The 57,671-nt window shown below is 68.6% G+C and carries 36 protein-coding genes (2 of these 36 running past the window's edge); 28 read left to right on the top strand and 8 right to left on the bottom strand.

Going from position 1 to position 57,671, the window contains the following annotated elements; genetic code table 11:
• A protein-coding gene (locus tag IU452_RS03325; protein ID WP_195107336.1) for an amino acid permease crosses the window boundary here: on the bottom strand, positions 1-1,176 show its 5' portion. It extends 372 nt beyond the left edge of the window; 1,176 of the gene's 1,548 nt are visible here — the first part of the coding sequence; the start codon lies at positions 1,174-1,176; its stop codon lies off the left edge, out of view.
• 106 nt (positions 1,177-1,282) lie between these two features.
• Here IU452_RS03325 and IU452_RS03320 point away from each other — a divergent pair, with 106 nt between their 5' ends.
• Entirely contained in the window at positions 1,283-2,080 is a 798-nt protein-coding gene (locus tag IU452_RS03320; RefSeq protein WP_195107335.1) for a MerR family transcriptional regulator, read from the top strand.
• A 427-nt stretch (positions 2,081-2,507) separates the two neighbouring features.
• On the opposite strand, the gene dtd is transcribed toward IU452_RS03320, so the two are convergent.
• Positions 2,508-2,951 carry a D-aminoacyl-tRNA deacylase gene (gene dtd / locus IU452_RS03315; protein WP_195107334.1) on the bottom strand — a complete coding sequence of 148 codons (444 nt, stop codon included), beginning with the start codon at positions 2,949-2,951 and terminating at the stop codon, positions 2,508-2,510.
• 150 nt (positions 2,952-3,101) lie between these two features.
• On the opposite strand from dtd, the gene IU452_RS03310 reads away from it, so the two are divergent.
• From IU452_RS03310 to IU452_RS03295, 4 genes are all read left to right on the top strand, one after another.
• Positions 3,102-3,407 (top strand): hypothetical protein, encoded by a 306-nt coding sequence (locus tag IU452_RS03310; protein ID WP_195107333.1) that lies wholly within the window; start codon positions 3,102-3,104, stop codon positions 3,405-3,407.
• Positions 3,408-3,423: 16 nt separating this feature from the next.
• Complete coding sequence (locus IU452_RS03305) at positions 3,424-3,915, top strand: YbaB/EbfC family nucleoid-associated protein (RefSeq protein WP_324192413.1); 492 nt, start codon at positions 3,424-3,426, stop codon at positions 3,913-3,915.
• Between the two features lie 15 nt (positions 3,916-3,930).
• Entirely contained in the window at positions 3,931-11,493 is a 7,563-nt protein-coding gene (locus tag IU452_RS03300) for a hypothetical protein (RefSeq protein WP_195107332.1), read from the top strand.
• Positions 11,494-11,569: 76 nt separating this feature from the next.
• Positions 11,570-13,144, top strand: coding sequence for a hypothetical protein (locus IU452_RS03295; RefSeq protein ID WP_324192412.1), 1,575 nt, complete (start codon positions 11,570-11,572; stop codon positions 13,142-13,144).
• Positions 13,145-13,205: 61 nt separating this feature from the next.
• Here IU452_RS03295 and IU452_RS03290 read toward each other — a convergent pair whose 3' ends face one another.
• The gene (locus tag IU452_RS03290; protein ID WP_195107331.1) at positions 13,206-14,543 is read right to left on the bottom strand and encodes an MFS transporter; all 1,338 of its coding nucleotides are present in this window, start codon (positions 14,541-14,543) and stop codon (positions 13,206-13,208) included.
• A gap of 344 nt (positions 14,544-14,887) precedes the next feature.
• On the opposite strand from IU452_RS03290, the gene IU452_RS03285 reads away from it, so the two are divergent.
• The 5 genes from IU452_RS03285 to IU452_RS03265 all read left to right on the top strand — a co-directional run bounded on the left by IU452_RS03285 (position 14,888) and on the right by IU452_RS03265 (position 30,947).
• On the top strand, positions 14,888-15,205 hold the full coding sequence (locus tag IU452_RS03285; RefSeq protein WP_195107330.1) for a hypothetical protein: 318 nt from the start codon (positions 14,888-14,890) through the stop codon (positions 15,203-15,205).
• Between the two features lie 48 nt (positions 15,206-15,253).
• Positions 15,254-15,763: a YbaB/EbfC family nucleoid-associated protein gene (locus IU452_RS03280; RefSeq protein ID WP_195107329.1), complete on the top strand. Its 510-nt coding sequence runs from the start codon at positions 15,254-15,256 to the stop codon at positions 15,761-15,763.
• A gap of 3,811 nt (positions 15,764-19,574) precedes the next feature.
• On the top strand, positions 19,575-29,780 hold the full coding sequence (locus IU452_RS03275) for an alpha/beta hydrolase (protein WP_416382275.1): 10,206 nt from the start codon (positions 19,575-19,577) through the stop codon (positions 29,778-29,780).
• A 52-nt stretch (positions 29,781-29,832) separates the two neighbouring features.
• The gene (locus IU452_RS03270; protein WP_195107327.1) at positions 29,833-30,285 is read left to right on the top strand and encodes a hypothetical protein; all 453 of its coding nucleotides are present in this window, start codon (positions 29,833-29,835) and stop codon (positions 30,283-30,285) included.
• Positions 30,285-30,947: a hypothetical protein gene (locus tag IU452_RS03265; RefSeq protein WP_195107326.1), complete on the top strand. Its 663-nt coding sequence runs from the start codon at positions 30,285-30,287 to the stop codon at positions 30,945-30,947. The genes IU452_RS03270 and IU452_RS03265 overlap by 1 nt, the downstream gene beginning before the upstream one ends.
• A gap of 28 nt (positions 30,948-30,975) precedes the next feature.
• On the opposite strand, the gene IU452_RS03260 is transcribed toward IU452_RS03265, so the two are convergent.
• Positions 30,976-32,187 (bottom strand): glycosyltransferase, encoded by a 1,212-nt coding sequence (locus IU452_RS03260; RefSeq protein WP_195107325.1) that lies wholly within the window; start codon positions 32,185-32,187, stop codon positions 30,976-30,978.
• Positions 32,188-32,396: 209 nt separating this feature from the next.
• Between IU452_RS03260 and IU452_RS03255 the strand changes: the two genes are divergently transcribed.
• The 13 genes from IU452_RS03255 to IU452_RS03195 all read left to right on the top strand — a co-directional run bounded on the left by IU452_RS03255 (position 32,397) and on the right by IU452_RS03195 (position 43,079).
• Entirely contained in the window at positions 32,397-34,292 is a 1,896-nt protein-coding gene (locus tag IU452_RS03255; RefSeq protein WP_195107324.1) for a hypothetical protein, read from the top strand.
• Positions 34,289-35,074, top strand: a complete 786-nt coding sequence (locus IU452_RS03250) for an ESX secretion-associated protein EspG (protein ID WP_195107323.1) — start codon at positions 34,289-34,291, stop codon at positions 35,072-35,074. Before IU452_RS03255 ends, IU452_RS03250 begins: the two co-directional genes overlap by 4 nt.
• 114 nt (positions 35,075-35,188) lie before the next feature.
• Positions 35,189-36,919: a hypothetical protein gene (locus tag IU452_RS03245; protein ID WP_195107322.1), complete on the top strand. Its 1,731-nt coding sequence runs from the start codon at positions 35,189-35,191 to the stop codon at positions 36,917-36,919.
• Positions 36,916-37,689: an ESX secretion-associated protein EspG gene (locus tag IU452_RS03240; RefSeq protein WP_195107321.1), complete on the top strand. Its 774-nt coding sequence runs from the start codon at positions 36,916-36,918 to the stop codon at positions 37,687-37,689. Before IU452_RS03245 ends, IU452_RS03240 begins: the two co-directional genes overlap by 4 nt.
• Positions 37,690-37,868: 179 nt before the next feature.
• Positions 37,869-38,183 carry a hypothetical protein gene (locus IU452_RS03235; RefSeq protein WP_195107320.1) on the top strand — a complete coding sequence of 105 codons (315 nt, stop codon included), beginning with the start codon at positions 37,869-37,871 and terminating at the stop codon, positions 38,181-38,183.
• A complete protein-coding gene (locus IU452_RS03230; RefSeq protein ID WP_195107319.1) occupies positions 38,180-38,479 on the top strand; it encodes a YbaB/EbfC family nucleoid-associated protein in 300 nt (99 codons plus the stop codon). The genes IU452_RS03235 and IU452_RS03230 overlap by 4 nt, the downstream gene beginning before the upstream one ends.
• A gap of 142 nt (positions 38,480-38,621) precedes the next feature.
• Positions 38,622-38,936, top strand: coding sequence for a type VII secretion target (locus IU452_RS03225; RefSeq protein WP_195107318.1), 315 nt, complete (start codon positions 38,622-38,624; stop codon positions 38,934-38,936).
• Positions 38,936-40,324: a hypothetical protein gene (locus tag IU452_RS03220; RefSeq protein WP_195107317.1), complete on the top strand. Its 1,389-nt coding sequence runs from the start codon at positions 38,936-38,938 to the stop codon at positions 40,322-40,324. Before IU452_RS03225 ends, IU452_RS03220 begins: the two co-directional genes overlap by 1 nt.
• Before the next feature lie 12 nt (positions 40,325-40,336).
• Positions 40,337-40,630, top strand: coding sequence for a PE family protein (locus IU452_RS03215; RefSeq protein ID WP_195107316.1), 294 nt, complete (start codon positions 40,337-40,339; stop codon positions 40,628-40,630).
• 11 nt (positions 40,631-40,641) lie between these two features.
• Entirely contained in the window at positions 40,642-41,619 is a 978-nt protein-coding gene (locus tag IU452_RS03210; protein ID WP_195107315.1) for a PPE domain-containing protein, read from the top strand.
• A complete protein-coding gene (locus tag IU452_RS03205; RefSeq protein WP_195107314.1) occupies positions 41,616-42,404 on the top strand; it encodes an ESX secretion-associated protein EspG in 789 nt (262 codons plus the stop codon). Before IU452_RS03210 ends, IU452_RS03205 begins: the two co-directional genes overlap by 4 nt.
• Before the next feature lie 56 nt (positions 42,405-42,460).
• A complete protein-coding gene (locus IU452_RS03200) occupies positions 42,461-42,757 on the top strand; it encodes a WXG100 family type VII secretion target (RefSeq protein WP_195107313.1) in 297 nt (98 codons plus the stop codon).
• Between the two features lie 31 nt (positions 42,758-42,788).
• The gene (locus tag IU452_RS03195) at positions 42,789-43,079 is read left to right on the top strand and encodes a hypothetical protein (protein WP_195107312.1); all 291 of its coding nucleotides are present in this window, start codon (positions 42,789-42,791) and stop codon (positions 43,077-43,079) included.
• A gap of 79 nt (positions 43,080-43,158) precedes the next feature.
• On the opposite strand, the gene eccE is transcribed toward IU452_RS03195, so the two are convergent.
• The gene (gene eccE / locus IU452_RS03190; RefSeq protein WP_195107311.1) at positions 43,159-44,874 is read right to left on the bottom strand and encodes a type VII secretion protein EccE; all 1,716 of its coding nucleotides are present in this window, start codon (positions 44,872-44,874) and stop codon (positions 43,159-43,161) included.
• A gap of 94 nt (positions 44,875-44,968) precedes the next feature.
• Between eccE and eccB the strand changes: the two genes are divergently transcribed.
• Positions 44,969-46,417, top strand: coding sequence for a type VII secretion protein EccB (gene eccB / locus IU452_RS03185; RefSeq protein ID WP_195107310.1), 1,449 nt, complete (start codon positions 44,969-44,971; stop codon positions 46,415-46,417).
• Positions 46,418-46,595: 178 nt separating this feature from the next.
• On the opposite strand, the gene eccA is transcribed toward eccB, so the two are convergent.
• Positions 46,596-48,413: a type VII secretion AAA-ATPase EccA gene (gene eccA, locus IU452_RS03180; protein WP_195107309.1), complete on the bottom strand. Its 1,818-nt coding sequence runs from the start codon at positions 48,411-48,413 to the stop codon at positions 46,596-46,598.
• A 130-nt stretch (positions 48,414-48,543) separates the two neighbouring features.
• Here eccA and eccD point away from each other — a divergent pair, with 130 nt between their 5' ends.
• From eccD to eccCa, 3 genes are all read left to right on the top strand, one after another.
• Positions 48,544-50,019: a type VII secretion integral membrane protein EccD gene (gene eccD, locus IU452_RS03175; protein WP_195107308.1), complete on the top strand. Its 1,476-nt coding sequence runs from the start codon at positions 48,544-48,546 to the stop codon at positions 50,017-50,019.
• Positions 50,020-50,084: 65 nt separating this feature from the next.
• Complete coding sequence (mycP, locus tag IU452_RS03170; RefSeq protein ID WP_416382274.1) at positions 50,085-51,479, top strand: type VII secretion-associated serine protease mycosin; 1,395 nt, start codon at positions 50,085-50,087, stop codon at positions 51,477-51,479.
• A 3-nt stretch (positions 51,480-51,482) separates the two neighbouring features.
• Positions 51,483-55,538 carry a type VII secretion protein EccCa gene (gene eccCa / locus IU452_RS03165; protein ID WP_195107307.1) on the top strand — a complete coding sequence of 1,352 codons (4,056 nt, stop codon included), beginning with the start codon at positions 51,483-51,485 and terminating at the stop codon, positions 55,536-55,538.
• Between the two features lie 102 nt (positions 55,539-55,640).
• Here the strand turns inward: eccCa and IU452_RS03160 are convergent, their stop codons facing one another.
• Both IU452_RS03160 and IU452_RS03155 read right to left on the bottom strand, forming a co-directional pair.
• The gene (locus IU452_RS03160) at positions 55,641-56,213 is read right to left on the bottom strand and encodes a GNAT family N-acetyltransferase (protein WP_195107306.1); all 573 of its coding nucleotides are present in this window, start codon (positions 56,211-56,213) and stop codon (positions 55,641-55,643) included.
• A 70-nt stretch (positions 56,214-56,283) separates the two neighbouring features.
• Positions 56,284-57,126 carry a GntR family transcriptional regulator gene (locus tag IU452_RS03155; protein WP_195107305.1) on the bottom strand — a complete coding sequence of 281 codons (843 nt, stop codon included), beginning with the start codon at positions 57,124-57,126 and terminating at the stop codon, positions 56,284-56,286.
• A 140-nt stretch (positions 57,127-57,266) separates the two neighbouring features.
• On the opposite strand from IU452_RS03155, the gene IU452_RS03150 reads away from it, so the two are divergent.
• On the top strand, positions 57,267-57,671 hold the 5' portion of the coding sequence (locus tag IU452_RS03150; protein ID WP_195107304.1) for a DUF4254 domain-containing protein. 129 nt of this gene lie beyond the right edge of the window; the window shows 405 of its 534 coding nt (coding positions 1-405); it begins with the start codon at positions 57,267-57,269; its stop codon lies beyond the right edge, outside the window.

Raw genomic sequence — 57,671 nt, 5'->3', positions numbered from 1 at the left:
GGCCGTGATGGTCCCCAGCGCCGACACGTTCAGCACGATCTCGAACGCCTTCTGCGGCACGAGGGCATTGAGGCCGACGCCGACGAGGGCGACGGTGCCGGTGGCGAGGATGCCCACGTAGGGCACGCCGCGCCGGGACATCCGCCCCGCGATGGCCGGAGCGCTGCCGTTCATCGCCATCGAGCGCAGGATGCGGCCGGTGGAGTACAGCCCGGCGTTGAGGCTCGAGAATGCCGCGGTCAGCACGACCAGGTTCATGACCGTGCCGGCGCCGTCGATGCCCAGCTTGGAGAAGAACGTCACGAACGGGCTCTCGCCGGATTTGAAGGCGGTGTAGGGCAGCAGCAGCGCGAGCAGCACCAGCGAGCCGACGTAGAACAGCGCGATCCGGGCGATGACCGAGTTGATGGCCCGCGGCATGATCTTGGCCGGGTTCTCGGCCTCACCGGCCGCGGTGCCGATCAATTCCACCGAGGCGTAGGCGAAGACGACGCCCGTGGTACACAGGACCAGCGGAAGGGCGCCGTTGGGCAGCAGCCCGCCGTGATCGCTGATGACGCTGATTCCGGTGCCGGCCCCCTCGATGGTGAAGCGCCCGGCGAGGAAGATGGTGCCGATGATCAGGAACCCGACCAGCGCGACAACCTTGATCAGGGCCGCCCAGAACTCCATCTCGCCGAACCACTTGACCGAGACCATGTTGATGGAAACCACCACCACCAGCGCGATCAGGGCGATGACCCACTGCGGAACGACCTTCAGCGAGCCCCAGTAGTGGACGTAGGTGGCGATCGCGGTGATATCGACGATGCCGGTCATACACCAGTGGAAGAAGTACATCCAGCCGACGCCGAAGGCCAGCTTCTCGCCGTAGAACTCCCGCGCGTACGAGACGAACGATCCCGACGACGGCCGGTGCAGGACCAATTCGCCCAGCGCCCGCAGGATGAAGAACACGAAAACGCCGCACACGGCGTAGGCCAGGAACAGTCCGGCGCCGGCCTCTTTGAGCCGTCCACCCGCCCCGAGGAACAGTCCGGTGCCGATGGCGCCACCGATCGCGATCATCTGCAGCTGACGAGGGCGCAGCGCCTTGTGGTATCCGGCGTCCTCGGCATGCAGGGCATGTGCCGCGGCGGCCTGGGTGTCGGCCTCCGACGGTCGCACTGTGGTCATGACGATGGCCTTTCATGTGATGGCGATCATATCGCCGAACAACGTACCGCTACTTAACGGTACGTTCAACAGTTGTGCACCGATGCGGGTGTGGTTTGCTTGTGATATGGCAGCGGGCGGTGATACGGCGGCGGGGGCAGAGTTCACGATCGATGAGCTGGCCCGCCAGGCCGGTACGACCGTACGCAGCCTGCGTGTCTACCACGAGCGCGGGGTGCTGCCGCCGCCGCAGGTGAAGGGACGCACCGGGTTCTACGGCCCCGAACATCTGAATCGGGTGCGGACCATCAGCCGGCTGCTCGATCGCGGAATCAAGCTCAACGGCATTCGAGAATTACTCGAGGCCTGGGACCGCGGCGACGACCTGGGTGACATTCTCGGCGTGGGGGAGCACGAGGTGAGCATCCCGGGGCTCGCTGCCCCGGAGGTCGTCGAGTCCGGGGTGGCCCCGTCGGCCGAGACGGATGAAACCACCATTGCCGCAACCGAACTCGCACAGCTGTATCGCGATGTGCCGAACGGCCTCGCGCGGGTGATCGCGGCCGGAATGTACGAGCCGGTCGACGCCGCCACCTATCGCGTCGTCGACGCTCAGCTCATCCGGGTGGCCGAACGGCTGGCCGCCGCGGGCCTGCCGCAGGATCGGGTGCTCGACGAGCTGGAGTGGCTGGTGACCGACTGCGAGCGGATCGCGCGCCGCTTCGCGGACCTGTTCGAGCGGACGGCCTTGCAGACGTTCCGGCAGTCCGCGCGCGGCACCGACGATATCGCCGAGGTCACCGCGCGCCTGGCCGAGGCGCGGATCGTGCCCGGCCGAGTCGCCGCCGAGCTGGTCGACCGGTTCGTGGGCCGCTATCTCGACCGGGCCGCCGCCGAACTGCCGGACGGTCCGTCCGCGCGCTAAGGCTCGGTCCGGGGCGTGGGCGTGCCGACGCGATGTCGGGTCATCGTCGTGAGCGGCACCATTCCGCTCCAGCCGCAAGGCCGGTCACAGGTGGCAAGTACGGTGGTGTCGCAATGTCGGGATGCCGAAGCCCGTGCGGGATAACCACATTCGGGGCACTTGCCGAAAAAGTCCAGGATCTCCTGGGGTCCGGGGGCCGCAGCGGTGCGGCGCTTGGTCATGATCGTCTCCTCGCCCGGGTGGTGCGGTGGCGTCCGAGATATCGGGGCATAGCGGTCGGTAGTACCGAACGGTAACTTCCCGGTCGATAGATCGCGGTGAATTCCGCCATCGCACTGGAGATTTCACAAGGGTGGGGCAGAGAAGGTGCAGGTGTCTCACCGTCATTGGGGCCACGGTTGTGAGATGCCCCGAAATTCCTCGTGTTTCAGGCCTCCAGCAGCAGGGTGACCGGGCCGTCGTTGACCAGCGAAATATGCATGTGTGCGCCGAAGCGGCCGGTGGCCACCGTGGTTCCCAGTTCGCGCAGGGTGGCGGCGAAGATGTCGACGAGGGGTTCGGCGACGGCGCCGGGTGCCGCGGCGGACCAGGACGGACGGCGGCCCTTGCGGGTGTCGGCGTAGAGGGTGAACTGGCTGACCACCAGAACGGGTGCGCCGAGATCGGCCACGGACTGCTCGTCCTGCAGAATCCGCAGCCGAAACAGCTTGTCCGCCAGGGTTTTCGCCGTCGCTTCGGTGTCGGTGTGGGTGACGCCGACCAGCGCCAGCAGACCGTGGGGCACCCCCGCCGCAACCGGATCGATGCGCCCGACCACCTCGTCGCCCACGCTGACCTGTGCCGAACTCACTCGTTGGACCAGTACTCGCACGGTGACCCATCCTCTCAGGCCGAATCGCCTTTCCACCGCCGCCACCCCGCGTTCACGTCGGCGCAACTGGCGATTCGCTGGCGGCTGGCATCGTCGGGCGGGCACGAGGCTCGCGCGGGTGGGCCGGATGAGCGGCGGAGGGACAAGGCGATGACGGTTGAGTTCGATCCGGATCTGTTTCGCGCGGCGGCGGCCAAGACGGGGGATGTCCGCGACAGGATCAAGACCGTGATGGACACCCTGACGGCATCGCTGGATTCGGGTTCGCCCTGGGGTAACGACGCGATCGGTTCGCAGTTCTACGACGGGAAGAACGGTTACGGGGAGACCAAGCGCAATCTGTACGAGGGCGGGGGCAACTTCCAGACCACCTTCGGCAATTTCTCGAAGGGCCAACACGATACGGCGAACCTGCTGGAGCGTCAGGATCACGCCAACGGCCGCGGTCTGCGCTGAATTCGGGGCCGTCGCAGTGGCGAACGAGTACACCCGGGCCGAGATGGCCTCGATCCTGGACGACGTGCAGCAGCAACTGCGCACCATTGCCCGGATCCAACAGGAACGCACGCGATTGCTGGCCACCGTGACCGTGCGCAGGCGCGTGACGGTCACCGTGAATGCCGAGGGCACGGTTGTGGAAACCAGATTCGGTCCCGATATCGAGGACCTGAGCTATCCGGAGATCGCCGCGGCGTTCACCGAGGCGGCGCAGCGGGCGGCGGCGGAGGTGGCGCGCAAGGGTCGTGAGCTGATGATGCCGCTGCACGATCAGCGCGCCCGGCTGCCCCGATTGAGCGATCTGATCGAGGGGATGCCGGACTTCGACATGCCGTCGGCGCCACCGGTTTCCACCGCACCCCCGAGTGAGCGCCGGGGTGATGCCGAGGCGGGGCGGTTCACCGATGTGGAAGCGGTCGAGCCGGTCGGCGAGCGAGGCCGCGGTATCACCGATTCGAGCTGGTGACACCGGAGCATAGCGATGGCTGAGCTACCCGGCTGGCTGCAATGGCTGGAGTGGGTGGCGGGATCGGATTGGCCCGACGGCGATCCGGACCGCATGCGGGACGGCGTCGCCCGGCCGTGGCGAACCGCCGCCGGGGAGATGCGCGACATCCTGGCCGATATCGAGGCCGCGAAGTCGGCATCGCTGGCCGCCTATCCGCAGGGCCAGGGCATCGAGAAGATCACCGAGGCGTTCGACGAACTGTTGCACGGTGACAAGTCGCTCGAACAGTTGGCGAAGAACTTCGAGGCGGTCGCCGACACCGCGGACGAGGTCGGCACCGAAATCGAATACACCCAGCTGATGTTCATCACCTCGCTGGGGTTGCTGGCCGCCGAGATCGCGGCCGCGTGGATCTTTCCGCCGACCGCCCCGGCGGTCGAGGCCGCCGCGATCGCCACCACCCGGATCGGGCTGCGGTTGCTCAGCCAGCAGTTGCTCGCCACGGTGCGGCGCATCGTCACCCGGCTCATCTCGTCGTCCACGCTGAAATTCCTCGCCAAGCATGTGGCGATCGATACCGCGCTGGGTACGTTGCAGGAGATCGGGATTCAGGCCTATCAGGTCGCGGAGGGGCATCGGAAGGGCATCAACTGGGAGCAGGTCGCGGTCACCGCGGTGAGCTCGGCCGCGGGTGGTGCCGCGGCGGGGCCGGTGGGCGACGTGTTGGGAAAGGGGTTGGGGCGCAAGCTCGGTGATTCCACACTGGGCGGCATCGCGAACGGGGCGATCACCGGAACGACGGCGGGCCTGGTCGGCGCCGGTGCGGGCTGGGCCGCCGCCACCGGCACCCAGCTCGCCATCGACACCTATAAATACGGCTGGGACAAGGCCTGGGAGAACGCGAAGAGCACCCCCATCGACCCGCGCATGTTCACCGCCGGTGCCTCCAACGGCGCCCTCAGTGGCGCCAACAAGGCCGGTGCAAACAGCTTTTGGCACAACCGGAACCCAGATCTCGCCAACCGTCCCGGTTTCGCGAACCGACTACAAGGGCTGTTCGACGATCTCGGCGCGCCCCGCCCGGGCTCCAACGGCGACGGAGGCTCTCCCCCTGCGGCCGACGGGAGCACACGCAACACAGGCGGCGGGACGCCGGGTGGCGATGGCTCGGGCCGGGGTGCTGCGGATGGAACGGGTGCGCCCGGTGACGACGGTTCGTCGCGGGGCGGCTCGAGCGGGGCGGGCACGCCGGGTGGTGATAGTTCGTCGCGGGGCGGGGGCGCGTCGAGCGGGGCGGGCACGCCGGATGGTGATGGTTCGTCGCCGCGTGGGGGCGACTCGAGTGGGGTCGGTGCGCCGCATGGCGATTCGTCTCAGGAGGGTGGTGCCTCGAACGGTGGTTCCGCTCGAGCTGGTGGAGCTCCGGGCGGCACCACAAACGGTGACGGCGCGAGCTTCGGGGGCAGCGCGTCGCACCCCGAGAACACACCCAGCGGCACACCGAACGACGGCACATCTACCGGGATCGGCGACGGCCACGTCCCCGGAACCTCGCAGGCTGCAGATACTCCAGCAGAGCCCGCCGGTGGAGAAGTACCGAAGGACCCTGGCGCGCCCGCCGAGGGGGCTGGAGAGCCTGGGCGTCACGGAAGTCAAGTGCAGCAGCTTTCGGGTGAACAGGGGGTGAGTGAGCGCGGTAGTGCAGGGGAAACGGAGGGGCAGAGTGCGGGGGTTGTGCAGGCGCGGGCCGAAGCGGGGGCGGCTGACGGGGGTGAGGAGCGGGCTCGGGTTGATGGTGGCGTGGAGCAGCGGGTTGATAGTGGTGTGGGGCAAGGGGGAGCGGGGCGTGAGAACGGCGCGGGTTCGGTTGAGCAGCCGGTGGGTTCGGGTGTGCGTGAGGGAGTACGGGAAGGTGAACCGGCGGCGAGGGGCGGTGAAAACGATGGTGGGGGAGCGGTTTCCGGCCACGTCGGGGTTGCCGCGGCCGGGCCTGCGGTGGGCTCGGTGTCCGGTGGGACGCCGCTGGTCGGGCACCATCCTGCCGCGGCGTCGACGAGTGGGGGTGAGAACAACGGCGGAGGTGCGGGTTCTCGTGCCACCGCCGAGGGGCGTTCGCCGATAGGTGCCCAGCGGGGCGAGCAACCGCGGGGGCAGGCCGGTGGTGAAGGCAGCGGTGGTGCTCGGGAGGGGAGGGCCGCGCCTCAGGAGACGGCGCATTCGGGTGGAGTCGGTCAAAACCGTTCCGGCACAATGGATGTATCGAGGTCCGGGAGCGAGGCCCACGCTGGTGCTCGGGAGGGTGGGACTGCTGGCGCGTCCCAGGGGGCCGGTGAGTCGGGTAAAGATCGGTCCGGCGCATCGGCAGGCTCGGAGAATCGGGCGGAGAGTTCTGGGCTTGCACGGGGTGAAGTCGAGGGGGTTTTGCAGGCCGGGGCCGCGCAGGCGGAGGCTGGGCGGGCCGAGCAGCGCGGCGGGGCGTCGGAGTCGGATGGTTCAGTGCCCTTTGCGCCGGTGGCGGCCGCGCACGGGGGTGTTGATCCGGGGCAGCGGGCCACTCCGGCTCGTGGTGCCGGTGGTGGTGGGAAGGAACCGCCGTCCGGTCCGCCGAAAGCGGCCGGGGTGCCGGACGATCCGGGTGAGGATCGGTCGCGGGGCGATTCGAATCAGCAAGGCGCTGTGGGTGATTCGCCGGTGCTCGAACCGGACGCGATCACCGGGCCGGACCAGGCGCGCGACGTCCAGGTCGATGTCGAGGGCGAACAGGTGCCGGTGCGCGTTGTTCCCGATGGCGAGAATAGTTGGCGACCGGTTACTTCCGAGGGGAGCAACACACTCGCACGACAGGAAGGGAATGACACCCCGGCGCGCAGGCCGCTCTTGCGTCGGATGTGGCAGCGGATTCGGGAGACGCTGAGCCCGCGCCCCTACGAGGGCCCCTCCTACAAGTACCCATCCGGTTCCGGCCTCGATTCGCGCGGCCAGACCGCCGTCAAGGATGGTGTTGTCCACGCGCCCGACCTGTTCGAACACCACCCTCCGAGTGCGCCGCCTCCGCCGCCGCACGACGGGCCGACGGCCTCGCCCGCACCCGAATCGGGACGATCGGGCGGCGATCCGGTCGTCCGCGTTCTGAAGGAAGGTGTGACGGTCTGGAAGAACCGCGAACATCTTCCGCTGCTGGGTCGGCTCTCGGCACGGATGGTGCTGCAGGCGGGCGAGCACGTGCCGATGCACACCTCCGCCGGGGAGGAATACAAGCCCTGGCTTACCGACGGTGATCCCGAGCAGGCACATCGCAATATCGCCGACGGTCTGGAGCATGGCTGGATCAGGCCCGAAGACGCCGGGCAGGATCTGCGCGAGCTGCTGGATCAGGTCACCGATCCGGACTTACGGCGGAGAATCCTGGTCGACTTGGCTCGCTTCGACCTGATGCCGGGGGATGAGGCGCGCGCCAGGCTCAGGGAGCTGTTCGACGCGAGCACCGATCCCGAATTCCGCCGGCGCATGATCGACGAGCTGGTGGTCCATGACCTGATCTCGATCGAGGAGTCCGTCGACCTCGAACACGAACCTATTCCGGACGCACCGCAGCAGATCGAACCCCCTCCCGACGCCCCGCCACCGGGGGACGAGACGCTCTCGGAGCTGGCGCAGCGGCTCGGTTTCCCCCTGCCCGACGAGAGCCCGGACACCGTTCGCCGCGTACTGGCCGAGCAGGAGTACCGGTGTTTGCGGGCGGCGGCCTCGATCGAGGGCCTCGCCGATGCGGCCCGGCGCTACGACGAGGAGATCACTCGCCCCTATGTGTGGCGCGACGGCGACGGCACCCCCGACGGGACCGCCGTCGCGGTGCCGAAGGGGGAGGTGCCGCGCAGCTTCTTCGACGACAACCCGATGGGGCATTTCCTCACCGAGCTGATCGTTGCCCGGGGCGGCGATCTCGGTCTGCGGGATACGGTGCCGGTCGGCAACGGCGCCGACCCGCTGCCGGAGTGGAATCACGTCGGCGAGAATCCGGAGCCGGGCCGTGACGACGGGCCCGCCGCCTACTTCCAACACGCGTTGCGGCGCGATCAGCTGCGCGACGAATTGTCCACGTGGGCACAGATGTTCGGCCTCGGCTTCGATGAGGTCACCGGACGCAATCCGGACGGCACCCTGAGGGTGGACGACACGGTCAATCGGTTGCGCGCGGAAAACGCCGCTCGCGCCGACCGGCTCGCCGAACTCGCCGCGGCCGCGCACCTGCCGCCGGAGCAACCGCCCGTCGGAGAGCCCTACGGGGATCAAGCGGCCCGGCTTCCCCTCGGGGACGGGCAACCGGATCGGCTGGTGGTGGTCGACGGGCCGCGCGGGCGAGACGAGGTGCTGGCCGATCTCCTCGCGGCGCATCCGGATCTCGCGACGGCGCTGAACGACGGTGCGGTGCAAGTGGATTACCGAAAGGTGCGCGTCGACGCCACCGGCGACATCCACCTCGATCCGGTCGAGACGCCGCAGGTGCATCATCACCGAGGCACCGTCGACGGCCGTGATCTGATCGTGACGATGCTGCGGGACGGGGACGGTCCGTGGCGGGTGGTGCCGCACACCGTCGACCCGGTTGCGGAGACCGCCCCGCACGGTGACGACGGCAGCCTCACCCCACCCCGATCGCCGGACGAGATCCTCGGCGATCTGGTGGATGTCGCACGGGAATTGGGGCTCGGACCCACGGATGTGCTTCGGATGCTGCAGGATCCGCAGGAGCTGGCGCGGACGGTTGCGGATCTGAAACTGGTCAACGCCGTGCGGGCCGGGCAGATCGAGGCCCTGTCGGACTATGCGCGATCGATGAACGACATCCAGACCTTCCATCTGCTGCAGGGCAGTGACGGCAAGGGACGGGCGCCGTTGGCGGAGCTACTGGGGCTCACGGAGGCGGAGCTGACCCCGAATGCATTGGCGGAGCGGATCGCCGATGCGGGTCAGCGGACGGCCCTGCGGCAACAGCAGATGACGGCGCTGATCGATTACGCGAAGCTGGTGCGCTCGGTCGACCCCGAGGTGGTCGACGCCGCCCGGCAGCGGCTCGCGGAGCGGCTGCTCGGCGAGGATGGGGATCCGACCGACCTCTCACCGATGAAGCCGACGGTGCTCGAAAAGGGCCCCACGCAATGGGAACCCGATCGCAACGGCCTGGATCCGAAGAAGTTGTATCGGGCGGTCCGGGCGTTGGAGGCACAGGGGCAGCACGCGCTGGTGCGCGATGCGTTCGCCGAATACGCGCGCGCAGTGATCGGTGCCGATCCCTACTCCGAGGTGCCGCGCGGCGATCGAGCCGCCGATCCGCGTGTGGCCGACGAAGAGGCGCGGGTGCACGACGTAGCTGCCCTGCCCGGATTGCGCGAGATCATCACGGACGCACTGGGATCGGCCGATCCCCTCGATTTCGCCCGTGCCGTCGCGGAGGCCGCGGCGCGCGCCGGAGAGCCACCCGCGGATCCGGCCCGCCCACAGCCCGGCGGCGATTGGTCCCGCTTGGTCGGTGTGGACCTCGCCGGCGCCGACGGCACGACCTTCAAGAAGGTGTACGAGGCATACCGGGACGGCCGAATCGACAACCACGAGGGCCCCGAGGATCTCGACGCCGAGGTCGACGCCTTGCGCGACGAGATCCGAAACCGGCAGCAGCAGATCAACCGCCTGGCCGACCTGTCCGACCAACTCCAGCAGAACTCCCGCGACCTGCATCCTGGCGACCAGCCCGACGGACCGGAGCACAGCCCCTCACCACCTCCCCTCGACCCCACCCCTGGCGAGGCCCCACACCATCAGCCCGAATCGGATCGGCCCTCCACACCCGACGGTCCCGCGAACACCCCTGAGCACCAGGAGAATTCATCTCCCCAGGCCGCCCGCCCCGAGGAAGCATTGCACCGCGAACTGGCGAAGCTGGACGAGGTGTTCCGGCGGAACGAGGAGGAGGCGGATCGCCAGCATCGTGAGTTGATGGAGCGGGTGCAGGGACTTCGGCGGGAATTGGCTGAGGCTGTGGGGGAATTCGGCACTACCGAACCCACTAGGGGTATTCCACCCGAATCTCCTACCCCGAGCTCCGATCCCGCCGTACCCCCGGCCAACCCCTCTCGGTCCGAGCAACCGCACGCGACCACCGAGCCCAGTCCGGCCAACGCGCCGGAACCATCTCGCCCCCAAGCTGTCTCGCCAGAGACGACCGTCCGCCCCGACCCAGCCTCCTCCGAGGGCACCGCCGACCACACCCATACCCCCGCGGACAACGGCAACGACCGCACCAACACCACACCTCCACCCGACGACGCCCACCGACCTGCCCGCCGTCCGATCCTCCGCTCACACATCCCTCACCCCCCGAAGTCCTACGACTTCGACCTCCCCACCTACGAGCCCCCCACTCCCCAAACCCCCACCTGGCTCCCTCACCCACCCCAGCCCCCAGAACCAGCCCAGCCCCCAGAACCACCCCAGCCCCCACACTTCCCGGAGCCCCCACGCGCTCCGGCACCACCGCCCCCTCCTGCGGAACCGCCGCACTCCCCGACACCACCACATCCGCCGAAGCCACCCCATCCGCCGGTGCCCCCGCACCCGCCGGTGCCTCCTCGGCTGCCGGAGCCCCCGCACGCACCGGTGCCTCCTCGGCTGCCGGAGCCCCCGGACGCACCGGTGCCTCCTCGGCTGCTGGAGCCCCCGCACCCGCCGGTGCCTCCTCATCTGCCGGTGCCCCCGCACCCGCCGGTGCCTCCACATCTACCGGAGCCCCAGCGCCTGCCGGAGCCTTCACATCCGCCGGCGCCACCGCACCGTCCTGTGGCACCGCCGCACTCACCGATGCCACCGAATTCGCCGGAGCCACCCCGTCTGCCGGAGCCTCCTCATCTGCCAGGGCTGTCACAGTCTCCGGTGCCGCCGCCATCTGACTTGTCCGGGCCTCCCGCACTGCCGGAGCCGTCGCACCGCCCGTCGGAACCACCGCGGTCGTTGGAGCCGGGATACCTGACCGAACCGGAACACCCGTTGTTGCCGCGCTCCGGTGAACCGCAGCCGTTCGGTGAGGGCGGCGAGAATGGACCCGCCGTTGCGCCGCCGCCTGTTCTACCGCCCACACCCGGTGGTGGCGCCAGGCGCGGCGGTGGAGCGGGGCGACGACGGTCCTTCACCAGTGCTGTGCAGCGTGCAGGCAGCGGTGAGTTGTTGGTGCAGGAGCACGGTGGGTTCGGGCAGTATGCGTTGTTCGATCCGGGGAGCGGGGAAATGCGCGAGGCGCCGGGAGTCGTCGGGGCGCCGGGTGGGGTGTATGGGCGGCTGGGGGAGGTTCATGTGGTGTTTTATCGGGGGGCCGGTGGGTTGGGGGTCCGTGTGGGTGAGCGGGTGTTCGGGCTGGAGGATTCAGGTGTTGCCGTGGTCTGGGAAGTGTTGGGGGACAGGCAGGTTCGGTTTGCGGTGACCGGCGGTGGTGGATTCGGGTGTGAAGTGCGTTATCGCGCGGTTACGGCGGATCTCGATCTGGGGCTGTTGATTCGTGATGTGTGGGCCGATCCGGATCGGCGCAGCCGGATCTTCGGGCGATGATGCGGAAGGACAGAAGAAAACATTCCCACGGTTGTGCCAGGATTGAACCAGTCAGGGATGAGGAGATTGCTGCGACGTGACCAGACCAGACGATGACGCCCGCGACAACCAGCTGCCCGGCGAACCGGCCCCCGATCACCGCCCGGACGCCTCGGAGGGCGCTCGCGACGACGAGGTGATGGCGGCCTTCGCGAAGGGACTTGCCGAGTCCGACGCCGAACCCGACATCACATTCAGTCTGGCCGAGGAGCCGTCGGATCCGGCCGCTCGGGCCAAGGGCCTGAGCCATCGGATCGCGCGCGACCTCGCGGCCGCGGGCCCGCAGGGGTGGCGACGGCTGGAGGCCGCCTTCGCGGTCACCGCGGTGGCCGAGGTAGCGCAGATCGTCTTCTTCGACGACCAGCAACGATCGGTGCGCATCCCGGCGTCGGAGGCGGTGCTCGCCCTGGTGCGCGAACAGCGCGAGGTGTCGGCGGGCCTGTCCGAGGGACCGTGGTGGCGGCTGTTGCTTCAGCTCGACAACGCGGGTCGATTGGAGGTCGACTACGACTACGGCGACGACCCGTTCCCGGACGACCAGCTGTTCCGCCCGGAGGTGTATCGGGCCGACCTGCAGGCATATCCGCGCGAACGGCTGCCGGTGTGGCTGGCCGCCTACATCGGACATGCCGGTCGCCAGTCGCGGCCGCCGGCGGAGGCCGCCCGCCGGGCCCGCGACGATCGATCCGCCGGTGTGCGACCGGTGGTTTCGGAGCGTGACTTCCCCACCCTGCCCACCATGTGGTCGCGCTGGGCGGTGATGGCGGCGGCGTTCGTCGGCCGCGAATCCGAATGGGGACCGCGGGTATTGCCGTCGCTGGGCTGGTTCGAAGGGTCCAGGCGCAGCGGCTCGACCCTGTATCTGCTGCCCGGCGGCCGTGCGGTGCTGTCGGGCGGCGTATGGAACGCCCCGGAGCTGGACGCGGCGTACAACGACGACGCGCCCATGCCGGGCCTGTATGCCGGTGCCCCGGAGTGGGTGGCCAACCCGGTGCTGAATCCGCGCGCGGCCAACGGCCTGCTGAGCTTCTGCTACTGGTGGGAGAACGGGCGCTGGTATCGCGGCGCATCACCGGCGGCCGACCGACTCGCCGAAGCGGTGCCCGGTTTCTGGACCGCCGACACCGTCACCGATGTGATCGCCGGGCTGGTCGCGGAGCAGCCCACCGAGCGGCAGCGCGCCGCGGTGGCCGATCTGGTGTCGGCCGCCGAGGTCGGTGTGGTCACCCGCGACACCTTGGTGGACGCCTTCGGTGACGACGGCGGCTTCGATATCGATAGCGCCTTTTATCAACTCACCATGGCCGGTGTCACCCTGACGCTGCCCGATCCCATGCCCGAGCACGAAGCCGTCGCGCAGGTGCGGCAGTACATCCTGGACCAGAACCTGGACACCTCCGGATATCCGCTGGACCGGCTGCGCGCGGACCGGATCAACTGCGGCTGGATGGTCTACGTGCCCACCCAGCCCGGCGAGATCGCGATCGGCCGGGCGATCTTCTACATCGCCGACGACGGTGTCCTCGAGCAGTCCTCGTCGTCGGTCGCGCCCTCGGTCTATATCGCCGAATTCGAGAAGCGATACCAGGAGCGCCACGGCGCCGACGCCTGAAACCGCGAGTGCGGTACGCCCGGGCCACGGACCGCGGCCGTAGCTCGGGCGCACCGCGATGTCAGCTGGAAACCTTTGCGGCCGTCTCGATTTCGGGCTTGTGCTCGGCGTCGATCGTGGACGTGGCCGACGTTTCCCGCATGAAGAAGTAGACGCACAGCGACACCGCTATACACCCGGCGACGTACCAGAAGAACACCGACTCGTGGCCGATCTCCTTCAGCGACAACGCGACCGTCTCGGCCGTGCCGCCGAAGATGGACACCGCCAGTGCGTACGGCAGCCCCACCCCCAGCGCACGGATCCGGGTCGGGAACAGCTCGGCCTTCACGATCGCATTGATCGAGGTGTAGCCGGTGATCATCACGAGTGCGACCATCATCAACGCCCAGGCCGCGACCGGATTGCGGGTTCCGCCCAGCACCGTCATCAGCGGGACGGTGCCCAGGGCGCCGGTGATGCCGAAGAACAGCAGCAACTTCCGGCGGCCGATGCGGTCGGACAGGGCCCCGGCCAGCGGCTGGATCACCACGAACGCCAGCAGTGCCAGGAAATTGATCCAGGCCACCGTCGGCTTCGGAATGCCCGCGGTGTGGATCATGAAGGTCTGCATGTAGGTGGTGTAGGTGTAGAACGCCACCGTGCCGCCCAGGGTCAGACCGACCACGATCAGGCATTCGCGCGGATACTGCAGCAGCACCCGCAGCGTGCCGCGCGCCTCGGGCTGCGCCGTCGTGGACGCCTCGGCGCGATAGGACTCCGACTCGTCCATACCGCGCCGCAGCCACATGATCGCCACCGCGCCGAATGCGCCGATGATGAAGGGAATGCGCCAACCCCAGCTGTGCATCTGATCCTGGGTCAGGATGTTCTGCAGGATGATCTGCACTCCCAGCGCCAGCAGCTGACCGGCCACCAGCGTCACGTACTGGAAGCTGGAGTAGAAGCCGCGCTTGCGAGGAGTGGCCACCTCGGACAGATAGGTCGCGCTGGTGGCGTATTCGGCACCCAGCGACAATCCCTGCAGCAACCGCGCCAGCAGCAGGATCATCGGCGCGAGCACGCCGATGGTCTCATAGCCGGGAGTGAGGGCTATCAGCAGCGATCCAGCGGCCATGACGGAGACCGACAGGGTCAGCGCCGCCCGCCTGCCCGCACGGTCGGCGAAGCGGCCGAGCAGCCAGCCGCCGATCGGGCGCATGAGGAAGCCGAGCGCGAACACCATGGTGGCCTGCAGTAACCGCGCGGTGGAATCGCCTTGGGGAAAGAACGTGTCGGCGAAATACACCCGGAATGCCGCGTAGACGTACCAGTCGTACCACTCGATCAGATTGCCGAGCGATCCGCGCATGACGTTGCCGATGACCCTGCGCTCGCTCACGGGTTGTGTCGAAGCCATGTGAATCTCCTTCTGCCGCCGCATCAGCGGCAGTTATTCACTGTGGGAGCGGCCACAGTACCGAACCAGAATCCGGCCGGATTTCTTACCGTCCGTTAGGGCGGTGCCCGCGACCGGCGTCATAGCCCGGCCGTCTGCCGCTACCACCAGCGGGGCCGCCCAGCCGCGTTCGTCGGAGAATCCTTAACACTCCCTTTGGCCGGTCGGAGGCCTCGGCGAATCCTGTCCCTTGCACAACATGACAAAATCGGCAAGACGAATGAATGTTCGGCTGAACTTCGCTGTGTAGTTGTCCGTGGTTCATGCGAACATCTACACAGGTCGGTTGAGAGGGCGTGGTTTCGATGACGGATCTCGAGGCGTACACCGAGAAGCTGCGGCGTGCGGGCGAGGACACTGCGGCCGTGCGCGACCTGCTGCACGACATCGCCGCCGAGGCCAGGACAGCCATGTCCGGACTGATCCCGGCCTGCGGCGACGACGAGTTCGGCAACAAGTTCCGCTGCGGCGAGGAGGGTTTCGAGTCGGTGATGAACGGCGTCATCGACGGCACCGCGAAGTCCGGCGACTCCTGGGGGCAGATGTCGAAGGGACAGTACGATGCGGCCAAGGAACTCGAACGCCGCGAGCAGGATTCGACCGATAGGTTGAGGCAGGTCTGACCCCTGCGGTCGGTTCGGTGCGGTAGATGAGGTGGACAGGGGTTTGGGATGAGCGATGGCTTTGTGGGGGACGCCGACTCGGTCCTGGAGGATTTCCAGAACCAGATGCGCGCTATCGCCGAGGCCCAACACCAGCGCGTCCGCCTCACCGCCAGTGCCACCTCACGGGACAAGCGGGTAACGGTGACCGTCAACGCGAATGGCGTCGTCATCGATACCCGCTTCTCCTCCGATGTCGATGAGTTGAGTCCCGACCAACTCGCCCGGTTGGTCACCCGCACAGCGCAGGCGGCGGCCGAGGCCGTGGACCGCAAGAACAAGGAGCTGTTGGCGCCGCTGCTCGACGCCCGGGCGCGGCTGCCGAAGCTGTCCGAACTGATCGAAGGGATGCCGGATTTCGAGCAGGACATCCCGGTCGAGCCGCCGGTATCCACCGCGCCACCCGGGTCGCCCGAGCGCGGCGACGAGCCGGAGGCGATGACGTTCACCGACGTCGAGGAGTTCGACCACACCAGAGCGAGCGGGCGGCGCGGCACCTCCACCGATAACGCCTGGTGATCCCGGGGGCTGGTGTCTAGTGGCTATCATGATCCCGCCCTGGCTGGAATGGCTGGAGTGGGTTGCGGGCACTGATTGGCCGCACGGCAACGAGGATCTGCAGAAGGATCTCGGTCGGAACCTCACCCGGCTGGGCGACCGCATCCTCAACGAAGTGGTGCCCGCTGCCGAACGCGCGATCGATTCGATGCTGCTCTCCTATCCGGCCGGTGAGGGTCGGGAGAAGCAAGAGCAGGAGCTGAAGAAGCTCATCAACAACGACGACCCCAAGGTGGGGTCGCTCACCGAACTGGGTAAGTACCTCAAGTCCCAGGGCGAGGCCGCGGAGAGCTTCGCCGGAGAGATCAGATCGGCCAAGCTCAACGGGATCATCTCGCTGGGGTGGCTGGCGGGGGAGATGGCAGCGGCCCTCTGGCTGGGGCCCGGTGCGCCGGCCGCGCAGGCGGCCGCGATCGCGGCGACGCGCGCGGCCTTCAACTGGCTGGGTCGGCGCCTGCTGATGACCATCGGCTCAATCGTGGGCAGGATGGCAATTTCGCAGGGCGCCAAGCGGATCATCACCAAGATCGTCTACGAGATGACGCAGGAAGCGCTCGTCGAGATCTTCCAGGGCACGACGCAGGAGCTCGCCGTCCAGGGCCTCAACGTCGCCCAGGGCTACCAGAAGAACATGAACTGGGGCCAGGTGTGGGACAACGCCTGGATCTCGGGCGTGGCAGGCGGAGTCGGAGGCCTGGCGGGTCACGGCATGCACAACCTGGTCGGGCGGACGGGCCTCGGCGACCGGGGCCTGCAGGGCGCGATGCGCGGCGCCATCGTGGGCGCGGGCGCGGGTTTGGCCGGTGCCGGCGCGGCCTATGCGGCCACCGGTCTGTCCACCGGGAACTGGGATCTGGATCCGCGCATGCTGACCGGCGGCGCGCTGTCCGGAGCAGGGCCGGGCCTGGCCCATGGCTACCGCGGTACGCCGGAATATCAGGGTCAGCCGTTGTCGCGTGACCAATTCAACGGCAGGACACCGGCGTCGAATGTCGGTGCCTCCGACGGCAGTGCGCGCCCCCCGTCGAGCACGACCGGTGGGTCGGACAGCTCGACCGGAACGGGGCAGAACGGCACTGGCAACACCGGTACGGGACAGAACGGCACAGGAAACACCGGCGCCGGGCAGAACGGCACGGGAGCCGGAAATACCAACGGCGCCAATACATCCGGTACAGGCGCCACGAGCAATACGGGCGCAGGCCCCGCCGCGAACACCGGCACGGTCAACACCGCGCCTGCGAGCACCACCGGTGCGGACACCGGTGCCTCGTCACCCGCTGCACCGGTCGCCTCGCAGTCGGGTGCGCCCGATTCCGGTACCGGTGGTGACCACTCCGGTTCAGACTCCGGTGGCTCGCAGGCCAATACCGGATCGGGGACGACGAACGGCGGTCCCGGTGTGAACGCCGCCGCGGCCGACGGTGCGGGACATTCCGGCCCCGCGCAAACCGCCACGGCCCCCAGCGATGCCGGTGCCGGATCGCGCGGCGATACCGGCGTCGGCGCGCACAGCGGCGGTGGCGGGATCGGTTCGCATGCCGGCGACGGTGCCACCGCGCATCCCGGTAGCTCCGCGCACGTGGCCGAATCCCCTCAAACCGGTTCGAGCCCGATAAGTTCCGGTCACACGGCGGGCACGCCGAGTGTGGACACCACTTCCGGCGCCGTCCAATCTCCGGCGGCGGCCACTCCTCCGGCCGCCACCGCGGGATCGTTGGCCGCCGGTGTCGCCGGATCGCCCGCGGCGCCGCCGGGTGGGCCCACGCCGACGCCCACCGGCACCGCCACCCCGAGTGGCACGACGTCCAGCGGTTCGCCGAGCTCGCCCACATCCGGTTCATCGACCACCTCGCCCACGGGTGGCTCGCACTCGTCGCCGGTCTCCGCACGGCCGGACACCGGCACCACGCCGCAGTCCGGTCGTCCCGGCGAGGGCTCGACAGCCCGCGCACCGCAACCGGATTCGGGATCGCGGCCGAGCTCCGCACCGGACACGGCCGGATCCCGCGCGGCCGCCCAGCCCGGTGCGACCGGCAGAACGAACAGCGGACTCGACGGCGGTCTGCAGGCGCAGGTTTCCGATTCCGAAGCGCCCCAGGCGAAGCCCGCCGACACGGCCGCGGAGACCGGCGCCGACCAGCAGCAGGTCCTCCCGGACCAGGACGTGGACACGCAGGCCGCTCAGGCCGCCGTTGCCGCCGGTTTGGCGGCGACACCGGCCGTCACCGGTACCCCGCACGCCCCGCCGTCCGGCTCCGGTCGCACGAGCACCGACACCGACGCCCGCCCGGCCGACACCGACGCCAATGCGGGCGAGCCGGACACAACCGGTGAATCCGGGCCCGAAACACGTGCCCCGGACAGCTCCGCCGACACCGACTCCGGCAGGCCCGCGGCCGACGACTCCGCCGGCCCCGCCTCGGATGCGGACACCGACAGCCCTCGGACCCGCGCGGCCGATGCGGATACTCGCGATGTCCTGACCGAGGATCCGGCTCCGGCCACCGATACCGAGCAGCGTCTCGCCGACGAGGCACTGAACAAGCTGGGCGACGACGCCACCGCCCAGGATCTGCTGCACGGCGACCCCACCGACGGCGCGGATACCGCCGCCGACGCGAAGCAGCTGGCCCGCCGCAACGCCGACTGGTGGAATTCGCTGGATCCGGACCCGGTGCGCAACCGCGAGATGCAGCAGGCGCTCATCCGTGCGCACCCGGAGGTGATCGGCAGGGCCCCCGGTATCGATCCCGCCTCGGCGAACCAGGCGAACCGCCTGCAGATCGCCCGCGAGCTGGGCGACCTGGAGGGCCGCGGCGACGACCTCACCCGGGCCGAACGCAAACAGCTGGACAATCTGCGCGCGACCGTGCGTGCCCTCGCCGTGGCGCAACGTCAGGCGGCCAGGATCGATCCGGACATGCCGGTCCACGTGGTGGCCTACGATTCCACCGCCTTCGGTGGAAAGGGCCGGGCGGCCATCGCATTCGGCGATATCGGCACCGCGAACCACCTGTCCTGGCACGTGGCGGGCAGGGGCCACACCGTGGCGAATCTCGACACCAGCCTGGCCGTGGCGCTGCACCACCAGCAGACCGCGATGGGCCGGGCCCGCCCCGGCGAGTCGGTGGCCTCCATTGCCTGGCTCGGTTACGACGCTCCCGCGGGCGGCAAGCTCCGGTCCGGTTTGCAGGCGGTCGGTCTCGGCCGTGCCCGGGCCGGTGCCGACCTGCTGGTGCGCGATATCGCCGCCCTCGACGCGGCACGGGAGGCCACCCACGGCCCGGATGCCAAGGCCGGCAACAAGGTCATCGCCCACGGTTACGGTGTCGACGTCGCCGAGGCGGCGGGCCAGGGCGGCCGGTTGCGGGGCCTGGTCACCGATGTCGCATTGGCGGCCCACCACGGCGAGGCGCCCACGATCAAGTCCGGGCACTTCGGCGACGACGTGCGGGTGCACGTCGAGACCGGACGCGGGCTCTACAGCCGGGTCGACTCGATCGTCCCGGACGCCGACAAAGCCCCGGCGGGCGTGCCGACCAGCGCCATGTACCGGCTCGACACGATCGCCGCCGATCGGGCAGGCGCGACCGAACATCACGCCCCCGACACCGACACATCGGACCCGGCGCGGGGCCGGCCCGATCTCGGCGAGCGGCCCGAGCTGGCGCACAACAACTGCGGTGAGGTGGCGTCGTGGGTGGCCGCCCAGCGCACCGGCAACGCGAACATCACCCCGCCCGAACCGGGTTCGGTCGGGCCTGAGGGCATGACCTGGCGCCGGCTCGAGGATGTGCTGCAGGGCGAGCTGATGCCGGTCCAGGGCACCCGCAAGCTGTCGGCGCACGAGATGATCGCCGCCGGTCTGGAGTACCTGAAGGGCAAGGCCACCGTCGTGGTCGTCGACGAGCTGAAAGGCCCGGTCGATGAGCACGGTGTCGGCTCGCACGCCTACGTCATGTACTGGGACGAGACCCGCAACGCGGTCATGGTGGACGATCCGCGCCTCGGCCCACCGCGCGAATTCGATCCGAACGACCTGCCGGACGTCAAGGCCACCTGGGGCGTCTTCTTCGGCGCCGACGGCGAGAGCCTGCGCCCGCCCACGCACGCCCGCGGCGCCGACGATCCCGACCTGCCCGCCGACGGTCCCGGTCGCGACCGGACCCGGCCCTCGCCGATCGGTGACGACACCCACACACCGGATCCCACGCCCGAGCACGATCCCCTGTCCCAAGCGCAGCGATTCCTCGACGAGTCGCCAGAGCTCCGGGACACCGACGGTGTCGCGCGTCCGCTCACCGACACCGAGCGCGTCTACGCCCACGCCCTGGCCGATGCGCTGGGCCTGCGCGATTCCCTTGCGGGACTGCCCGATCCGCTGCACGCCATAGCCGACCTGACCCAGCAGGCGTGGGTGCGGAATTTCCTGGACACCTCCCCGGACGGTGCCGGTCGGCCGATGCGGTTCCCGGACGATTTCGGACCGCTGGACGCCGAGGAACTGCAGCGGGCGGGCTGGCAGCCGGACGGCCGGACGCCGACGGAACTGCCGCGTGCGGACCGGGACGCGATAGGCGAATGGAACCGGCCCACCCAGCCGTCCGGCGAGCCGCGACCAATGTCCGCCGCCGATGTCCGTGATCTGCTGGCCCGGCAGCTGGGTCTGAACCACGATGCCCTCACCCCCGAGCGTCTCGCGGAAACGATTGCCGATCAACGGCATCGGACGTTGTTGCGGGCCGGTGCGGTGGAGGCACTGGAAACCGCGGTGCGCGACCACGATGCGACTACCGATCCGGCGCATCGCAATCAGCTTGCGGCGGTGCGGGATACGTTCGCTCATCTGCTCGGCGTCAGCGATGCCGACTTGGCGCCGGGCCGATTCGCCGACACCATCGGGCGATTGCGCGCCGAGACACTGGCTCGTGCGGTCGCGGTCGGTGACCTGGCCGACGTGACCCAGGTGGCCCGGCAGGATTCGCTGCGGCCCGCGGCGGTGCAACCGGGCGATTCTCGCCGCTTCGACATCGAGATCGACGGGCAGCGGGTGCCCGTCCAGTTGGTCGCCGACGTGGACGGCAATTGGCGGGTGGTTCCGGCGCAGCGGATGCCCGCGCCCCACCCCGCGCCGCGCCCGGCACCACCGGCACAGCAGTCTCCCGAGACGAAGTGGAAGCGCTTCTGGCGGCGGTTGAAGGCGCCGTTCACGCGGCACGACATGGGCATCCAGTATCCGCTGGGGTCCGAGCGCAATGCCGACTACTACCAGTCGGTCGCCGATTCGGCCACGCACGCGGTGACCGGGCACGACGCCGGGGTCCATTGGGATCCGGCGTTCTTCACGCTGCAGGCGCTCAAACTGTGGAAGGGACGCGGCCAGTTCATCAGCTGGCTGCGCGGCGATACGGGTGTGGATCCGGGTCAGCCCCGGCCGCCGGAACTGCCCGCGGCCCAGGAACGCCCGGGCGTCGAGAGCGATGTCGTCCCGCCGGTGCCCGACCGGGAGATCATCGACCCGAACTCCGCGCAGCGGCAAGAGCTTTCGGACGCGATTGCCGAGCGTCATCGCCAGGGAGTCGCGCTGTACCAGGCCGCGGACGATCTCGGCCTGCCGCTGCCGGACCTGAGCCCGGAGGCCGTGCGGCGCGCCACGGCCGAACTGCAGTACCGCGTCGTGCGGCACGCGGCCATGGTGGAGGGACTGCGCGACGCGGCCCTGCGCTACAACGCCGAGGACGAGCACGTCGGCTACCTGGACATGATCCGGCAGCACAACCCGGACATGATCGAGCATTTCGTCAAGGAGATGCACGCCGAGCTGGGCCACGACCCGGACCGGCTCGACCTCGAGCGCCGCGTCAACGTCAACAACAACCCGAATCTGCCGCGCCGCTGGTGGCAGCTGGAATACAGCAGCGACCCGATGGTCCGCAAGCTGTTCGAGAATGCGTTGCGGCGCGACCAGATTCGCCTGGAGCGCGGCGACTGGGCGCGCATGCTCGGCGTCGATCCGCGCACGCTGACCGGTGCCGACCTCGACACCGTGCTGAACGATCTGCACGACCGCGGCCGCGAACTCGGCCGGGCCGCCGCCGATTTCGAAAGGCTGGCGCACCGGTATTCGGCCGCCGACACGAGATTCGGCGACCTCGCCGACGCCATGGCCCGCGACGCCGGTCGTCGGTGGGTCGATGATCAGAACGGCGTCATGCTGGATCCCGACCGGGGCATCGGACTGGTCGGCACCGAGCCGATGCGGCTGGTCGTGGTCGACGGTGGCCTCAACCACGATCGTCTGCTCGCCGATGCGCTGGCCGACCCTCGCAATGCCGACCTGGCCGAGGGGCTGACCAACGGGGGCTGGCGTATCGAATACCGGGTCGCCTGGGCCGATCTCACCGGAATTCACACGGCCCAGGTGGCCACGCCCGAGGTCCGGCACTTCTCCGGTGCGGTGGACGGCCGCCGAGTTTCGGTGACCATGGTGCGCGAGGGCGACGAACCCTGGCGCGTGGTCCCGGACAACCTGCCGGAGCCGACACCGGCCGAGCCCCTGGATCCGTCCACCTTGTCACCGAGCCAGATCGCGGCCCGCGTCGACGATGCCGCCGCCCGGTTGGATGTGCCGTTGGCGGACCTGTCCCCGGATCGGGTGGCCGCCACGGTCGATCGGCTGCGCACGGAGAACGCGCTGCGGGCGCTGCGGATCGCCGCACTGGTGGATTACGGGCACAACGAGGCCGCCGTGCGCCGCTTCGGCGACTTCGAAGATCTGCTGAGCAAACTCGACCTGCAGCGGGATACCCTGCGCGGCCGACCTCCGGCCGAGGTGATCGAGGAGCTGCGTCAGCAGCATCCGGACCGGGCCGCGCACCTCGACAAGCTGGCGAAGCTGCTCAGTGAGCATCCCGAGCTGGTCGACATGGACCCGCGGGTCCCCGAACAGGCCCATGACAATGCCATGGGATTGCCTGTGGGAGATCCGAATTCGCCGCAGCACGCGGCGCGGATCGCCGAGGATTACGGTCGCCTGCTCGATGCGCTGCGGGCCCGGGCCAGTTCGCCGGTCACCGATGTGCCGACGCCGGACGCGGACTGGGTACGGATGCTCGGCGTCGATCTCGAATCGGCCACCCCGCAGCAGGCCGAGGCCATCTACAAGAATTTCAAGGCCGGCAAGCTCGCCGATCTGACCGCGCGCAGCCCCGAGCAGCTGACTGCCGAACTGCGGGAGCTGCGCGCCGAGGTGGACCAGGCCGCGGCCGATATCGACACCGTCGAGACGCTGGCCGAGGCCTACTACCGGATTCCGACCGCCTTCGATCCGGTGAATCACTGTGTGCCCGAGTCGATTCAGCACCTGCGCGAGCAGCAGGGCGACGTCGCGGATCCGGTGTCGCTGGATCCGCGACGACTCAGCGGCGTGGCGTGGGGCGACCTGCAGGCGAACTTCCGCGGCGCCCGGCCCGAACAGTTCGTCGCCGACGCCGACTCCGGGGCGCACACCAAGCTGCTGCAGGCCCTGCGCGCGCAGGGCAGTGGAGCCACCGCCTGGGTGGTGGACCAGCGCACCACCACCGACGACTTCGGCGTCGGCGCGCACTCCTACACCATCACCCATCTGGGCATGGACCGATTCGACGTCGACGGCCGGGTGGTGACATACGCCGGGACCGATCCGCAAGGCCGCGAATGGTTCGTCACAGAGACCGGCTACCGGGTGTCGCTGGCCGAATTGACCGGCGGCACCAGGGCGGAGACCGCCGCGACGTGGGCAATCGTCTACCACGACGGCCGAGTCGTGGAGGGAGTGGGCGAGCAGACGCCGCTGCCGGACACCCTGCGCATCGGCCAGAGCACGCCGGATCCGATGCGACCGAGCCGGGACACCTACGAGATAGCGCGGCCGCACGCACCCGGAGCCACCGCGGACCCCGGCCGAACAGCGCGGGTGAACAGGCTGACCGTCGGCCCGGACGGGTTGTTCTACGGTCCCGACGGCCGACCGTATTCGACCGATATCCTCGGAGATTCGTTCCTGCTGGGCGCGACGCCCGGGGATATCCGGGGCGGCCCGGTCCTGCATGCCGAGGTCCACGCCACCTATGCGAACCCGGAGGACGGGCCGGCCGCGTGTGGTCTGTGGGTCATCGAGAACGGCCGCATCCAATCGGGCGTGCTCGGATCACAGGGCTACCCGGACACCGTGACCGACCCACGCTTCGCGGCTCAGTTCCGGTACGAAATGCACAGGCTCGGTGTCGATCTGTCCGGGGTGAACTTCGATGACGGCACCCAGGGCCGACTGTGGGCGCGGGATGACGCTCCGACCGTCACGGACGTGATCGACGGCGTCGGCAGCGGCGAACTGTCGAGGATGTTCCGGGGGCACGGCGACGACTTCTGGGTGTCCGTCACCGACGTCCACGAGGGCTTCAGCCGGGTGACGATCACGCTGTCGCTCCATCCGGTTCGCGGCGAACCGGGTTCGGTCACACTGGAACTCGTCCGCAGCGGTGGCGGAATCATCGCCCAGTATTCCAATGCCTCCCTGGGCCCGGATGCGGTGCGTGTGAACGCCGCGCTGCAGGAATTCCACTCCCGAGTGGTGCAGCCATGGCTGGCGGAATCCGGAGTCGGGATCGACCTTCCCGCGGTGCACGTGCCGGAGGGGCCCGGGCCCGAGGCGGCGCAGGACGCGGAGATCGCGCCGACGAGCTTGTCACCGAGCGAGCTCGGAACTCCGGAACTCGATTCCAGGCCGGTGCTGCACGAGGCCGATCTGGTGGTGGGCATCGGGACGCCGGAAGACGCCCAGGCGCAAGGACGATTGACCGAGGATGATCACGGGTCGTGGGAGCGGACCAGCTGGGCGCCGGTGGCGCGGCGCTGGGCCGTCGACCAGATGACCGCGCTCGGGCTGGAGAGCCGCAACGACTCGGTGCGGCTGGTCACCTCGGAATTGGTGGCCAACGCGCTCGAGCACAGCACCGGTCCGGTGCGACTGGAGCTGCGGGTGGTGGGTCATCCGGGCGACTGGACCGTGCTGATCCAGGTGGTCGACACCAACCCGGACCATCCCCTGCTCACCGAGGGCGCGACGTCGGTCGTGCATCGCGCCGATGCGACGGACCAGCAGACGGGCGTCGATCCGGACTCGGCGGCGCTGAGCGATCTGGATCCCGAGGCGTTGCTGGATGCCTTCCCGGATCTCGACGCCGACGCCGATCCGGAGGCGCTGCTCGCCGCATTCCACGATGACGACACACCGCAGGAACCGCTGGCGGGCGAGGGGAATCGCGGCCGCGGCGGCTCGATCGTCGCGCGGGAATCCGATGCGACGGGTGTCACCGCGCTGCCGGAGGGCCGCGGAAAGTCGGTGTGGGCCAGCATCTCCGGCTCCGACCCGGACACTCATCTCCCCGCGGACGAGCCTCCGCAGACCGCGCCGGATCCGGCGAACACCCGCATCGACCCCGAAGGGGTCGAGATCGCCGACAGCCTCGGTGAATTCCACGGCGCCGCGCGTCCGGACACCGAGAAGGCACTCACCCGGGAGATGGCCCTGAACGCCGTCGAGAACTCGGTCCGGGCGCTCGTGCCCGCCGGGGTGGGCTGGCATCGCAACGGGCACCTGCTGCTTCCCGACGGTCGGCCGGTGCACATCCATGTGGGTGAGGTGGAAGGCACTGCGATCGGTTCCTTCCGACGGAGTGCCGACGGGACCGGATTCGACATCACGCTGTCGAAGGGCCTGCGCAACCGCGACATCCCGCGCGCCGCGGCGAATCTGCTGGTTCGGATCCGGCAGGCGACCGATCCCGACTTCCGGCACCCGGGTGTCCGCTTCGCCGAGCTGAAGGTCGTTGCCACACAGTTGGACGAGGCGATCTTCGATCCGAATCGGGCCAGGCTGCTCTCGGAGATCCGACAGGACCTCGGCGACCTGCTGGAGCATCTGGGTATCACCGACCCGGCCGGTGACGCGGCGGGGCGGCTCGCCGCCTGGGACCCCGAGCTGGCGCACCGCGTGAGCCCGGACCACCTCGACGCGTTCGAGCATCGACCCGTCTTCGGGAAGGACTTGACCGACGCGGAGTTCGAGGAGTCCGCCGCCGCCCACCTGGCCCAGCTGCGCGACATCCTGACCGGTGACTTCGCCGACGATGTGGTGATGGCCGAGGCCCTGGCCCTCAACGGCCGGATGCGGGAAGAGCTGTGCCGGCGCATGTTCGAACCCATGTTCGCCGACAAGGCCGCCAATGCCGCCCGCAAGGCCGTCGTCGGGGACGAGGACCACCACGAGATCACCAACGACCAGTTCATGAACGAACTCGCCCCGCTGCGGGCGGCGTTCAACGATCCGATGCCGCACGGCTCGCCGCAACGGGTGCGGGCGCTGCTGGATGCGATCGACCAGGTGCAGCATGCGCCGGGAATCCCGCTATCGCTGCGCGATGCCATCGATTTCGACCGGATGCGGGAGGTGGCCCGCACCTTCGCCGACATTCCCGATCGGGTCGGCGGTGTGCTGGATCGCGGCACCGGCCGCATCGAGTTCCCGCATCCGCTGCCGGGCCACCCGCGTGGTGCCTCGATGTCGCTGCGCGAGTTCCTGCACGGCATCGATCGAGCGAATCGGGGGGCCGCGGCGCACGGGTTCCAGGCCGAATACGTGGTCGTGGTCCACGCCGAGGCCGACGGACGGTCGTCGATCGACGTGCTCACCCGCCCTCGCCCGCAGTACCGGATGCCGGCCGACCGCAATCATCCCGTGCTGTTCGAGGAGCGGCCCTCGGTGGCGGCGGCCCGAGAGGGCGGTCACACGGTCGACGTGGGTGTGGGCCGCAGCGGTTTCGCGGTGGAGTTGACACCGCTGTCGGACCGTTCCGGCGGCGGGCTGATCCTGCAGACCGAGTTGGCGAGCGATTATGCCGATGCGGGACAGCGCCGCCGGGTCCTCGGCATTCTGGATCCGGGACCGCTGACCGTCCCGGGCTCCCTGATGGTGTACGCGGATCTGCTCTTCTCCGGCGAGGTGCTCAACGTCGGCGACAACGGCGGTGTAGCGCGGTTCTACATCAACAACGTCAGCGCCCACTTCGGCGACGCCGAGTACAACGCGCTGGCGCGGCAGTTGCCGAGGGCCCTGGCGCCCGGTGCGCGCATCGAGATCCAGTGGGATATGAAGTCCGAGCTCAGGGAGGGCGGGACCCCCGGCGACCGCGGACACATCCAGGGCGACGAGTTGATGATGGCGATCAATCGGGTGCTGCCACCCTCGGTCGCCGACGCGTTCGAGATCATCGAGCACACCCAATTCGCGTACCCGGGCAACAAGAACTACGTGTACTCGATCGACGCGGGCGCGAGCAATGTGATCAACCCGGCCGCCATGGCGAAGTATTCACCGCCGCAACCGACCGACCGCATGGTGATCGTGTACAACCCGGCCCCCACCGCATCCGATGTCGCTGCCGGGCGACCGGACGTGGGTGAGCAGGCTCGTTCATCCGGCCTTCCCGAGGCCCTCGGGCACTCGGCCGAGCAGGGGGCGGAGCCGAACAGCGGCCTGGGTCGGCGGGGTGAGGTGCCGCCCGGCCCGGCCGGGGATGGGTCGAGCGGGCACCGGGCTCCCGCCCAGGACTCGGATACGCCCGCGGAAGATTGCGTCCTGCGCGTATTGCGCAAGGCCGCAGCCGAACTCGGCCTCGAGGTGACCGTTCCCGAGACGGCGAGCCTGTCGGGCCGGTCACCGGCCGAGGTGGAGGAGCAGTTCGCGGGCGGGCGCATGCGGCAGGTCGCGTCGCGTGACGACATCAACCTCAGGCTGACCGACCCCGACGATCCCGCGACCGCGATGCTGGTGATCGAGGAATACTCCATCGGTGACATGGATGTCGCGCACATGTCGCTGATGGCTGTTCGAGACGGCGTCGTCATGGTCAGCGATCCGAATATCGACGACGGTGCGTGGCACCCGTACCAACCGGGCACCGAGACGCCGGGGACGCGCAAGATTTCGGCGATCGCATTCGGCGCCGACCGGAAGCCGCTGCTGCCGAGTGCCGAACACGCGGCCGATCCCCAGGCGCATCCGGAGCCCGCGATCACCCACATCGACGATGCTGGGGACGGATCGCTGGAGTCGCTGTTCCCCGAACCCGAGTGGCATATCAGCGAGACCGTCGGTCACGATCCGACGGTGCCCGGCGAGGAGGACAACGCTCGTGCCGTGGCGCTTCGGGCGTTGCAGGAATTCGACGGCAACATCGATGACGTGGCAATTCGGCCGGGCCCGGAGCCGGTGTGGCCGAGGACTGTCGTCGGTTCGTTCACGCGCGACGGCGACTATTTTGCCGCTGTGGTCGCCGGTTCGACGAAGATGGGTGCGGTCGGCATCGACGCCCAGCGCAATGAGCCTCCGAGCGAGGATGTGCTCCGGAGCGCGGCGCGGCCGGAGGAACTGCGGTGGCTGGCCGACATGGCTCGGCAAGGTGATGTGCACTGGGATCGAGTGTTGGTCTCCGCCAAGGAAAGCTGGTTGAAGGCGTGGCAACAGCTGACCGGAGACCGGCGGGCCACGATCCAGGATGTGCGCTTGACCTTCTCGATGGACGAGGGGACATTCACCGTCGAGATGTTCCCCGACGATCCGGCCCTCTCGCGTGCGCTCTCATTCGAGATGTCGGGTCGATTCGTCGTGGCGGGAGACCGGATCCTGACCGCGGTCACGGTTCCGCAAGTTGTGAGCATCGAAACCGCGCCCGAGCTCGACCTGTCCGAGACGTTCCATCGTGGCATCCTCAGGTATCACGTGGCATTGCAAATGCAGTCGGGGGTGACGCTTCCCGAGGGGACCGGCGAGCGGCTTCGGATCGTCCGCGACAACCTCGTCGAGAACGAAGACAACGGGGCACGATGGTATCGGTGGCCTTTGGATGCGGAGGTCGATCCGGCAGGTCCGGCGCTCCCGGATATCGGAGTACCTACCGATCCGGAACAGTTGCACGAACTCTGGTCGCGATTGTCCGACGCGGAGAAGGACGCCTTGTATGCCCAGGACCCGTTCATCGGAAACCGGGACGGAATACCGCACATCGACCGCGACAGGTACAACCGGCAAACCCTTGCCATGCTGCGGGAACAGGCCGAGCTGGAGGGAAACAAGGAGCGTCTGAGCATCATCGACGACATGAAGAGTTACCTCGATACGACAGAGGAAGGCCGACCCCAGCCCCTGTTGTCGTATCTCGATGACAAGCTCCAGTACATCTACGCTCTCGGCAATCCCGATACCGCCGACTATGTGGCGGTCGCACTGGCCGGCGCGTTCCGGCGGCGCAGCGGTCACGGCTATGCTGTGCAAACCTTGATACAAATGCATCAGGCCGTCGAGTTGTACGACCCGACTGCGAAGACAGCGGCACTGCTGTTCGGCGCCTACAACAACCCCAGCTCCCTGGTTGCGGCGGCCTCGTCCGTCAACGCGGAAGAGGGCGCGCAGAAGGTGCGGGAATTCCATGACGGGCTACGGGTCACTCATCAGGGACCACCCGCGTACACCACGACCATCGCGCATTCCTACGGCGCTGTCACCGGTGGGCATTCGGCCGGGCACGGAAACGAACTGAATGCCGACGCGCTGGTGTTCATCGGAAGCTTCGGCACCGGCGTGGACAGCGTGGCGGATCTTCGACTGACCGGTGTCGACCCCGCCGACAACGGTGACCACATCTTTGCGACCATATCCGACTACGACTCCGTCAAGCTGATTCCTCCCAACCACGGCCCCCTCCCGACCGACCCCGCGTTCGGCGCTACGGTTTTCGAGTCCGATTCCACACCCGGTCCGGCGCGGCAGGGTTGGAATCCGGCCGACCACACGGCCCCGAACTACTTCTATCCCAGGAAGAAGGCGTGGAGGAAGCTGGGGCTGATCTTGACCGGCCAAGGGCACCGGCTCCGCTGAACAGGCAGCGGGCCGGTCCCGCGGCCCTTCGAATCGACGAAAGGAGGACGGTATGCTCCCGGCGACGACGCAGGCCGCGGCACGCGAACAATTGCTCCGGTACTACACCGAGACGCTCCGGATACTGCCCCCCGAACTGGCGCTGACGCTACGACATCCGGACCTTCCGAATGCGGTGCTGCACCGCGGTGTCACCCTGCCCTGGAACGACAGCGATCCCGACAACGTCCTGGAATTCTTCACCATCTCGTACTGGGTGCTCGGTACCACTCCCGATACCTGCGATCGGTATTTCGACCTGGTGATCCGTGCGTGGGAACAGCAGGGCTGGCCGACGCAGACCGATGAGAACCCGCGCAGCGCCGATACCCGGACACCGGACGGGTACGGGTTCACCCTTATCCAGAGCGTGAACGGATACCTCAGCCTGTCCGGGGCGACACCATCCTTCGAACCCGACGCGGAGGAAGCAACCCCATACCCGACCCGGATCGACCATCCGTGATGGCGGAGAACGAACAGGCGCGGCAGTGGCTGGACCGGGCGGCCGAATACCTGCGCGCGCAGCTGCAGTGGCTGGGGGCTCAGGTGGTTCCCGGTTCGGTACCGCATGTGGTGATTCCGTCGCATCCGTCCGCGGTGGACTGGCAGCAGCCGCCCCAGCATCGATTCGAGGCCCTCGCCAAGCTGTCCGCGCCCTACGACCCGGCCTTCGTCGATCGTGCCGCGCACGCGCTGGAGACCACGGGGTGGGCGGTACGGGTCCAGCGCTCCGACGATCCGGACGCGGTGGGCGTGGTCGCCGTGGTCGGCACCCGCGACGGCTACACCGTCCAGGTGCGCACCGAGGAGGGGTACGGCGGAGTAGTACTTCTCGGAGAGACTCCGAGCGTTGTTGTGTACCAATCGGAACCGTCGACCGCCCCGCTCCCGAAGGTCACATCGGACACCGTGAGCAAGGGCGCGGTGCTGTGCTACGAATGCGACGGTCTCGGAGCCTGTCCCGTCTGCCACGGCCGCGGCTGGACCAAGGGCGGGCCCTCGGGCCGTCGGCGTTGCCGAGAATGCCTGGGCGCCAGGGTATGCCCGGTCTGCGGCGGAGCGGGGGAGCTGAGCATCGCGGAGCTGTCGGACGAGGCTCGAGCGCAGTATCCCGATCTCGGTTGAGTCGAAATATACACCGGTGCAAGGTATTTCAGCTGATCAGATATTCGGCGGCGATCGCCGCGCCATCCGTGCGCATGGTGGCGGCCACGGCACGAGCACGCGCTGCCATCGCGGGTTTCAGCGCGGCGTCGAGCGCGGCGGTGAGCGACTGGACCGTCGGTTCGGCGACCGGGTGCATGAGGCCGATTCCGAGGTCGTCGACCCGGCGCGCCCAATAGGACTGGTCGTAGACCTGGAGCCGCTCGTCTCCGGTCTCGGACACGACGACCTGCGGTGTCCTGGCCCGCGCGGACGCGAAAGTGGTGCCTGCGCCGCCATGGTGGACGACCGCGGCGGTGCGGGGGAACAGCGCCTGCTGGTTGACCTCCCCGATGAAGATATGGTCCGGCGCGGTGGCCACCGGATCGAAATCGGCCCAGCCGGAAGCGAAAATCGCCCGGCGGCCGAGGGCCCGAGCCGCTGCGATGAGCACCCGGCTGGTTGCCACGGGAACGCTCGTACTGCCGAAGCCGAAATAGATCGGCGGTTCGCCGGCATCCAGAAACGCGTCGAGCTCCGCGGGCAGCGGACGCCGATCCGGCAGGATCCACGCACCGGTCTGCACCACGTCGGGGTCTGCCGGATCCGGCCACGGCGCCAGCACCGGATCGGCGGCCAGGAGCGGACGGTCGGTGAAGACGTGTGGGCGCACGTCCGCGACCGGGTCCAGGCCGACCGCCGCGCGGTGGGCATTGAGCGCGTCGTCCCAGATGTTGTTCCAGCGCAGCGTTTCCTGAAACCACAGGGCGCGATTGTCGATGCCCGGTGCTGCAGCCGGTCCCGGTATCGGGGGCGGTGCGTGATGGCACGAGGGCAGCGCGATCGGGCAGTTGACCGCGGCGACATAGCGGATGCCGCGGTGTTCGGCAACAGATCGGGCGGCCACCGGCAATGCGCCACAGGCGACCAGTACATCGCAGTCGGCGGCGGCCACGGTCAGCGTGGTGAATTGGTCGGCAATCGTCGTAGACCGATGCCGGTCCGGCTCGTCGGGCGGAATTTCGCCCATATATCGCTCTGCGGTCGGGCGCAAATGCGGGCCGAGGGGGACGAATGGGAGCTGGAAACCGCTGATCAGATCGCCGAAATCCGGTGGCGCACAGATCCGCACCGGTGCACCGTACTCCCGCAGCCGCACCGCCAAGGCCAGGACGGGTTGCACATCTCCGCGCGTACCGATTGTCGCCAGCAACACGCGCATACGAACGAACTCCTCCGATTACGCCGAGCCGGCAGGCGATGCCGCCCAGGCCGATTCATGCCAAGATGGACGAGGGTACCGGACGCGGTATGACGTGATGGTGCTGCGTTGTCGAGATAGTCAGGAGTGCTGAGATGGCTGGGAATCGTCCGACCAGCGGCAACCCTTGGCCTGCACTGGAGCAGGCGACGAGGGACTCCAAAGAGCCCTTGACCCTGCGCGGGGGTGCGGCCCTGGACCTGGCCAATGCGGCGGCGGAAGTGGCAGGCCGGCTGAAGGCGTTGAAGAAGCCGGTCGAGAGCATGATCCAGTTCTACAATCCCTCCAACCTCCCCTCCGGCTCGGCCCTGGCCACCAGATTTCAGGATATGGGGCACCAAATGGGCCGTATTCTCGACCACCATATCGAAATTGTGGAGGATATGCTCGCCACCTTCAAAGCCGCCGGAAAGGCGTACGCCGAAGCGGAAGGCTTCAGCAAGGACTCGCTCGACGCAGTCAGGGTGGACAAGAACGCCAAGCTCCCCTCCGTCCCGGGCGTCTCCGGCTCACCGCCGGAGTGGAAGTGGGATTCGAAGCCGTCGCGCAAGGACAAGGGCAAGGACGACAAAGGCAACGAAAAGCGGATTGCCGATCCGGACGACCGGCTGGGAAAACCGGACGGCAAGGGCGGATTCGCGTTCAACGACAACCCGTACTCGAAGACCTGGGAACAGCTGTACGACCTCGGCGCTTACATCAGAAACGTGAGCGCGGTCGGGGCGTGTGCGAGTCAGGCCGAACTCTGGCGCTGGGCGCACAAACAGCTCGATGAGATCTACCGCGATTTCGGCTTCAAACTGCAATCCACCATGAGCACCGACTGGAAGGGCGGCTGGGCGGCAGGGGCGGCCAAGAGTGCTTGTGAGTCGTACGCGAGTTCCATCCAGGATCTGCGGAACAATATGGAAAGGGTTGCGCTCAACTACGAATACACCGGTCGCTGGCTGGACGATACCCAGGCAGCGATGCCGCAGTCGCGGACCAATCCGGCCGGAACGACTTACAGCGTTCCGAGTTCCTATGCGGGCAGTACGTCCTCGAGCACGGTCACCATGCCGGACAACACCAAGCATTACCAGGACATGATGCAGGCCACCTACTGCACGGGACTTCCGGTCTCGGCGGACATCATGCCGACACTGCCCGCCGCGGCGGCCGCCTTCGGTGATCCCAAGTTCTTCCCTCCGACCACCCAAGGCCCCCCTGTCGATCCGCGCACCGGGGCCCCGACCGGATCGCCGACGGGGTCCCCGACCGGATCTCCTACGGGGTCTCCGACCGGAACCCCCGGCCCCACCACCCGCCCCGCAGCTCGCGGCGGTCCGCAACAGCAGCCGAAGCAGAGCCCTGCGGACAAACGCCTGCAAGAGCAAGAGCGCAAACTGCGCGAGCAGGCGTTGCAGGATGCCAGGAAACAGCGCGAACAAGCGTTGCGTGACGCGAGGGAACAGCGCGAACGGGACGAGAAGAACCGTGCGCAGCAGGAAAAGTTCCAGAAGGAGATGCAGGACCGGGCCCGCAAACAGCAGGAGGATGCGGCAAAAGCTCAGGCGGCGGGGCAAGCTCAGCAGGCCATGCAGCAGGGGATGTCCGCCGCGCAGCAGGCCATGCAGCAAGGCATGGCGGCTGCCCAGCAGGCGGCGCAGCAGGCGTTGGCCGGGGAGCAGGCGGCGCGGGCTCGCGCCGGTATCCCCGGCCTGCCCAAGCCGGGCGAGCTTCCCAAGCTGGGTGGCGGTGGCGGTGCGGGCGGAGGTGTCGGCGGCGGCGCGGGCGGCGGCGCAGCGGGCCTCGGCAAGGACCTCGCCCAGGCATCCAAGCTGTTTCCCCGGGCAAGCGCGCCGATCTCCGCAGGTGCGGCAGCGGAATTCGGTGGTCGCGCGGGCGCGGCCCCGACGGCAGCCCAGCCGGGAGCGCCCGGATCGCCCGGCGCGGCCGGCCGTGGAGCGGAAGGGGCGAACGGCGGTAAGGAGCACAGGCGTCCTGCCTACCTCGAGTCCACCGAGCATCTCGACGATGCGCTGGGCGAGGCGCCGCGCGTCGTGAAACCTGTTGTGGAGAAATGAAACGTACCTGGTCGTTCACCGATATCGAGTTCGTCACGCTGTGGGAGGATTTGTACGACGACAATCTGCCCGGTGTGTTCACGTTCTTGAGCGATGTCGAGAACTATTACGACTACCTGAGGTTGCAGCGCCAGGCGCGCGAACGAATACGCAACAACCTCGATCCGGCCATCTACGAGGTGCTCGACATCGTGGTCCGGCCCGATATCCAGATCGTGGTGCGCGGATTCGACGGCCAGGACCCGGAGAATCCGAAGGCCGGTATTCGGCTGCTGGCCGTGCGGCGCGGCAACGAGGGTTATCTGCTGGAGCAATTGCCCGGTGCCACGGTTCAGCACAGCGGCGGCTTTACCGTCACCGAATGCGATGCGGTGCGCCTGGCCGACGTCGTCGTGGCCAAGCTGCCCAAGGCCGACGCGGGTAGCCGGGCGCGCGTGACGCTGCCGGCTCCGCCGAGTCAGCTGGTCGACGACGAGTACGGAAAATCGGCCCTGTGGGACACCTTCGACGACAGTGGTGGGGATCCGCAGAGCAATTGGTTCTACCAGCAGAAACCGAAGTATATCGGCGGAATCGAAGTGGCCCAAGGCATCTCGCGGTTCGGGCCGCGCGGTCGCACGGTCCGGTATCTGGAGTGGCGTGACGTGCTCGGCGACGGCCGTTTCGTCATCGTGCCGACGATGCCTCCGGCGGCCGTGGCCGTCGACGAGCGGGCGTTCATCGCAATGATCAACACCGAGGTGGCGACCATCGTGCGCGCAATCAAGGAGGAGCGGGTGTAGGTCGCGGGGCTGTCGAGAGCCTGTCGTGACGGGGCTCCCGTTCAGGCCGCGTTCGTGTCATCATGTGCCCACGGTGGGGCGCTGGATGACGGCGAACGGACTAGGAGTATCGGTATGGGCGGTAACGTACCGAACTGGAGAGCGGTTGCCGCGCAGGCGCGATCGGGTGGGATCGAGCTGAAGCACGACGCCGCCCTGGCCTGTGCGCAGGCGTGCGTGCGGACCGTGGACCGGCTGCGCGGCATCAAGGAAAAAGGGGTCGCCCGGGTCGACGGTGCCGACGCGATACCCGATTTCTCGAACCTGTCCTCCGGCATCACCTTTGCGGCGAAGATGCGGGAGAAGGGGAGCGAGTTCGGCCGGATCATCGATGCGCACATCACAGTGCTCACCGATATGACCGATGCCTTCGTGGCCGCCGGCCGGACCTACGACGCGGCCGAGGGGCGCTCCGCCGAGGCATTCGACAAGATTCGCGTGGGGAAGACCTACACCGGCGGCCTGTCGAGCGATCCTCCCGGCAGCGGGCGGATTCCGGAGCCGACGGCCAAGGGGCCGATCACCAGTACCCAGCAATTGACGCAGGACCTGGTCCACCCCGGTGCGGCCGGCACCTCGGGCTCCAGTCGGTTCCCCGGTCTGTTGTCTCCCGATGGCAGGGGCCGCCCGATCGAGGATCTTCCGAGAGATCTGACCAAGTCCTACAAGGTGCCCGAGAGCCTCTTGGAGGCCGGCCGGTTCGCGGCCCTCGGCGTCAAGGCCGAACCCGTGGACTATATGAACTATCCGCGGTTGCACAGCCTCGGTCTGAGTATCAAGGCCCAACCGGCCGCGGACGCCGCGGCCGTGTGGGGATGGATAGCGTCGGAGATGAACGCGCAGTTCATCGAGCTGAACAACAATCTGTCCGGCGCGGAGGGCAATTGGCGCGGCGGTGGTGCACAGAAGGCGATCGGCGCCTCGAAGGCCTACGTCACCGCCACGACCCAGGTGATCGGACAGGCGGTGCAGCTGCGCGACAATCTCTACTACACGTCGGGATGGTTGAGCCGGACCCGCGCCGGTCTGGTGAATATGCCGCCGCCCGACCCGAAACAAGATCAGGACGCCACCTGGGGGAAGGCCGTGTATTCGGCGTTCTACGCCTCGGGTATGGACACCGCGGGTGCGAAGGTTCCGGACTTCGTCACTCCGAGCCCGGTTGCCGACCCGAGTTCCGTCGGACCGGGTTCCTCCGGTGGTCCCGGTGCGCCGCGAGGCGGTTCGCCCCTGCCGAAACCCGGGTCACCTCCGCCGGGGTCGGCGACTCCGCCGGTGTCCGGCCGGCCCCCGGGTTCGGACGGTCCCGGCGATCCCCTCTCGAAACTGGGACAGCAGGCGGGTAACGCCCTGCAGACGGCGGCCGACGCCGCGAAGAATCTGGGCGATGCGAACCCGGGCAGTGCCGCGAGCATGCTTCCTGCGAGTGCGTCGGCGCTGGACGGTGCGGCCGGAAAGACGGCGGGCGGCGGCGGAAAGGCCGGTGGCGGCGCGGGATCCGGCGGTGGCGGCGCGGGATCCGGTGCGGCCATGCCCGGTGCGAGTGCGCTCGGCCGGGCGACGAGCCCGTTCCCGCGGGCCAGCGCATCGGGGCCGGGTGTCGGCGGTATGGCGGGCCGGGCGGGCGCCGCCCCGATGGCGGGTATGCCGGGAACGCCGGGAGCCGCTGGTGCCCCCGGACGGGGCACGGGCCAGGATCAGGACGGCAAGGGACATAAGCGCCCCGACTATCTCGAGTCCACCGACCATATCGATGGGGCCCTCGGCACGGCTCAGGTGGTCTCGCGGCCGGTTCTGGACCAGTGAGAACCTGGCATTTCACCGATCTCGAATTCGTCGTGGCCTGGGAGCCGATGCAGACGGGAGCGGCTGTCCCGGAACCGTTCACCTACACATGCCGCACACCGGACTACGACGAATACGAGAGGGAGAAGGACCGAACGAGGCAGCGCCTGCACTGGTTGGACGCCGATATCGACGCCGTGCTCCAGGCGCTCGTGCTTCCCGACATCAGGATCGTGGTCACCGGGTGGGCCGAGGATTCGGGCGAACCGAAGGACCGTATCCGATTGCTGGCCGCTCGCAGTGGGCCGATCGGCTGTCTGGTGACCCAACTGCCCGGTGAGACGGTCTGGCACAGCGGCGGATTCACCGTCGCCGAGCACGACCCGCTGGCACTGGCCGATGCGGTCGCCGCCGCGCTCCCGCAGCGGCAACCCGGAACCCTCGGGCGCGTCGTTCTCGAATCCGGCACCGGCGAGTTGGACTATTCGCTGCGCCGGTCGCAGGCCCACGAACTGACCCACGATCGCGAGCTGGATCGCCTGCAGCGGTACCTGCGGGCCCCGAAGTCCGGACACGGGACCATCCGAATCATCCAGGGCAGTTCGCGATACGGCCCGCGCGGAATCACCCGCCGCACCCTGCAGTGGCGCGACCTGCACGGCGACGGGCGATACGCGATCATCGGCACCAGCCCGCCCGTGGCGACCGCCGTCGACACCAGGCGGCTGACCGCGCTCATCAACGCCGAGATCGTCGAGGTGATACGCGCGATCAAGGATGAGCGCAGCTGACGGTCATACAAACCCCCACACTGGGGGCTTGCCAGAGCTTCCCCCTGAACCGAAACTACCGGCAGGACGTATATCGAGACAGAGTCGAAATCGGTGCGCGCTCCAAGATCGTGCGCGCGCTCGCAGGTTGTCGGTCCGAGACCGTAGAGTGACGACGTACGACGAGGGGATGAGGGACCATGTCGACAGCGACGTCCAGAACCGGCGCGATCTCGGTGCGCACCACCGAACAGGGTTTGCCGCTGGCTGTCTCGGTGGAAGCACAGGAGTTGCGGCGCAATCCCGCCGAACTCGCCCAGGAGATCCTGCGGCTGTGCCGGCAATCGGCCAATCGGGCCGGGCTGGCGCGCCGGGAGCAGTTGGCGGCCGCCGGGCTCAGCAGCGAGGCGCTCGCCCTGACCGGCCTGCCGAAGCCGGAAGATGTGGCTCGCCAAGAGCTTTCCGAGGAGCAGGACTACGACGTCGAACCGGAGAGCTGGCTGAGGTCGGTATGAGTTACACGATGGACGAGATCCAGGCTCGTGCCCAGCGGCAGCTGGATCGCATGCGGGATTTGAGCGATCGGATGGCGGGCCTGCGGGTCTCGGAGACCTCACCCGACGGTGCGGTCACCGTGACCGTGGACGGTAACGGCGCGCTGTGCGATCTGCGGCTGTCGGCGGCGATCGCCCGGATGTCACCGCAGGAGTTCGAGCGGATCGTGGTGCAGACGGCCGGACAGGCCGCGGCCGCTGCCTTCGCGCAGCGTGGCGAGCTCGTCACGGAGTTCAACGAGGAGAGCTCCCCATGAGACCACGATCGTCGCCGTGCTTGGCGAATCTTTACCGGCTCTTAAGGAGGGAGCGCAAAGATTTCACTGACCTTGGTACCCCTTCGTCAGGTAAGTTTGGGATGAATCAGACTAATCGTCTTCTCGCAGAGGGTGTTTCCCGATGAGTGAACTTGTTGCTGTGCCCGATGCGATCCGCCGATACGGCGATGCTGCGGCGACGATGGCGGCCCAGACCGCGACCGCCGGAGCGGTGAACCAGACGGCCACCATGGCCGCGGCGATCCCGGTGTTCGGTCTCATCGGCCAGGACTTCCTGGCAACCTTCGCGGTGGCGCAGGCCAACAACCTGCAGTCGGTGGCCGAATTGGCCGCCGTGCACGCGATGACCGCGGTGACCGCCCACGAGAGCGCCGCCACCTATGAGGTGGCCGACGGCGGTTCGGCCGCTCAGTTCAACCGACTCAGTCACAGCTGATGTCCGAGGCCCTGGATCAGTCGGTACTGGATCTGCTGCGCAACAGCGCGGCAGGGCCGATGCTCGACCGCCCGGTGAACGACGTCCTGCGGGATATGGGCCTGCCCCAGCTGCCGGATCTGTCCGCGCTGCCACCGCTTCCGGACCTGCCGCCGCTTCCGGTGCTCGATCTGTCGGTGTTGGCGAAGCCGCTCACCGATCTGGCGAGCACCTTCGGCACCGGCCAATTCCCCTCGGTGGCACCGACTCCCGCCGGGGCGCCCGCGCAGCCCGAGGGTGGTGCGACACCCGCCGCGGCTCCGGCCGGAGCTCCGGCGATGGATCCCTCCCAGCTGTTCTCGCAGATCTCGAGCGTGGTGCAGACCGTGGTCTCGCTCGGCACCTCGGCGCTGCAGATGGCGATGCAGCTGTGGCAGGGCGCGGGGGCCGCCAAGGCGGAGGAGAAGGGCGTCCAGGCCCACAAGGACAGTGTGCTGGTCGCGGAACAGAGCGCGGAAACCTCACTGGGCCTGGCCAATGCGGCCGGTACGGTCTTCCGCGGCTCGACCATGATGTCGGGCATCATCGCCAAGTACCTGACGTCCCTGGCGGCGGCGGGTCCGTTCCTGGTCACCCCGCCCGGCCAGGCGTTCGTGCTGGCGATGTCGACCGAGACGCTGGCCGAGGCGATGGCCGTGGTCGCCCAGACCCGCGGCGAACTCACCGTGCACAGCAGCACTATGGCCAAGACCGGCCGCAAGGTGCCGGTCACCGCCGCCCCCAAGGGTGTCGACCCCATGCAGATGGTGTCCCAGTTGCTGCAGATCGTGCCCGCGTTGACCAGTGCGGCCACGCAGGGCGCGCAGACCGCTGCGCAGGTGGCTCGGACGCTGGATCCGCCCAAGCCGGTTGCCTCCGAGTACGACAAGGCAGGTGGGCCGGACAAGGATCTTGCCAAGGCGGCCGGGCTCGGCGGCGCCGGTGGTGGTGGCGGTGCCATCGGCGGTGGCGGTGGCGGCGGAATCGGCGCCGCGGCGGCCGCGGCCGCACGGCCGCTGAGCCCCTGGGTCGATGCCCGCTCCTCGGGCGCCCTGGGCGCCGCCGGTGCGGCGAACCCGTCGGCGGGTACGGGCGGGAGCTCCCCGGTGCGCGGCACCAGCAACACCGTCGCGACCGGCGCCGGGAGCCCCGGCATGATGCCGATGGGTCCGATGGGTGCCGCGGGCGCGCTGGCCGGGCGCAGCGCCGAGGAGACCACCGAAGGGCTGCGCGGCCAACTGGTGACGAGCCAACACGGCGATGAGGTCGTGGGCGATATGGCCGGGGCCTCACTGCCGGTGGTCGGCGCGGCCGAACGAGTGTCGGAACCCACCGACAACGAACCACCGGACAAGGCACTCACCCTCTGACAGGAGGACGTCATGAAATTCGATCCCGTTCGGGCACAGGAGTCCGCGGCCGGTCTGGACGCGCTGGCGGACCGCCTCGAGGCCGATCTGCGGACCCACGCTCCCGCACTGGCGGTGGCGCCCGCCGGTCTCGACGAGGTGTCCCGGCATGCCGCGGACACCATGCGCACGGTGGCCTCCTCCTACGACGAGGCCGCTACCGCAGGCGTTCTCGAACTGCGCAAGCTGGCCGCCGCGCTGCGGTCGCAGTCGCAGCAGCTGACCGGGATGGACGCCGATAACGCGCTCGGTCTCGCGGCGATCTGACACGGGGCACCATGGTCGAACCTCCGGTCCCCGGTTTCACCGGTGTGGTCTGGGAAGCCAGGCCCACCGAGCAACTGGCGCGCGACCTCACCACGGGTCCTGGCGCGGTGCCGATGGCCGAGGCCGCCGCGGCGTGGACTCAATTGGCCGCGAGTTTCGGTGCGGCCGTGATCGAGTACGACCGCATCATCAACACCGTCCGCGAGGCATGGCGATCCGAGGGCAGCGAGATGGTGCTGGAGCGGATCACCAAACTGCGGGAGTGGCTGATGGACGCCGCGACCGCCGCGGGTCGCAATGCCGCCCATGCCGGTGGTCAGGCCACCGCCCACGAGGTGGCCCGGATGGCCATGCCGCACGTCGCCGAGATCGCCGCCCTGGAAGCGGCGAAGCAGGCGATCGAGCAGGTGGGCGCCGGACTCGGCGCCCCACTCGTCGGGGCGGCGGCACAGGTCGACGCCCAACAGGATCTGGCCAAGGCCGGTGCGGCCCGGGTCATGCGCAGCTACGAGTCGGCGGCGGCCCCGCTGGCGACACCCTGGGAGCAGCAGCCGCCGCCGGTGATCGCCTCCGCGGCGGCGTTGGAGGCCGAACAGGTCTCCGCCACAGCGCCTCCGTCGCCTGCGGTCGCTCCGGCCGTCGCGTCCGGCGCTTTTCCGGCCGCGTTGGCCGGACGTCTCGGCGCGGTCGAGATGCCGCGTGTCCCGAGCGCCTACCGCACCCAGACCGTCCAGGTGGTGCCGGAGGCGCAAGCCAGTCCGCTGCCGTCGACGTCGACCTCGACCGAGTCGAGCACCGGGCGCGGCATGGTGCCGGGAAGTGTGGCGCCGTCCACCGCGCTGTCGGATGCCGAGCGCACCGTCCGTGCCGCGGCCGCGGCCGACCGTCCCGGCGAGGGATTGGAGATCGAGGCCGGAATCGCGGCCGCCCCACCGGTTCTCGGCGGGGCCGAGCAGCCGCGCACGACCGCACCCGGGCAGGCCTCATGACCACGATGACCAACGACGGGCTGCTCGCGGTGTCGGACCTGCTGGGTGTGCAGACGCTGCCACTGGTCCTCGGTGTCGGTCCGCAACAGGATTCGGTGGAGGCCTGGACCGCCGCGCTCGGTGCGGCGATGGACGGGCTACGGCATCGGGGACTGGTCGACCGGCACGACGACGTGGACGCCGAACTCGCTGCGGCCCTGCGGATTCTGTCGCAACCGGAACGCGAGCTGGCCGCCCGCCTCTACACCGCCTCCGGGGTACGCCAGGTCTGCCTGGCCCGCCAGGGCGGTCAGCACGCGGTGGCGACCCGGTCCGGCGACACCTTCGAGGTGACCACCACCTGGGCCGACGACGACGGCGCGGCATTGGCACGGCCGGTCCTGGAGGCGCTGGGCCCGTGCCCGCCGGCGGCGATCACGAGCATCAGCGCACCCGCCGACGAATTGCGCGAACGTCTCGATGCGGCCGTTGCGTCCAGCGACTACAGCCAGATCCTGTACGGGCTGGGCGCCGCGGAACGAGACGCGATCGAGTTCGGGCTCGCCATGGCCGACTGCCATGCGCACGCCGAGATCGTCGCCTACGCCTACGACGACGGCGTGACCATCAGATCGTCCGGAGCGGTCGCCGTATACGACACGTCGCGCGGTCGTATCGTCGCCAGCCCCGGCGCCGCCCCGGACCTGAGGGTCTGGTCCACCTTTACACCGGGCACCGATCATCGCATCGCACAGGCGATTTCCGCGCTGGTCGAATCCCTGCCCGGAGGAAGGTGGATGCCCTAGTCCGGACATCGGTTACGACCACAGCAATATCAGCACTGCGAACAAGAAGGTGAACAATGGCTGGAACTCAGCTCAAGGCCGCCGAAGCGGCGGCGGTGGTGAACGAACTGCTCGACGCGTGCGACGGCATTTCGCGCACGATCAGCAATGTGCAATCGACCTTCGACGCCGCCCGCGCGGGCTGGCAGGGCGAGGCCGCGGTCGCGGGCCAGAAGGCCTCCGAGGACTGGCAGTCCGAGGTCAAGCGGATCAACGACCGCCTCGACGAGATCAAGGAAACGGTCTCCGAGGGCAACAAGACCCTGACCAACGTCGACGCCGAGAACGTCGATGCGCTGACCAACCTCATCTGACGACACGACTTTTCCTGGAAGGGGAGCGCTCATGGGCGACATGAAGTACGACGACGCGACACGGGACACCCTGCTCGCGGAGCTCGACGGCTACTACAAGGACCTCGACGGGTACCACGACGCGCTGGTCGCGGCCCACAACAAGCTGGTCAACGTGGCCTGGGAGGACAACGAGGGCGCCGAGGGTTTCAAGACCGCATACGGCAAGTGGGAGAAGGAGTTCGAGGACACCCACCAGAAGCTGGAGCGGTTGCGCGACGCCGTGGACGCGGCTTTCGGCAATGCGAAGGCGGCCGACAACAAGGTGTACAACGCCTTCTGATCGGCGGCCCGATCGCAGCGACCAGAGCGCCCCGGCCATTCACGAGAAGGGCCGGGGCGCTTGGTATTTCGGCCTGGCGTCAGACCCGCGCCGCGCGATGCACGTGCAGGTAGGACAGTTCGGAGGGTGTCGCGACCATGCGGACCGTTTTGGTCCCGCTGTCGGTGCGCACCGTCACCAGATTGGGTGTGTGCGGATCCTCGGTCAGCACCACGTCCGGTTCGAAATTGTCATGCGGCACCGGGGCGCTGCGCAGCAGCACGATCGTGACATCGGAGTGGTGTCCGGTCGGGGGAATGCCGTCGTAGACGACGACGCTGGCGAAGCGGTGCGCATTGGCCTGCTGTGAGCCCGCCGACCAGGACGCCAGCGTCAACGACTGCGGCGCACCGACATCGGCGACCATCGCCCGCCACGCATCGTGGCGATTGGTGTGCACCACCACCGAGGCGCCCAGTGCGATGGCCCGCAGGATCACCTGCTGGGCGACCAGCAGCGAGCCGATGATCTCCACCCGCCGCACATGCTGTCCGACCAGCGGCAGCGCCACGCCCTGACCGGAGGCGTCCGCGCCGATCAGCTGTCCGCATCCGGCGATCGGCATCGGCAGGTCGGTCAGCGAATCCGGTTCGCCCAGATAGCTTTCCGGGGCGAACTGCTGGCCCTGGGCGGCGATCGGCAGCGTGTACATCAGCGCCCGCAGCTGCCGCCCGGGCAGCGGCAGCAGGCCCGCCGCGGTGACCTGGACCGGCTGGCCCCAGGTGTCGAAGCGGGCCAGTGCGGTGACCTCGATACCGGCGTCACCCGCCTGCGCCTTCGGGCCGGTGGCCCGTTGCATGCGCACCGTGACCGTGGTGCCCAGGGTCGAGGTCGACCAGACCGCGGCGATTCCGGCCGGTCCCAGCGCCTCCGGTGCCATCCGATACAGGGTCGAGTGAATCTCGTTGTGCACCAGGCTGCGTGGCGTCTCGGTGATCTGGTCCAGCGGAATGTTGCGGGTGAGATGGTGGACCGCGGCGGTCATCTCGGCGGCCGACAGCACCGCGGCGGACAGGCCGCGCGCGGCCAGCCGGTTGGCTACCCGGCGGGTGGCGACGATGGCGCTCCGCAGGGTGCCGGTGGCCCCGCCGCCGCGCCGATTCACGGCCGCGGCGTTGGCGAGCGGATCCAACCGCAGCACCACCCACACCGTGCGATGGGCGACCGCGGGCAGCGGGCCGAGGACCTGTTCGTACAGCCGCGCCACCGGGCCCGCCCCGGCGGTGCGGGCGCCGGTGCTGATCACATCGATCGAGGCCAGCTCGATATCGAATTGGTCGAGGCAGCGCGCGATCTCCGGCAACGGCATCATGTCGTCGGAGATCAGCGAGCGCGGACTGAGCAGCGTCACCGTGCGCGGCTGAGCCTCGATGCGCAGCATGGTGAGCAGGTGGGCGCCGTCCCAGCGCATGCCGTAGGTGCCGCCCTCGGGCAGGGGAACGTCGAACGGTGCCTGGTTGGTCGCCGTGGAGCGGTTGCGGAACGCATTCCAGCGGAAGGTGATCTCCTCGTCCAGCGCCGCCGCCACCGATCGGCCGCGCACCGGGATCAGGCCCACGGCGAGGATCAGCGCGGCTATCCCCGCGGCGACCGCGGCCATCGCGCCGAAGGCGACGGCGACGAGCGAGGCCACGACCGCGATCAGTGCGACCGGAATGACCAATCGCAGCGGCAGAATTCGAAACAACCAGAATTGTGGTGAACGCAGCGGCGCCGCCGAATGACTCGAGTCGGTGCCTGCTGTGGTGGGGCCCATGCGCTCATCATGGACCGAACTTCGTCCGCTTCGCTACTCTGACTGCTGCGGCAAACAACCTGCCGCGTTTCCACCGGGCTGATTCGGAGGCGTCGTGCCGGCACAGTTGACCACGAAACAGCAAGTCAACGGCTACCGGTTTCTTCTCAAACGCTACGAGCATGCGTTGATCCGCCGGGATGTGCGAATGCTGCACGACCCCATGCGGTCGCAATTCCGCTCATTGGTCGTCGGTGCGGTACTCGGTGTTCTGGTGGTCGCCGGGGCCGCGATTCTGGCGTTCCTGCGGCCGCAGGGTTCGGTCGGCAAGGCGAACATCGTGATGGGCAAGGAAAGCGGCGCGCTCTACGCCAAGGTCGACAACACACTGCATCCGGTGCTGAATCTGGCCTCGGCGCGGCTGATCACCGGCAGCAACGAGAAGCCCACCTCGGTCAAGGAATCGAAGCTCAATCTGCCGCGCGGCGCGCTGCTGGGGATTCCCGGTGCCCCCGCCGCGCTGCCCGGATCGGCGCAGGGCGAGCAGTCGACCTGGACGCTGTGCGATGCGGTGCCGCTGTCGGAGGCGGGGACCGCGAGGCGTTCCTCGGGGGCGCGGACCACGGTCATCGCGGGCGAACTGAGCGAGTCCGTACCTGGTGCGGCGCACTCGCTGGCGGCCGATGAGGCGCTGCTGGTGAGCCGGGAAGGCAAGACCTACCTGTTGTTCGACGGCAAACGTGCCGAAGTGGATCCGCGCGATTCGGTGCTGGTGCGTTCGCTGGGGCTGCGGGACCATCATCCGCGGCCGATCAGTGCGGGGCTGCTGAACTCGGCCGTTCAGGTGCCGCCGCTGACGCCGCCGGCCATCGACCGGATCGGTGAACCGGGACCGTCGCGGCTGTCGGGTGTGCCGATCGGTGGCGTGATCCGGGTGCAGCGCGTGGATTCCGCGGAGCTGTATGTGGTGCTGGCCGATGGTGTGCAGCGGGTTTCGCCGTTCGCGGCAGAGGTGATCCGCAACGCGAACTCGCAGGAGATGAAGGAGATCACCGCGGTCCCGCCGGACCGGCTGGTGGGAATTCCCGTGGTGAACCGGCTGCCGGTGGACCAGTTCCCCGGCCCGATACCGAAGATCATGACCGCCGAGGAGGCTCCGATCGGCTGCATCACCTGGTCGAAGGCGGAGTCGGATCCGGCCGCGACGGTGACGCTGCTCGCGGGACGTGCCCTGCCGCTGCCGGAGTCGTCCAAGCCGGTCGAGCTGGCCACCGCCGACGGCACCGGCGACCGAGTCGACGCCGCCTACCTGCGCCCGAACTCCGGTGAGTACGTCCAGGCCACCGGCATCGAGCCCGGCAGCATCCGCCAGGGCAGCCTGTTCTACATCGCCGACAACGGAATCCGCTACGGCATCCCCGACGCCCCCACAGCAACAGTCCTAGGCCTCGAACAACGCCCCCGCCCGGCCCCCTGGCCCATCCTCGGCCAACTCGTCCCCGGCCCCACCCTCTCCCGCACCGACGCCTTGATCAGCCACGACACGCTACCCACGTCCCCTTAACCCTGCGCTCCGGCCTGGCGGCCGGAGCGCAGGGATTCGAGGTGGCCCTGCGGCCGGGCGGCAAGCTCCATCGCCGGGGCGTAGCGGGTGGTCAACTGATTCCCTGGCGCGCTTGCCCACCCACATTTCTGGCTGGGCTTGGTCGCTTACATCCCTGACCGCGCTTGCGCGGGCAGGGTCAGCGGAGGGTGCCGAGGACGTTGTCCAAGGCGTTGCGCATGTCGGAGGCTTCGATGCGCATCAGGGTCGAGGCGTCGACGGTGGTCAGGTCGAGGTTGTCGTCGGTGGCGAGGCGGAATTCGCGTTCCTCCTCGGCGGCTTCGACGACGTTGCGGATGAAGCGGCCGTTGCCGGCCAGGTCGATGCCGCGGCGGGTTTCGCCGCTCTGATCCACCGCCTCGCGCTGGTACAGCTCGCCGCAGGCGTTCACCAGCAGGGCGTGGGCCTCGTCCGACAGCTCCGAATCCCGTTTGCGGGCAATGAATCGGCCGATGTCGCCGAGTTCCTCCGGGGTGTAGGAGTCGAATTTGACCCGCTTGGCGAACCGGGAGGCCAGACCGTCGTTCGATGCCAGGAACCGGTCGATCTCGCCGTCGTAGCCCGCGATGATCACCACCAGCCGATCGCGATCGTCCTCCATGCGCGCCAGGAGCGTATCGACCGCCTCGCGGCCGAATGCGTCGCCGCCGGAGAGCCCGGTCTGAATCAACGTATAGGCCTCATCGATGAACAGCACGCCGTCCATGGCGCTATCGATCAGTTTGTTGGTTTTGATCGCCGTACTACCCAAATGCTGTCCGACGAAGTCGGCGCGTTTGGCTTCGACAAGTTTGTCGGTCTTCAATAACCCTAAGCCACAGTAAATTTTTGCGACCACACGAGCGATGGTCGTCTTACCGGTTCCCGGCGGGCCGGTGAATGCCAGGTGCTGCCCGCGCGGCACACTCGCCATCCCCTTCTCGGCGCGGATCTTGGCCAGCTGTGCGGTCGCCTGAAGTTTCGCGACCTGAGTTTTCACCGCGGCCAGACCGATCTGCTGATCGAGTTCGGCCCGGGCGGTCTCGAGGATCAGCTTGGCCTTGTCGTCGCGCTCCTCCTGGCCCATCTGTTCGACCGACGGCGCCGAGGCCGGATCCCAGCGGTTGGTGCGCGCGTCGATCTGTTCCCTGGTGGTGACGGTGATGCGGTACTTGCGATCCCGCATGGCCATGGTGTTGGCCTCGAAGCCCGGAGCCTCCGAGAACACCTTCTCGAACAGCGCCTGCGCCTGCTCCTCGTGGCCGGTCTCGCGCAGGCACAGGCCGCGGCAGAAGCGCGCCGTGGTGGCCGCCGCCGGAATGGGCCCGGCCTCGGCCTGCTCCATCCGCCGGATGGCCTCGCCGAACAGCCCCAACTGCGCACAGGCGGTGCCCACCATCACGTGCGCACCGGCGGCGAGGAACGGGTCGTCCCAGTCCGTCGATCCGGCCAGCACGGTCATGACATCGGGCCAGCGCTGCGTCGTGTAGTGCAGGACGCCGCGCACGTATGCGGCGATCCGGTCGTCGGTTTCGCGGTCGGACTGCGACACCTGACCGGCGCGGTGGCGGGCCAGCTCGTCGAGCACACGCTCGGCCTCGTCGTATTCGCCGTCGGCGATCAGCTGGGAGGCCTGCGCCAGCCAGATCTCGGTGAAGCTGGCCAGCGGGTAGTCGATGTACTGACCGACGACGAACCGCCCGGCGAGCATCCGCGGCTGCAGGCCGAGCCGGCGCTGCTCCCGGAAAAGTGTTGTGGTACTGGTTTTGTAAAGATTGAACAGTACTTCGCGGGTGACTTCACCGGCGGCGGCCCGTCCCAGCCAGGCATCGCACATGCCGGGGTCCCATTCGGTAGCCCGTTGGAATGCGAGCTTGGCGTAATCGAGGTCGCGGGCAGATTCCTGCCCATCGATGGCTATGCCCAGTGACAGAACGCCGGCATCGAAGGCGCGCTGTGCTTGGCGGTTGCCGGTCATGTGGGTGCGTCCCTAATACTTTGAGCTGTGCGATTTCTCGCTCAGCATACCGGGTGCGCCTGCGCTGTTTGTTCGATAAGTTTGTGACCGATGCCAGCGGGGCCAGTGAGTGTAGGGAGTCATCCAACTCGTGACCGAGCCATCTAGTAGCGGCTTGGGCGCCGCCGATCCCGATCTCTGCCGAGTATCGGTGATCGGCGGTAATACCCAGGTGGATCTGGGTCTGCCGGCGACGGTTCCGATCGCCGCGTACATCACCGATGTGGTCGAGCTGATCGAATCGCGCAATCCCGACCTGTCCGAACAGGACGAGGCAGCGCCGCCGCAGACCCAGCACTGGACGCTGGCGCGGATCGGCCGCGATCCGATTCCGCCGAACAGGACGCTGACCGAAGCCGAGGTGTACGACGGCGAACTGCTGGTGCTGCGGTCGGTGACGGCCAAGGAGGCGCCGGCGCTGTTCGACGACGTGATCGACGCGGTGTCCAAGCTGACCACCGAATCGTTCCGGTCCTGGTCGCCGGTGTCGGCGCGCTGGATGGGCCTGATCGCGGGCCTGTTCGCGATCCTGGCGTCGTTGGCACTGCTGGCGATCGCCAAGAGCGACGACGGGGGTGTCGCTCCCGGCGCGATCGCGCTCGGTGTCGGGTTGGTCGCCATCGGCGCCGCCGCCATCGGCGCTCGCCGCTACCCCGAGTCGCGGCTGGTGACGGTCATGCTGTCGCTGTACGCCGTGCTGCTGGTGTTCGGGGGTACCGGCATGCTGGTGCCGAACGACCTCGCCAGTCCGCATGCATTGCTGGCGTGCGTCGCCGCATTGGTCGCCGCGGCGGCCTGTTACAGCCTGACCCGCATGGGCGCGACGCTGTTCGCCGCGGTCGTCACCATCACGGTCTTCGCCGGGGTGTCGTCCCTGGTGCACATGGTGTGGGAGCCGGAGCTGTACAAGATCGCCGCCGGTGTGCTGGTCGCGGGACTGATCACCATCACCCTGGCGCCGCGGCTCGCGGTGGCCGCCGCGCGCCTGCCGGTGCCGCCGGTGCCGACCGCGGGCGGCGCCATCGATCCCGCCGATCACGAACCACGGCCCACCATCGCCGATATCGGGGCCATCGGCGCGACCGCGCTGCCGTCGGCGGTGGGGCTCGAACAGCGGGCCCGGGCGGCCAACGACTACCAGTCCGGCATGATCATCGGATGCACCCTGGCCATCGCGGTGAGCGCGGTGGTGGCCGCCGATCCGCTCGGCAGCGGGCGCTGGCAGGGCATCGCCCTGGGCGTGGTGCTGGCCCTGATCCTGTGCCTGCGCGGCCGCTCGTTCGCCGATCTCACCCAGGCGAGCACCCTGATCGCCGGCGGTGCGGCAACCCTGATCGCGGTGCTGATCGGCGTCGGGATCGGCCACGACTCCTGGCTGCTGGCGACCGCCGGTGTGCTGCTGGTGGTGGCCGCGGGCGCGGTCGGATTCGGCGTGGTCGGCCCGCACACCGAGATGTCGCCGGTCGTCCGTCGCACCGGTGAGATCTTCGAATACCTGTTGATTTGCACGATCATTCCGCTGGTGCTGTGGATCATGGATCTGTACTCGGCGGCCCGGAACCTGTGATCCGCGGCGGTATCCCGATGATTCGGCGTCACCCACCCCGCCGCAGTCAGCGGGCGGGGCTGCTGATGTCGCTGGCCGGTGCGGCGATGGTGCTCGCGGCCAGCGCCGCGATTCCCGTTCCGGCCGCCGCTGTCGCGCCGCCGATCGTCGACGACGGTGCGTTGGGCCCCGCGCTGGCGATCAACGCCCGCGGCGGCCCGCCGGACGAGACCCAGCCGAGCCGGGTCTGCGCCGAGCCGATGCTGCGCGGTGGTCCGCCCCGCGATATTCCGCTGCCGCAACGGATTCTGAATCTCCCCGCGGCGTGGCAGTTCAGCCGGGGAGCGGGTGTGAAGGTGGCCGTCATCGACACCGGGGTGAGCCGGCACCCCCGGCTGCCCGCCCTGCAGGGCGGCGGCGACTTCGTGTCCACGTCCGACGGGACCGACGACTGCGATGCCCACGGCACCGTCGTCGCGGGCCTCATCGCCGCCCGGCCGAGCCCCGACGACATGTTCGCAGGCGTTGCGCCGGAGGCGGAGATTCTCAGCATCCGGCAGCTGAGCAGCGCCTTCGAGCCGAAGAATCGGGAGGTCCGGGAGGCACCCGGCACGATCAGCCGGGAAACCTACGGCAATGTGCTCACCCTGGCCGCCGCAGTCGTGCGCGCGGTCGACATGGGCGCCACCGTGATCAATATCTCCGAAGTGGCCTGCAGCCAGGCCGGTTCGGATCCGGCGGACGCGGTGCTGGGTGCGGCGGTGAAATACGCCTACGACCGCAACGTCGTGGTGGTGACGGCGGCCGGAAATACCATGCAGGGCACGGCGTGTGAGACGCAGAACGACGGGACCGGTTGGGGCGCGGTGCAAACCATCGTCACTCCCGCCTGGTACTCCCGATATGTGCTGTCGGTGGCGTCGACGGAGCCGGACGGCTCGGTGTCGCCGTTCTCGGTGCACGGTCCGTGGGTCGGGGTCGCCGCACCCGGGCGCAATATCGTCTCCCTGGACAGCAAGGCGGGTTCCGCGGGGCTGATCGACGCCGTCCAGACGAACGAGGGCAGCGGGCCCATCGACGGCACCAGCTTCTCCAGCGCCTTCGTCTCCGGACTCGCGGCGCTGGTGCGGTCGCGGTTTCCGGAACTGAACGCACAGCAGGTGATCGATCGCATCGTGCGCACCGCGCAGGCCCCGGGCACGGGTCACGACGACCGCACCGGGCACGGCTTGATCGATCCGCTGGCCGCGCTGACCGCGCAGCTGCCGGATCGGTCGGTCGCCGACGGGTCGGATGCGCCGCGGGCGATCGCGGGCCCGACGCCGCCGACGCCGGTCGACCCGGCCCCGCGCCTGATCGCTACCGTCGGCTCCATCGTGCTGCTCACACTGCTCGGCCTCGGCTATGCGGCGTCGATTCCGTTCCGCAAGCGCCGTGACGACGTGGATCCGGCCGGGGCCGGATCGGGAGAAGGGTTGTAGGACATGGCAACCGAAGGCTTCGTGCGTCGACCGCGGATCGCTCCGCCGCGGCCGCCCGGCGGTGAGGTGGCGCTGAGCCCGCCGCCGGAAATCGAGCGCCCGGTCCCGGTGAATCTGCTCATCCGGCTCATGCCGCTGGTGATGGTGGTCGCCGTGGTCGGCATGATCGCGATGATGGTCATGATGGGCCGCAGCCTGCTGACCAACCCGTTCATGATGATGTTCCCGATGATGATGCTGATGTCGATGGTCGGCATGATGGCGGGATACCGCGGTGGCGGCGGCCCGAAGAAGGCGGCCGAACTCAACGAGGAGCGCAAGGACTACTTCCGCTACCTCGACCAGGTCCGCAAGGATGTGCGCAAGACCGGCGGCGCGCAGCTGGCCGCCCTGCTGTGGAGCCATCCGGCGCCGTCGGATCTGCAGTCGATCGTCGGCAGCAGGCGCATGTGGGAGCGCCGCCCCAACGATCCGGATTTCGGTCACGTCCGGGTCGGGGTCGGCAGCCACCGGCTGGCCACCAAGCTGGCCCGGCCGGAAACCGGTCCGCTGGAAGACCTCGAGCCGGTGTCCACCGTGGCGTTGCGCCGGTTCGTGCGCACCCATTCGGTGGTGCACGGCCTGCCGACCGCGATCTCGTTGCGCGCGTTCCCGGCCATCAACATCGAAGGCGACAAGGCCGACGTGCACACGCTGGTGCGTTCGATGCTGATGGAATTCACCACCTTCCACGGCCCCGACCACACCGCCGTCGCCATCATCTGCGCCGATCCCGACAGCGAGACCTGGTCGTGGGCGAAATGGCTACCGCACCTGCAGCATCCGGTCGACCGCGATGGCATGGGTTCGATGCGGATGATGTACCGATCGCTGGCCGAACTCGAAACCTCCATGGCCGCCGAGCTGCTCGAACGCGGCCGGTTCATGCGCAACGCCCAGCCCACCGCCGGGCGGGTGCATCTGCTGGTGATCATCGACGACGGATACGTCAGCGGCAGTGAGCGATTGGTCAGCGACGCGGGCCTGGACTCGGTGACCGTCATCGATCTCACCGCCCCGCAGGCCGGGTTGGCCGTGCGGCGCGGTCTGCAGCTGGTGGTCGTCGACGGTATGGTCGCGGCGAAATCGGCTGCGGGCGTGGAGAAATTCGCCACTGCCGACGTCGTGACCCGGGCCGAGGCCGAGTCCCTGGCCCGGGATCTGGCACGGTTCCGGATCGCGACGGCGGCCCAGTTGGTCAGCCTCGGCGACGAGACCCGCGCCGACCCCGGCCTGATGGCGCTGCTGAAAATTCCCGATGCCGCGCAGATCGATCCGGCCGTGGTGTGGCGTCCGCGCAGCGACCGGGAACGGCTGCGGGTGCCGATCGGCATCACCCCCGACGGCACCCCCGTGGAGCTGGACATCAAGGAGTCCGCCGAGAACGGTATGGGCCCGCACGGGTTGTGTATCGGCGCCACGGGTTCGGGCAAGTCCGAATTCCTGCGCACCTTGGTGCTGTCGATGGTGACGACGCACTCCCCGGATCTGCTCAACCTGGTGCTGGTCGACTTCAAGGGTGGCGCCACCTTCCTCGGGTTGGAGGCGCTGCCGCACGTCGCCGCGGTCATCACCAACCTCGAGGAAGAACTCTCGATGGTCGACCGCATGCGCGACGCGCTGGCGGGCGAGATGAATCGGCGCCAGGAATTGCTGCGCGCGGCAGGCAATTTCGCGAACGTCACCGACTACGAGCGAGCCCGTGCCGCCGGTGCGCAGCTCGATCCGCTGCCGGCGTTGTTCATCGTGGTCGACGAGTTCTCCGAACTGCTGTCGCAGAAGCCGGATTTCGCGGAACTGTTCGTGATGATCGGCCGGCTCGGCCGGTCGCTGCGGGTGCACCTGCTGCTGGCCTCGCAGCGGTTGGAGGAGAACAAGCTGCGCGGGCTGGATTCACACCTGTCCTATCGCATCGGCCTGCGCACCTTCTCCGCCAACGAATCTCGCGCGGTGCTCGGCATCACCGATGCCTACCACCTGCCCAGCGTGCCCGGCTCCGGCTACCTCAAGAGCGATGCCGACGATCCGCTGCGCTTCAACGCCTCCTATGTGTCCGGGCCGTATGTCTCCCCGCGCGGCAGTTCCCGTCGGACGGAGGGTGGCAAGAGCGGAGAGCAGTCGCCGGTCGTGTTCACCGCCGGCCGGGTGGAAGTGCCGGAGGCTCCGGCGGCGGTAGAGGTGAGTCCCTCCCGGCGACTGCCGGAACTGCCTCCGCCGCCGGGAGAGGCCGAGCCCGAGGACGAGCTGGGCGTGCCGCCGACGCTGCTGAACGTGGTGGTGGAACGGCTGCGCGGCCACGGCCGCCCCGCCCACGAGGTGTGGCTGCCGCCGCTGGACGAGTCGCCGTCGGTGGATATGCTGCTGCCCGACCCGGATTGGCGGTCGCCGGTCAACCGGCACGGCCAGCTGTGGCTGCCGCTGGGCGTAATCGACAAACCGTACGAGCAGCGCCGCGACGTGCTGATCGTCGACCTGTCCGGGGGGCAGGGCAACGTCGCGGTCGTCGGCGGTCCGCAGTCGGGTAAGTCGACGACGTTGCGCACGATCGTTATGGCCGCCGCCGCCACCCATACGCCCGAGCAGGTGCAGTTCTACTGTCTGGACTTCGGTGGCGGCACGTTCGCGGGTCTGGCGGGTCTGCCCCATGTGGGTTCGGTGGCCAACCGGCTCGAGGTGGATCGGGTGCGCCGGACCGTCGCCGAGGTGACGACGCTGCTGCGTCAGCGTGAGGAACGCTTCCGCGAGCTCGGCATCGAATCCATCGTCGAGTTCCGCAAGCGCAAGGCGCGGTTGAATCAGCTCGATGCGCATCAGCGCGCCGCGGATTCGTTGGCGGAGGACCAGTTCGGCGACGTCTTCCTCGTCGTCGACGGCTGGCCGACCATCCGCGCCGAATTCGAGCAGATGGAGCCGTTGTTCAATGCCATTGCGGCACAGGGCCTGTCCTACGGTATTCACCTGGTGCTGTCGGCCAACCGCTGGGCGGAGATCCGCCCGGCCGTGAAGGATCTGATCGGCACCCGGCTGGAGTTGCGATTGGGCGATCCCTCGGACTCCGAAATGGACCGCCGCACGGCCGTTCTCGTGCCGGTCGGTCGGCCTGGCCGCGGTATCACCCCGGACAAGCTGCATATGCTCATCGCGCTGCCGCGGCTGGATTCGGATTCCGATCCGCACACCCTGGCCGAGGGCATCGCCGGCGCCAAACAGCAGCTGAACGAGCTCTACGCCGGGCGGCGCGCGCCGGACGTGCGGATGCTGCCGCTGGAGGTGTCGCGCGACCAGGTGCTGGCCGAGGCGCAGCGGCGGGGCATGGTGCTGGACAAGACGCATATCCTCATCGGCCTCGGTGAGAACGAATTGGAGCCGCTGGTCCTGGATTTCGACAGCCAGCCGCACTTCATGGCCTTCGCCGACGTCGAATGCGGCAAGACCACGCTGCTGCGCAACATCGTGATGGGCATGGCGGAGAATTCGAACGCCGACGAGGCCCGGGTCATCCTCATCGACTACCGCCGCACCATGCTCGGCGTGCTAGAGGGTCCGCAGCTGGCCGGATATTCGACCTCGGCGCAGACCTCGTTCGGCATGATCAAGGAGGTCGCCACCTATATGCAGAAGCGGATTCCGGGTTCCGACATCACCCCGCAGCAGCTGCGGGAGCGCAGTTGGTGGACCGGGCCCGAGATCTATGTTGTGGTCGACGATTACGACATGGTGGTGACCGGCGGGCGCAACCCGATCGAACCGCTGCTGGAATTCCTGCCGCAGGCGCGCGACATCGGCCTGCACCTGGTGGTCGCGCGACGGTCCGGCGGCGCCTCCCGGGCGCTGTACGACAAGGTGCTGGGCACCTTGAAGGACATGTCGGTCGACGCGCTGCTGATGAGTGCGCCCAAGGACGAGGGCAAGATCCTCGGCGACATCCGCTCCACCAAACTCCCACCCGGTCGCGGCACCCTGCTGTCCCGCAGCCGCGAAACCGAAATGGTCCAGGTCTCCTACCTACCACCGCTGTAACCATATGGAATGCAACGCAACAACTGATTTCGCGAGCACATGGGTAACTCGTCGGGTACGCCCAGAAGCCGTGCGGCACCTGACGCAGGACCTGTACGCAACTCACGTGGCACTTACGGGTACGGCCTGAAGTCGCGGGGAGGCGGGCAGTAGCCAGGCGTCGGCTCGGCGCTCGAACAGGGCGGCGGACGGACCCGATGCCTCCGGTCCGGCGATGCGGGCCAGCTGGAAACCCGCGCGCAGGTAATAGGCGTGCAGGGCGGTATTCGTGGTCCAGGCATCCAGCCGGACCCAGCCGCGGTGTCGTGCCCGAGCCAGTTCCGCGGCGTGCGCGAGCAGATCCGCGCCGACACCCTGGCCGGCGAAGCGCAGGTCCACGATCATGTAGTGCACGATGACCCCGTCGGCGATCTCGCCCGGCGACCACAGGCCCTCGTCGGCGCGGTCGTTCACGGTGATGGTGCCTGCCGATTCGCCGTCCACCTCGGCGATCCAGGTCTCCCCGGCACGCACGGCGCGCCCGGCCGCGCGGGCAAACCGTTCGATCGGCAGACCCCGCCCCTGCCGCGTCCATTGATCCGATCCTCGTGCCGCAAGCCAGGCCGTGCGTTGGAGCCGTAGTCGGCAGATGGTGCCGAGGTCGCCCATCCGGGCCTGGCGAATGCGGTCTGTCATGGTATGCCCGCCGCCAGTAGGTCACGGTGTGAGCAAGAGAGATCCGGGGCTCTCGAACATGTGCGGTCTGTCATGGTGAACCGGGTACCAGAGAGTTACCGAAGAAATGTGAATTGCCTGGGGGCTGCGGTGCACCCAGGGTCTTGCGGATGATTTCGGTGCCGTCGTCGTCACCGAGTTCGTAGGCGAGACGGTTGCGGGCGGCGATCGAGCGATGCCGGGTCACGCGGGTGATGCGCTCGGCGTTGGCGCCGATACGCAGATGGTCCAGCAGCATGGTGCCGATGCCGACACCGAGGACCGCCGCCTCCTCGGCGGTCGCGGGCCGGGCGACGATGGTGTCGCGATGGGCGGTTTCGGCGTGGCCGCGCTCGGCCATCCGGCGAGTGGTGCCCTCGGGAATGTCGTGCGGGCAGTCGATGCCGGTGGCCTCTGCCAAGTCCCGTGGATAGAAACTGACTTCCCACGACCACGGCTCGTTGTCCAGATATTGGACCACCGTCCGCGACACCACCCAGGAATCCTTGGGCACGCCCAGCCACGCGGCGACCTCCGCGGCGGCCGGTTCCATCCGCGCGCTGAACTGTTTGGACGGCTCACGACCGGCGGCCCGGGCGATCTCGGAGAAGATGTCGTGGCTCGACTTGGGACGGTCGGGCCGAATATGCGTGGTCATAACCGATTCCAGCACCTCCTGGCTGCGCACGATGGTGCCGCGGGAAGTCGCTGTGTAGAGCAGGTTTTCGGCCACCAGCACCTGGATCGCGTTGCGCGCGGTGGTGATCGAGACCTGCATGTGCTCCGCAAGTTCGGAGTGACTCGGTAGACGATCGCCCGGCTTCCACCTGCCGCCCCGGATCTCCTCGCGGAGGACGTCTGCGATCCGCAGATACCTCGGACCCTCCGCCGCCATCTCGCTCCTAGGTAGTGCCTCGAGGAAAAGGAGTCTACTCCGCTGGTCCGCCGGGCGTGTGACCCTTGACACACGCCTTCAGCGGTTTATTGTAATGAAGTCCTGAACGGGTGTTGTAACGGCGATGACGGCGAGGCAACGTGGCAGGTTCGGAGACATCCCAGACGGTGGTCGTGGCGCTGCCCGACACACCGCACAGCGCTACGGCGGTCCAATCCCTGAGCTCCGGCTTGCTGCCGACCTCCGACCTACTACTGCGCGCTTGTCGCGGTCACCGCGTCATCGGCGGTCCCATGCTGTGGTTCGCCCGTGATCTCGCGGTACTGCACGAGCGACGGCTGATCGGACGCGGCGGATCCGAGCCGGACAGCGATCCCACCACCATCGTCGAAATCGAGCGCCGCCGAACCGAACTGGTGATGGCGATCGACGACTGGATCGCCCGCACGGTGCCGCAGCACCGCCTCGGCGCCACCTTGCACACCGAGACGATCGGCTCGGTCATCGACCGTCTCGCCGAGGCCTCGGTGCGCGCGCATCACGCC

The organism is Nocardia transvalensis (assembly GCF_015477765.1).
Taxonomy (GTDB): domain Bacteria; phylum Actinomycetota; class Actinomycetes; order Mycobacteriales; family Mycobacteriaceae; genus Nocardia; species Nocardia transvalensis_A.
The sequence above is the reverse complement of the archived record's forward strand: the minus strand, read 5'-3'. Positions and strand labels throughout refer to the sequence as shown.

Excerpts from the sequence above, each read along its gene's own strand:
- IU452_RS03320 (WP_195107335.1), top strand. The coding sequence starts at position 1,283 with ATGGCAGCGGGCGGTGATACGGCGGCGGGGGCAGAGTTCACGATCGAT.
- IU452_RS03310 (WP_195107333.1), top strand. The coding sequence starts at position 3,102 with ATGACGGTTGAGTTCGATCCGGATCTGTTTCGCGCGGCGGCGGCCAAG.
- IU452_RS03300 (WP_195107332.1), top strand. The coding sequence starts at position 3,931 with ATGGCTGAGCTACCCGGCTGGCTGCAATGGCTGGAGTGGGTGGCGGGA.
- IU452_RS03290 (WP_195107331.1), bottom strand. The coding sequence starts at position 14,543 with ATGGCTTCGACACAACCCGTGAGCGAGCGCAGGGTCATCGGCAACGTC.
- IU452_RS03285 (WP_195107330.1), top strand. The coding sequence starts at position 14,888 with ATGACGGATCTCGAGGCGTACACCGAGAAGCTGCGGCGTGCGGGCGAG.
- IU452_RS03280 (WP_195107329.1), top strand. The coding sequence starts at position 15,254 with ATGAGCGATGGCTTTGTGGGGGACGCCGACTCGGTCCTGGAGGATTTC.
- IU452_RS03275 (WP_416382275.1), top strand. The coding sequence starts at position 19,575 with ATGACCTGGCGCCGGCTCGAGGATGTGCTGCAGGGCGAGCTGATGCCG.
- IU452_RS03270 (WP_195107327.1), top strand. The coding sequence starts at position 29,833 with ATGCTCCCGGCGACGACGCAGGCCGCGGCACGCGAACAATTGCTCCGG.
- IU452_RS03265 (WP_195107326.1), top strand. The coding sequence starts at position 30,285 with ATGGCGGAGAACGAACAGGCGCGGCAGTGGCTGGACCGGGCGGCCGAA.
- IU452_RS03260 (WP_195107325.1), bottom strand. The coding sequence starts at position 32,187 with ATGCGCGTGTTGCTGGCGACAATCGGTACGCGCGGAGATGTGCAACCC.
- IU452_RS03250 (WP_195107323.1), top strand. The coding sequence starts at position 34,289 with ATGAAACGTACCTGGTCGTTCACCGATATCGAGTTCGTCACGCTGTGG.
- IU452_RS03245 (WP_195107322.1), top strand. The coding sequence starts at position 35,189 with ATGGGCGGTAACGTACCGAACTGGAGAGCGGTTGCCGCGCAGGCGCGA.
- IU452_RS03235 (WP_195107320.1), top strand. The coding sequence starts at position 37,869 with ATGTCGACAGCGACGTCCAGAACCGGCGCGATCTCGGTGCGCACCACC.
- IU452_RS03230 (WP_195107319.1), top strand. The coding sequence starts at position 38,180 with ATGAGTTACACGATGGACGAGATCCAGGCTCGTGCCCAGCGGCAGCTG.
- IU452_RS03225 (WP_195107318.1), top strand. The coding sequence starts at position 38,622 with ATGAGTGAACTTGTTGCTGTGCCCGATGCGATCCGCCGATACGGCGAT.
- IU452_RS03220 (WP_195107317.1), top strand. The coding sequence starts at position 38,936 with ATGTCCGAGGCCCTGGATCAGTCGGTACTGGATCTGCTGCGCAACAGC.
- IU452_RS03215 (WP_195107316.1), top strand. The coding sequence starts at position 40,337 with ATGAAATTCGATCCCGTTCGGGCACAGGAGTCCGCGGCCGGTCTGGAC.
- IU452_RS03210 (WP_195107315.1), top strand. The coding sequence starts at position 40,642 with ATGGTCGAACCTCCGGTCCCCGGTTTCACCGGTGTGGTCTGGGAAGCC.
- IU452_RS03205 (WP_195107314.1), top strand. The coding sequence starts at position 41,616 with ATGACCACGATGACCAACGACGGGCTGCTCGCGGTGTCGGACCTGCTG.
- IU452_RS03200 (WP_195107313.1), top strand. The coding sequence starts at position 42,461 with ATGGCTGGAACTCAGCTCAAGGCCGCCGAAGCGGCGGCGGTGGTGAAC.
- IU452_RS03195 (WP_195107312.1), top strand. The coding sequence starts at position 42,789 with ATGGGCGACATGAAGTACGACGACGCGACACGGGACACCCTGCTCGCG.
- eccE (WP_195107311.1), bottom strand. The coding sequence starts at position 44,874 with ATGGGCCCCACCACAGCAGGCACCGACTCGAGTCATTCGGCGGCGCCG.
- eccA (WP_195107309.1), bottom strand. The coding sequence starts at position 48,413 with ATGACCGGCAACCGCCAAGCACAGCGCGCCTTCGATGCCGGCGTTCTG.
- mycP (WP_416382274.1), top strand. The coding sequence starts at position 50,085 with ATGTCGCTGGCCGGTGCGGCGATGGTGCTCGCGGCCAGCGCCGCGATT.
- eccCa (WP_195107307.1), top strand. The coding sequence starts at position 51,483 with ATGGCAACCGAAGGCTTCGTGCGTCGACCGCGGATCGCTCCGCCGCGG.
- IU452_RS03160 (WP_195107306.1), bottom strand. The coding sequence starts at position 56,213 with ATGACAGACCGCATTCGCCAGGCCCGGATGGGCGACCTCGGCACCATC.
- IU452_RS03155 (WP_195107305.1), bottom strand. The coding sequence starts at position 57,126 with ATGGCGGCGGAGGGTCCGAGGTATCTGCGGATCGCAGACGTCCTCCGC.